This is a genomic window from Acidobacteriota bacterium, from assembly GCA_038040445.1.
GTDB lineage: Bacteria > Acidobacteriota > Blastocatellia > UBA7656 > UBA7656 > Onstottus_A > Onstottus_A frigus.
Genome location: JBBPIG010000003.1, coordinates 57,672 through 115,342, shown reverse-complemented (window position 1 = coordinate 115,342; position 57,671 = coordinate 57,672). Strand labels below are relative to the sequence as shown.

Here is a 57,671-nt window from a genome sequence, read left to right as displayed (position 1 = left end):
CCGAGTATGAAGCCATCGTCGATCACTACTATGCTGACAGCGGTAAAGACATCGACGGAAGACCGGTGGGAATCGGCAGCAAGGTAAAAGTGCTCGGTCACGACTTCACGGTCGTCGGCATCTACGAACCGTCGGTGCTGGCTCGCGTAAAGATTCCGCTGCACACCATGCAGCAACTGTTGGGGGGCGCCCAGAACTGCACTTTCGTGATGGTCAAGTGCGAAAGGCCCGAACTTGCAGACAAGGTGATCGAGGAGTTGCGGCGTTATTACCCCGGCAACCGTGTCATCGCAACCAGCGAGATACCTGCCCTTTACTCGCAGGGACTCGCGCCGGTGGAGATTTTCCTGGATGTTGTGATAGGGCTCGGCCTTGTAATTAGCGTGCTCGTCATATTGCTTGCGATGTACACGACGATCATCGAGCGAACGCGTGAGATCGGAATACTCAAAAGCCTGGGCGCATCGAAGCGCTTCATTGTTTTTACCATCGAGAAGGAGGCCGCGTTGATCAGCGCGATGGGGGTGGCGCTTGGATTCGCCGCCGCGGTGATCGGCAAGCTTGTACTTGAAGCGAACACAAGATTGATGATCGACCTGGACCCAAAGTGGCTGGTGATCGCCGCGCTCATAGGCGTGCTCGGTGGGATCATCGGCGCAATCTACCCGGCAATGCGCGCCGCCAACCTCGATCCAGTCGAAGCGATAAGTTATGATTAGTCATTGGTCCGTAGTCCGTAGTCAGTAGTCCGTAGCTCGCGTTGCTACTGACTACAGACTACGGACTACGGACTACGGACTACGGACCACGGACCAACAATGAACCCAGTCCTCGAAACAATCGATCTCGAGATGGTCTACCACGTCGGCAAGGTAGACGTGCATGCATTGCGTGGGGCGACCCTGAAGGTAGAGCCCGGCGAATACGTCGCGATCATGGGGCCCTCGGGCTGCGGCAAGTCCACCTTCCTGCATATCGTCGGAGGAATGCTCAAACCTACGTCCGGCCGGGTGATCATACAGGGTGAGGACCTAACGGCTATGACCGACGCCCAGCGCACCGATCTGCGCCGCCGCAGAATCGGATTCGTATTCCAACGCTTCAACCTGTTCCCCACCTTAACCGCCGAGGGTAACCTCAAGCTGGCTGAGCGAATCTATTCGGGAAAGAACAATCAGGATCCCGAGCGACGACGCGAGGTTCTCAGACTGCTCGGTCTTCAGGACAAGCTCCACCATAAGCCGCTCGAGCTTTCGGGTGGCGAGCAACAACGGGTGGCAATCGCTCGCGCGGTGATCAATCGCCCGGCTATAATTCTCGCGGACGAGCCGACCGGCAACCTGGACACAGAGAACTCTGATATCGTCTTGAACATGATGCGCCAGCTCAACAAGGAATTCGGCCAGACAATCATAATGATCACTCACAACGGGGAAGCAGCCGCGCGAGCTGATCGCGTTATTGAAATGCGAGACGGACACGTCGTTCGTTCGAGCGTGCCTGCCGAAGCAGTTCGGGGACGACCGTGAAGATTCTCCTAAGCACTCTGAAAAAGATCCTCTTTTGGTCCTACGAGCGCGGAAGCTGGCAGTACGATGTTATGTGCGTGCTGATCCTGGCTTTCATTTTTCTTTCACCGAACCGCTTCTTTCATTCACGCAGCATGTCGACGCCGCTCGTCGTGCGAGGCGATGAGTTAGGAGAAATCGATCCAAACGACATCCGAGCAATCGAAGAACGACTTCGGGAGACCGGCCACCTGGTGAGAGTTTCGCGCATCGACAAAACTCAGGACAGTTCAGGAACTATCAACTATTTGGTTTGGCAGAGATCTGATGACTCGGTTCAATTGCCGGAGAAGTAACATGATACGAAGTAGGTTGTTATTTTCCTTAGTCACGCTCGCCGTCGTAGCGTCTATCCCGGCGCGCGGTGCGGGCATGAACGGAAAGCTCGATGAAGTGCTCGCAAACATGGAACGGGCTGCCCGATCCATCAAAACCATTGAAGCCGACTTGCGGCAAGAGAAACGCGACATGCAGATCGGCGGTAAGGAGGTCTACACCGGCAAGATCTACTTCCAACACTCCGGTAAGAATCAGGACAAGCTCCGTATCAACTACTCAATACCTGACGGTCAGGTTGTTGCGGTAGTCGGCGACAACATCACTCTATATCAGCCGCGCATCAACCAGGTCATCTTGACAACGCGGAAGGCGCAGGCTTCACAGAATCAGGAGTTCTCGTTCATAGCAACGCCATACAAGTCCGTGCCGGAGCTCAAGAGCCAGTTCAACATCGTGTATGCAGGCGACGAAGGCTCGACCGCGAAGCTCGAGTTGACGCCGAAGGGCGCGTCTTCTGCGAAGAAAGTAACCCTGTGGGTCGATCAATCATTGTGGCTTCCAATCAAATATCAGATCGTCGAGACGAACAACAACGTCACCACGTTTAGCTTGAGCAACCTGAAGCAGAGCGCCGGAGCTTCAGGCGACACGTTCAAAGTATCCTGGCCTTCCGGAACTAAAGTCGTCCGCAGGTAGCACAGACTTTAGTCTGTACTGCAGGCGCTTCCCCGCAGGTAGCGCAGACTTTAGTCTGTGTTCCTCGCGCTTCCCCACAGTCACCGCTCTACGGAAGATACAGAAGCACGACCAGTGTTCCGACAACGCCGATCGCGACAATCCAGAACACCAACTCCTGTAACACCACTAAGCCGCGCGGATAAACGGGCCGCGCCTTAATCATCTTGCGGCGCTTCACCGAAAGGGCCGAATGCGCCAGCAACACTCCCATCACCAGCGCGCCGAGCGACATGATTCGCAGCGGCCAAAGAAAGAATACCCATTGCATCTCCACCAGCAGCAGGAGCGGTATCCCGAGTCCGAAACACGCCGCCACACCCATCAACAATCCAGCCAAATCCGGATCGGCAACCGGAATCTTCAACGTTCCCGCCCTTGACGCCGCCTCCGGATCGAATGCCATCGACGACGGATAAGCGGCGCGCTGGGGCCTTCGCTCTGCGTCATAAGCGTTGCGAGTTTCCGTATCGCTCAGGATATCGTGCGCTTCGTTGAGAGACTTCATCTCTTCATCGGTGCCGCCGCCGTCTGGATGACGCTTGCGAGCCTCGCTGCGATAAGCGCGATCGAGGTCCTCCTTGCTCGCGTCTTCGCTCACACCGAGAACGTCGTAGTAGTCTCTGCTTGAATCGAACTTCTGGATCGCCATCAGCGGCCATTATAGTTTTTCAGGGAAAGCAGGCAACAGCTTGAAAGCGCCGCACGCCGTTAACCTCTGCGCGAAAACATGACGCACAACCCCTGATCTCAAGCGTCGAAGAGCGCGCCCGCTTCGTGCTATATTGAGCCGCATGCCAGTGACTCCTAAAGATGCCGCCGCAATCATCCTGCTGAAAGATCCCGCGGACCCAAAAGTCTTCTGGGTCAAGCGAAGCCCAAAGCTAAAGTTTATGGGAGGCTTCCACGCGTTCCCAGGCGGGCAGCTAGACAAGGAAGACAGCGGAATTGGTGTTGTTGGGGGCGACGGCGACGAAGCGGTTATGCGCGCATGCGCCGTACGCGAGTTCTTCGAAGAAACCGGCGTGCTGCTGGCGCGTGGCGCGGAGCGGTTGTCGCCGGCACAGATCAGCGCAAAGCGGGAGGCGATGCAGGCAGGCACGAAGAGCTTCAAACATATTCTCGAAGAAGACGGACTTGAAATTGTCGGCTCGCATTTTGAACCCGCCGGCAGGTGGGTGACGCCTCACTTCGCGCCGCGGCGCTTCGATACATGGTTCTTTCTGGCGTGGATGCCTGAAGGCCAAGAAGCATTGATCGAAACAGGCGAGCTCGAGACCGGCGAGTGGATAAGGCCAGGCGAAGCGTTGGACAGATGGCGCCACAGCGACATCATCATGGCCCCGCCAACGCTTCACATCATCCAAACGCTCGCGAAACACGTCGATCGGATTGGTGAGTTACCGTCAGCGCTCACCGCTATTCCTGAAGCGAAGCACGGAATGGTAAGACGCATCGAGTTTCGGCCGGGCATTTTCCTCTTTCCGGTCCGGACGCCGACGCTTCCTCCCGCCACGCACACAAACTGCTACATCATCGGTGGCGACGAGGTCATCGTCATCGATCCGGGCTCGCCTTATGAAGAAGAACAGCAAGAGCTCGACAGGTTTCTCGATGCGCTTATAGCCGAGGGCCGCCGCGTTCGAGAAATAATACTGACGCATCTTCATGCGGATCACACGGCCGGGGCAGACCACCTTCGAGCACGCCTCGGCGTTCCGGTGGCCGCGCACCGACTGACCGCCGATCGAATCAGGCATTCAGTAACAGTCGACAGGCTTATCGAAGACGATGAATTGATCGAGATCGAAGGCGATCCGGGCTGGCGGCTGCGAGCGCTTCACACGCCCGGCCACGCGCGCGGTCATCTGAGTTTCCACGAAGAGATCACCGGGGCGATCATCACCGGCGATCTCGTCGTTGGCATCGGCACCGTTGTCATTGACCCACCCGAGGGAAACATGCTGCAGTACTTTGATTCGCTGCGCCGGCTGCTCGCATTGCCGAAGCTGTCAGTTCTGTTTCCGGGTCACGGCCCGGCAATCGGCTCGGGTCGCGAGAAGATCGAAGAGTATGTCGAGCATCGAACTATGCGTGAGAACAAGATTCTCGCAGCGGTGCAGGCGGGCGCCGCGCTGCCGCACGAAATCGTCGAAGCGGCTTACACCGACGTTCACCCTTCGATGTATGGACTGGCAGAGCGGTCGACGGTTGCGCACCTCGAGAAGTTGGCGGAAGAAGGCAAGATTAAACGACGAGTTGGCGGCTACTATGTAGTGCAATAGCTTCGTCAGTTTCCGATAGATGGACCAGAGCTATGAGTCAAAGAGTACGAGCGGTTTTTCACGACGGGGTTTTTGTTCCACAACAGCCCTGTGACTTACCTGAGGGCTCCGAGGTAGAACTGACCGTTGACGACCCCTATACAATTCCGCCAGAAATAACAGACCCCGTTGAACGTGCAGCTTTGCTAAAAGAGGTTGTACGCAGTATGAGAGAGAACCCCATCCCAACCAACGCGCCTCGCTTCACGCGCGACGAACTACATGAACGCCGTTGATACTAATGTCTTAATCTATGTCCATGATCCCCGTGACTCCGTAAAGCAGGAAGCGGCCGATGCGCTCGTTCAGTCTCTTGTCGACGGTGTCCTGCTCTGGCAAGTGGCATGCGAATTCATCGCAGCTAGCAGGAAGTTGGAGCCCCTCGGGTTTAACCGAGATAGAGCGTATCAAGAGATTCGGAGATTGCAACGATTGTGGACGACGAAGCTTCCATCTTGGCCGATTATCAATAAAGCAGAGAAGCTACTAAGCGACTACAGTCTTTCTTATTGGGACGCGATGATCATTGCCGCTTCCCTGGAGGGCGGCGTGACCTGCTAATACTCAGAAGACTTTGACAGCTACTCAAAGATAGAAGGACTAGCACTCGTCAATCCATTCAAAGTACCTTAAGCCAGCCATCATAGCTTTGACTGAAATTGTCATCCCACGCAACACACTCATCGTGCTTTGCGGCCCAGCCGGAAGCGGCAAATCGACGTGGGCCAAAAAGAATTTCTTGCCTACGCAAGCAGTCTCGTCCGACGAATGCCGGGCGCTGGTCTTTGATGATCCCGCCAATCAGAGCGTTTCAAAGCACGCGTTTGACTTGATGTACTTCATCATCGAGAAGCGTTTGATGTTGGGCAGGCTGACGGTTGCCGATGCCACGAACTTGAAGCGAGAACATCGAAGTGCGTTAATTCAAATCGCGAATTGCTTTCACTTCAACACAACCGCGATTGTCTTCAACGTGCCGATGGAGGTTTGTCTTGCCCGCAACGCCGCGAGAGATCGAAAAGTCCCCCAGCAAGCCTTGATCGACCAGTACGCCTTGCTGGAAAAGACTCTGCAAACAATCGAGAACGAGGGATTCAACGAAATTCACCCGCTGGACGAGGTCACCCAATCGAACTTCGATGTAAGGATCGGGCGATACGTCAGTCGGCAGCTTCAGCGGCCGGCTCCTTGATTGCGCCGCCACGCATCGCCCGCCTCCAGTGCATGATCGAATCGATCAGCACGATCACCATGCAGGTCATCATTATTCCGGTGAGCGTCGCGTTCAGATAACCACGGAACATCGTTTCGGGTTTCTTCGCCTCTTCGAGGAAGTTGTCGAAGATCGAGCGCCACCCGGCAGTCAGCGTCGTCGTCGCAACAAAACACAAAGGCGTGATCGTCACCCACGCGTATTTGGCCCGGCCGGCATTGATTATGACCGTTGTGCCAACACACAGCGCAATTGCGGCGAGAAGTTGATTGGCGATTCCGAACATCGGCCATATCGTCGAGATCGAACCCGTGCGGATGAAGTACGCCCACCCCGCAACGATAAGAGCCGACGTTATGATCGCGCCCGGCCACCAGTCGGGCCGCTCAAGAGGTTTATGAAACCTCCCAAGAAACTCACCAAGCATGAACCTGGCGACACGAGTGCCGGTATCGATGGTCGTGAGTATGAACAGCGCTTCGAACATGATCGCGAAGTGATACCAGTACTTCATCAGCCCGCGCATCCCCGGAATCGAATTGAAGATCTGAGCGATTCCCACGGCAAGGGTGACTGCGCCGCCGGTGCGGCCGCGTAAGTTCTTCTCGCCGGTCTCCTGTGTAAGCTCTTCGAGCTTTTGTTCGTGCAGATCAAAGCCCTCGGTGCTGTTAGTCTCAACGAACTGCACGTAGTTAGTTCGCGCTCGGTCGACGTTGATTGAGAAATAATCGCCGGGAAGAAGCGACGTCGCGGCAACAAGCGCAACGACCCCTACGAGCCCTTCCATCAACATGCTTCCGTAGCCGATCATTCGCGCGTCCGATTCTTTGTTGATCATCTTCGGCGTCGTGCCCGAGCTGATAAGCGAATGAAATCCCGATATCGCGCCGCAAGCAATCGTGATGAAGACGAATGGGAAGAGCTTGCCGGGAATAATGGGTCCGCCGCCCGCTGCGAATGGCGTGATCGCGGGCATCTGAAGACGCGGCGCTACTACAATCACGCCGATGATAAGAAACGCAACCGTGCCGATCTTCATGAACGAGCTCAGGTAGTCGCGCGGGCAAAGCAGCATCCACACCGGCAGCACTGACGCGATGAAGCCGTACCCGGCCATCATGTAGGTGATCGTGCTCTCGGAAAACGTGAAGCTCGAAGCAAGCGATGACTCCGCGATCCTGCCTCCCAGGATGACGGCGATGAACAGACCGATCACCCCGATGGTCGTCGCTTCTACAATCTTGCCCTTGCGGAAGCGATACATGTAGAGCCCCATAAACAGCGCGAGCGGGATGGTAAAACCGACCGTGAAAGTCCCCCACGGGCTTTCGCCGAGCGCTTTAACGACGACCAGTCCCAGGCCCGCCAGCGCAATGACGACGATGAACATGATTGCGATGCCGGTGACCAGTCCCGAGAGCGGGCTGATCTCAGTCCGCGCGATCTCGGCCAGCGACTTGCCGCGTCTGCGCACGGACGAAGCCAGTATCACAAAATCATGCACCGCCCCACCGATCACGACGCCTATCACCAGCCAAAGAAGTCCCGGCAGAAACCCAAACTGCGCGGCAAGCACCGGCCCTACCAGCGGGCCCGCTCCCGAGATCGCCGCGAAGTGGTGCCCGAACAAGACCCACTTATTGGTGGGGTAGTAGTTCTGGCCGTCGTATAAGGTGTGAGCCGGTGTCTCGCGCGAGTCGTCAAGAACCATGACTTTGGCGGCGAGAAACGCGCTGTAGTAGCGATAGGCGATGGCTAAGACGCACAGCACGCCAATCATTATCGGAAGTGCACTCATGCGCTCTCCTTTGGCAATCGTCGAGGCTATGGAACTGATCAGGGTTTTGTTCGACGCAGATGCTACGGGATGGAAACAAGGCGTGTCAACGAAAGCTATCAGCCTTTCTTGGCTTGAAGACTTGACTTGGCTCGTTCCTGTAAGTATGTTAGTGCTTACTAACTTTGACCGAAGGAGTTGCTAGATGGCGTCAGCAGCATTGCCGCAGAAGTCGCAGAAGTCGCAGCCGACACGGATGACCGCCGAAAATCGGCGCCAACAAATCGTCGAGGTCGCGGCCGAGCTTTTCTCCCAGAAGGGGTTTCGCGGAACCACCACAAAAGAGATAGCGGACGGCGCTTTGGTCAGCGAAGCTATAATCTTTCGGCATTTCGCCACCAAGGATGACCTCTACCGCGCGATTCTGGATCACAAGGTCAAGCAAGCTACGGATCGGATGAAACAGAATCTGGACGAGGCCGCCAGCCGCAAAGATGACGACGCTTACTTCGGGTCGCTTGCCTTTGAGATGCTGGAGTTCCACCGCAAGGATAGGACCTTTATGAGACTGCTGCTATTCAGCGCCCTCGAAGGTCATGACCTCTCTGAGATCTTTTTCCACTCAACCGCTCGCGAAATGAAAAACCAGATTCGCCGCTACATCAAGCAACGGATCGGTGACGGCGCATTCCGTAGCATCGATCCAGCCCTGGCCGCGCGCGCCTTCGTTGGAATGGTGTTGAATCAGGCTCAAGTACGCAACATCTTTCGCGACGACGATCTGAGATTCTCGAACCATCAAATGGCCGATCGATTCGTCGATATTTTTCTCAGCGGCATTCGTAAACCCGGTCATAGAGGTTCGCGGCCCGCGCGAGATTGACGCAGTCGTCGCCTCGCGACCCTCGAGCCGAGCCAAGTACAAAGACCGAAACCAAGGTGATAGAAATGGACTTTATTGGCAATAAGAGAACGCTCATTGCTGTGTCGCTTTTGTCGTTGTTCATGCTGGCGGCGTGCTCGAGTAAGAATAAAGAAGCCAACGCCAAACCGGATAGCAAGGAGGAGGATCGCGCGGCGCCGATCCAGGTAACGACGGCCCCGGTTGTCGAACGCGTCACTAATAGAGAAGTCGAGGTCGTAGGCTCGCTGGCCGCCGAAGATGAAGTGACCGTGTCCAGCCAGGCATCCGGCAACCTGGACGACATAACCGTAGATCTGGGCACCGCGGTCCGTCGCGGCCAGGTGATCGCACGGATAGACCAGCGTGAGCTCAAGCTGAAGGTCGATCAGGCCGAGGGCACTCTGCATCAAGCCGAAGCCAGGCTCGGCATCAAACGGGGAGAGAAGATCGATCCGAAAAAGCAACCCGACGTGCGGTTGGCGTTCGCCGCGCTCGAACGCGCGCGATACGACCTCAACGCTTCCCGCAGTCTGGCCGAGAGCGGCGACATATCCAGGCAGCAGCTCGACGTTTACCAGAAAACGCTCGATCAAGCAGAAGCTCGCTATCAGGCGGCGCTGGAAAACGTCCGCAATCTCGAAGCCATCATCGAAGAAAAACGCGCTGCGCTCGATCTGGCAAAGAAACAACTCTCCGACACCAACATCATCTCGCCGATCAACGGCGTGGTGAAAGAGAAGTCCGCATCGCGAGGCGAGTACCTTCAGCCCGGCAAACCAATCGTCACCATCGTTCAGATCGATCCGCTGCGGTTGCGCGCGGACATCCCCGAATACGCCGCGGCTTCGGTGCGAATCGGACAGACGATGACCCTGACAGTCGAAGCCTTCCCGGGTCGCACTTTCGCGGCGCGAGTCGTCCGCATCGGACCTTCGCTCAGTGAACAGACTCGCGCGTTGACGGTCGAGGGCCAGGTAGCCAACCCGAGCAATCTGCTGCGACCCGGAATGTTCGCCAAATCGAAATTGATGACCGCGAAAGACGTGTCAGCGGTGATGGTGCCGCGAGGCGCGGTTCAAGTCATTGCCGGCTTGAACAAGGTCTTCGTCATCGCAAATGGCCGCGCATCGGAACGCATAGTCAAGACCGGCGCTGCCGATGGCGACTTGATCGAGATAGTCGAGGGCGTGAAATCCGGCGAGAGCGTTGCGACCAGCAACCTCGACAAGTTGCAAGAGGGCAGCCTCGTAAACGGCGGCAAGTGAGACCTGGGAGCGCGCGCATACTTGCGGGCGTCCCCTTGCTTAGAAGCCGATTACCCGAAAGCAGGCAAGGATGCCTGCGCCCCCAGGGTTTTCGCTCACAGGAGGTTCGCAGGAGAGAGAAGCTATGCAGAAACTTGCAGAACTTTGTGTTCGTCGTCCGGTCTTTGCGACGATGTTGATTATGACGCTGATGGTGCTCGGTGTCTTCTCGTACAACCGGCTGGTTGTTGAACGGTTTCCGCGAGTCGAATTCCCCACGATCACCATCACCACGCGGTTGCCCGGCGCGGCGCCGCAGGAAGTCGAAACCGAGATCACCGACAAGATCGAAGAGGCCGTCAACACCATCAGCGGCATCGACGAGTTACGCTCGACTTCAGCCGAAGGCGTCTCGCTCGTCTTTGTCTCGTTCGATCTCGAACGCAACCTCGACGCTGCGGCGCAGGACGTGCGCGACAAGATCAACCGCGCGCTGCCCAATCTGCCGCGCACGATCGAACAACCGACGATTGAAAAGCTGGACCCGGACGCCTCGCCGATCATGACGATCTCGGTCGCTTCGAATCGCAACCTTCGCGAGATGACCGAGTTCGCCGACAAGGTACTGCGACGCCAGATCGAGTCGGTCAACGGCGTCGGTCAGGCGCAGATTATCGGCGGACGTAAACGCCAGGTGAACGTTTTTCTGGACGGTGACAAGTTGCGCGGTTACAACCTGACCGTCACGCAAGTGGGGGGGGCGCTGCAAGCGCAAAACCTGGAAGTGCCGGGCGGGCGCGTCGAACAGGCCGATCGCGCGCTCACCTTGCGCACGCTCGGCCGCCTGCAATCTCCGGCGGACTTCAACGACATCGTCGTCGCCAACCGCAACGGGTATCCGATCAAAATCTCCGACATCGGTCACACTGAAGACGGCGAGGAGGACGAACTGACCGCGGGCCGCCTCAACGACAAGCCCGCGCTGTTGCTGCAGGTGCGCCGTCAGTCGGGCACTAACGTAATCGAGGTGGTCGACGCGATCAAGGCGCGGCTGGCGGTAGTCAAGAAATCACTTCCCGCCGGTTACTCGGTCGATGTCGTGCGCGACCAATCGACCTTCATCCTCGCTTCGTTCCACGCGGTTCGCGAGCACTTGTTGCTGGGTTCGCTGCTCGCCGCACTGGTCGTTCTGTTGTTTATGGGCAACCTGCGGGCGACGATCATCTCGGCGATAGCGATTCCGACTTCGATCATCTCGACATTCGCGATCATGGATTATTTCGGCGTCACCCTGAACGGCCCGTCGATGCTGGGATTGACGCTTTCAGTCGGCATCGTGATCGACGATGCGATCGTCGTGCTCGAAAACATCTTCCGCTACATCGAAGAGAAGGGCTACGAGCCGTTTGCCGCTGCAATCGAAGCGACAAAAGAGATAGGAATGGCGGTGATGGCCACAACGCTGTCGCTGGTGGTGATTTTTCTCCCCGTCGCCTTCATGCAGAGTATTCCGGGGAGATTCTTCAAATCCATGGCGCTGACGATGTCGTTCGCGATCCTGGTCTCGCTGCTCGTGAGCTTCACTCTGACGCCGATGTTGAGCGCGCGAATGCTCAAGCGGTTGAAGCGGAAGTCCGTAGAAGGCGGGGCGGGCGAACCCGCTGCGCACACAGGAGAGAAGAGCTCGCTGATTAACCGCGTGCTGGATCGCGGCTACACGTCGCTGCTGAGGTGGTCGCTGCACCACCGCCTGGCCGTGTGCGTGATCGCTTTGCTGACGTTCGCCTCGACCTTTGTGCTCGCCCCCCACGTCGGGTTCAACTTCTTCCCGGTCGACGATCAGAGCGAATTCGAGGTCACGGTCCGCGCGCCGGAAGGGACTTCGCTGCGAAAGACTCTGGACATCGCCGAGCAAGTCGCCGCCGGCGTTCGCAAGCTCGATCATGTCGATTACACGCTGATGACCATCGGCGACGATCAGCAGCGGACGCAGAACCAGGCGAGGATTTACGTCAAGCTCACCGATCTGGCAGACCGCCCTGTCTCGCAGTTCGCGATCATGGGGCGGGTACGCGAGAGAGTCTTGCCGCAATTCGAGTCCTACAGCCTGCGCACGATTGTGGCGCCCGTCGCCACGATCAGCGGCGGCGGGCGCGCCAATGCCGACGTTTCCTTCATGTTGCTCGGCCCCAACCTCGAGCAGCTCGACCAGTATTCGCAGAGCCTGCTCAACAAGCTCAAACATTTTCCGGGCGTGGTGGACGCAGACACTTCGTTGATCGTGGGCAAGCCCGAACTGCGCGCGGCAATCGACCGCCAGAAAGCCGCTGAGCTTGGAGTGAGCATCTCCGACATCGCGTCATCGTTGCGGCTGCTGGTCGGCGGCGATCAAGTTTCAACCTACAACGAGAACGGCGAGCAGTACGAAGTCCACGTCCGCGCCAACCTGGATTTCCGCACGGACGCAAGCAGCATCAGCCGGCTGAACGTGCCGTCGACGCGGTTGGGTAGCATCGGCCTCGACAGCGTCGCGAAGTTGCACGAGGCGACCGGCCCGACGCAGATCGAACGCGTCTCTCGTCAGCGTCAGGTGATGCTGACCGCCAATCTCAAGCCCGGCTTCTCTCAGAGCGACGCGCTCGCGAAATTGGGAGCTGAAGTGCAGGCGATGAGTATGCTGCCAGGCTACAACGCAGGCGTTGCGGGCTCGAGCAAAGAGATCGGCCGCACGATCCGCGGCTTCATGGTCGCCTTCACTCTCTCGTTCATCTTCATGTACATAGTGCTGGCGGCGCAGTTCGAATCGTTCATCCATCCGGTGACGGTGCTGCTGGCCTTGCCGCTAAGTTTGCCGTTCGCGCTCATTTCTCTGATAGTCACCGGGCAGGCGATGAATATGTTCACGATGCTCGGACTGCTGGTGCTGTTCGGGATGGTGAAGAAGAACTCGATTCTGCAGATCGATCACACCAACGGGTTGCGGAAGAAGGGGATGGAACGGCACGACGCTTTGCTCCAGGCCAGCCGCGACCGGCTCCGCCCGATCCTGATGACGACAATCGCATTCGTTGCGGGCATGACGCCGCTGGCTTTGAGCAGCGGCCCCGGTTCGGGCATCAACCGCTCGACTTCCGTCGTGGTGATTGGCGGGCAGTCGCTTTGTCTGCTGCTTACGCTGGTAGTCACACCGGTGGCTTATTCGCTGTTCGACGACGCGGCGATGTCGCCCGTCTGGGGACGTATCGGCCGCGGGATGCGACTGCCATTCGTGTGGGCGCGGCGCAAGGCGGCTGCGGCTACATCGATGTTTCTCGGGCTATTCAAATAATCAAGAGGCTAAGTCATGAGAGTTTCGGTCAATTCATCAATCACTCGGCTGCGAGCCGTCGCTTTGATTCTTTTGTTGTCGCTGGCGGCGCCGGTCTCAACCGGCGCACAGATAGTCAAGCTCGCGCAGGCTCCGGCGCAAGAGACGAAGCAAACGGACTCATCGGGGGCACAAGCGCCGCGAGTCGGCGTTGACGAGAGCCGGCCGCTCGCCCTCACGCTGTTCGACGCGGTGAAGATGGCGCTCGCACAGAATCGCGAGATCGAAGTCGAACGCATCAACGTGCGCCAGGCTGAGTACGACGTGTTCGCCGCGCGCGGCGCAACCGACATTTCGCTGGGCGCCTCGAGCTTCCACGAGCATAGAACGGTGCCGGTCGGCTCGGTGTTGGCAGGAGGGCCGAACGGAAGCCTTACGACAAAATCGTTGAACTACGACTTCACTGCGCAGCAGTTGCTGCCGACCGGCGCGTTGTGGCTGGCAGGATTCACCAACTCGCGAGCGGACGGTAACAGTCAGTTCGCCTCGCTGAATCCGCAATACACCACAGCTCTGAACATCCAGATTCGGCAGCCGATGCTTCGCAACTTCTCGATTGACGATGCGCGGCGCCGCATTCGAATCGCCAGCCGGGCGCTAGATCTTTCCGACAGCCTGTTTCGACAGAAGGCCATCGATATCATCGCTCGCGCTCAGCGGTCGTACTGGGACCTGGTGTTTGCGTTGAGAGACGTGCAAATACAGCGCGAGTCCGTTGATCTCGCGAAGACGCAGCTCGAACGAAACAAACGAATGGTCAACGAGGGTACAATCGCGCCGATTGAGCTTGTTTCCGTTGAAGCCGAGTTGGAGAAGCGAAGCGAGAACGTGTTGACCGCGATCGAAACCGTGACCCGCGCAGAGAACGCGCTCAAGCAACTGCTGCTGGGCGATAGAGAGGCGACCGTGTGGAATCAGCCCATCATTCCGACCGAGGCTCCCGACCTGCGCGCGGTCAGCTTCGCGCTGGCCGACGCGGTCGCTTCCGCGCTGGCAAACAGGCCGGAGCTTGCCCAGAACAACTTGAGGCAAGAGGTCAACAAGGTCGAGGTGAAATACCTGGACAGTCAGACAAAGCCTCAAGTTGATCTGATCGCTTCATACACTTCAACGGGACTGAGCGGCACTCCTGCGTTGACCGGCAACCCATTCGCCTCGACAACGACGTTGTTGCTCGATCGTGTGAACGAATTGTCGGGTCTGGCGGGTCTTACACCGGTCGCGGTTCCGCCAAGCTCAGAGTTGCCTGGATTCTTGGTGGGCGGCTACGGCAAGAGCCTTCAGAATCTGTTCAGCAATGACTTTCGCACGTTCAGGTTTGGCGTGGCGTTCAGTTTTCCTTTGAGAAATCGCACGGCCGAGGGACAACTGGGCCGCGCGGTGGCTGAAGGACGCAAGATCGGCTCGCTGCGAAAGACGCTCGAGCAAACAATCGAGGTCGAGGTTCGCAACGCTGTTCAAGCGGTCGAGACCGGCCGGCTGCGCGTGGAAACCGCCCGAGCGTCGCGCGAGGCCGCCGAGAAGCAGAGCGAGAGCGAAACCCGGCGGTTTCAAGCGGGGCTTTCTACCACGTACTTTGTGTTAGAGAGGCAGAACGCCTTGTCACAAGCAAAAGGGCGCGAGCTCAAGTCGATGACCGACTACAGCAAGGCACTAGCGGAGCTACAGCGGGTGATGGGAACGACTTTGACTTCGGCGAACGTGCAGGTGACCTCTGCACCCAATAAGTAGTTGCGAGTGGTCGCGAACCCGAAGGGCGAAGGATTCAACGACGCGGTAGGCCGAAGCTCTTTCTGTGGCACCTTCCTGCTCGAGCGCTCACTGTTCAGCGTAAGTTGAACTCTATCTGGACCACAACCAAATAGGTTACTGGTTTACCATCCTTCAAAGCCGGTTTGTATCTATATTGAAAAGCCGCCTGTATTGCCTGATCATCCAATCCGTCGGGAAGCCCGCGCACTATTGTGACCCGCTTGACCTGACCGTCCGCGCCGACCAGCAGGCGAGCGGTGACCACACCCTGAATCTTGTTCGCGCGGGCTTCTTCCGTGTAGCGGGGTGGCGGGTTGCTCAACAGGACCGGCTTCGAATCTACTGCTGATGCCGGAGCGCCGGGCGTGGGTGGTTTCGATGTGGAACCCCCGCCCAGGTTACCTGCCCTACCCGGACCGACTCCCCTTCCCGTTCCCGCCTCCTCGCGAGGCGTCGCGGGCCCCGGCTCCACTGTAATCGTTGCAACCACCATAGATTTGGTACAATTCGGCTTCCGTGCGACGGACTGTGGATTTTGCTTGAAGTCAAGGGCAGGGGTCTTGTCGGTAATGCCGTTGAAGTCGGCAATCACTTTCCCGCCGCTGCCAAACGCGGTATCAAGCGTGCCGTCCTCGTTGTAGCGCATAAGAAGAAAGTCGGCGAGATCGCGGCGAGTCTCTACATATCCGCCCGCGATGATCTTCCCATCGGGCTGAACCGCTATCGCTGAAGCCTCGCCATATCCGCCGCCCGGAGCGATGACCTTTCCTGCTCTGCGAAAGCTCAAGTTCAATTCGCCGTTCTTGGCGTAGCGCGCCAGAGCGAAGGCCTGGGGTGACCCGGTTAAATACGCAGATCCGACGACAATGAAGCCGCCGTTAGGAAGCAGCGCAATGGCTCCGGGGATCGTTGTGTTTTCAAACCTGGTGACTGCAGTGCCGCCATTCCCGAATGAGTCATCCGGAAGTCCGTTTTTGTCGAAGCGTCGCAGGAGAAAGTATCCGCTCCGACCCTCCATATTGGTTTTGCTCGCCACGATGACCTTACCGTCAGATTGGATCGCTATTGCGCTCGGAATCCCCTCGGGCGGTTTCACGGTTGTGGTCAACGTGCCCTTGTCGCCAAAAGCGGTGTCCGTTCGGCCGTCGGCGTGATAACGCGTCAGCTCAAAAAAAGAGCGAAAAGAAACGGTGCCACCAACGGCCGAACAATCCGATGAGCCGCCGGCGATTAAGATCTTTCCATCGTCCTGGAGGCTGATCGAACAGGCGTCCACAGTGCGAGTAGAGGGCGTGACAGCTTTTCCAGCGTTGCCAAACGCCGGGTCCAGGCTTCCGCGCCGAGTGTAGCGAGCAACGGCCAGATTCGAACGATCGCTCCAAGCCCTGCCCGCCACGACGATCCCCCCATCGCGCTCGATGGCAACGGCAAGGGCCTCATCGTATTTGCCGAAAAAGTCAGTGACGACCTTGCCACCTCGACCGAACGAGGCGTCGAGAGTGCCATCGCTGTTGTACCGCGCAAGGGCGAAGTCAGAGTCACAGTCGTCCCAGCCAGTGATTCCTACCAAAAGGATTTTCCCATCGGCTTGAAGAGCGACTGCATTGACACGGTCATCGTTGCCGGCAAAGTCTGTCACAACTTTGCCGCCTTCACCGAAAGACGTGTCGGGACTGCCGTCGGCCAGGTAGCGGGCCAGTGCAAAATCTCCTTTCGAGTTTCGGGGAGTCTTCCTTCCATCAGCTCCGTTCCCCGAAGCCGCGACTGGATTAGTGCTTTTCCCTCGAGTAAACCCGGCTACGATGACCTTGCCGTCGGGTTGCAGCGTCATAGCCTTCACGGCATCGTAGTTAATGTTGTCCGGCCTGGCCGTGGGCTCACCCCTGGCCGGTTGAGTTTGACCAAAGGCTCGCCCGCCCACGAACCGGGCGCACAGCATCAGCACCAGCGTCAGCGCGAGAGCCACTGAAAAACGTATCACCTGCGCGGAAACGAAACTGCAAACAAGTCTTTGACCTTGATTCTTCATGAAGAGCGGCCTCCTAACCGAAGCATCCGTGCGCCTAATACTCTGCTCAATTCGACTCTATTGAATATAGACGAAGTCCAGCTCTTTGATAATCCAAATTTCCAATCAACCAGCGTCGAGAGCGGGTAGGCTTGACTTTGTTCGCCATGATACAAGCTTCACCGAGTCATAAGAACAACGCTGACGTCGGCTATCGTTGATGTGCGCAAGTAGACGTGCAACCCAACCGCTACGTGCGTTCGATCTGGTTCGATATGATGCTGCGAGGCAAGGAACGAAGGGACTAACTCAAGAAGCGGCTGCCGCGGCGGGCTCTTAACAGCTCGCGGTAGTCGTCGCCTTCCATCCCTACCAACCTGCACATCTCGTGCAAGCGGGATCGAAGCCGCGCGCCTACTCGATCCGTCAGGCTTTCGTCGTAAGCCGAGCCTATGGGCAGGTCCAAATAGTTGGAGGTGAAGATAGTGATCTTCTTGTCGTTGTATCGCTTGTTGATAATGTGAGTGATCGTCTCTTGAACCCACGCAGTCGGTTTGCTCGCCCCAAGCTCATCAAGCACCAGCACCTCGGCATCGAACACCGGCGCCAGGATGTTCAGCTCCGACGTGCTTGTCTTGGGGTTATAGCTGTCCTGAATCTCTTTCAGCAGATCACGGAAATCGTAGAACAACCCTGCTATGCCTTTGTTGATCAACTCCTTCAACGCAGCTACCGCAAGGTGAGTCTTCCCTACGCCGCATCGGCCCAGATACAAGAGCCCGACGTCGACCAGCGGATATTCTTCCACGAACCGCTTGGTGTTCATCAGCGCGCGGCCAACCGAAATGCACGCGGGCTCGAAATTCTCGAAAGCGCAGTGTTCGAAGCGTTTTGGTATGCGGGCGCCGCCGAGCAGGACATCGGAGCGAGAATCGGTCTTACAACGGCACAGCTTTACGCCCTTTCCCTCAACAAGCTCCCATCCAGTGCCTCCGCAATCCGGACACGGGGCAAGCTTGATATCTGCCGATTCAGAACTCATTGACAATTTTCCTGCTGTTGCTCGCGGCTAAGCTTCCGGGGGGATCTCCGATTGAACCGGGGCGCATCTTAATATGTCTCCATGAAAAAAGCAATCACAACTCGTATCAACTCGTAAGTTTTTTGTGAAAAACTTTTTTTGAACCTGTTTTGTGCGGCGCACTCAAGTGTTGCGCTTGAGCAACGGCCGTAACTCTGGATGGTAAGGCTTCAACCCTTTGTTCCCGTCTTAGCTAACTGCCAATTTACCACTGCCTTCCGTCAACTGCTCAGCATGCGCGCGCGCCCATCGGTCGGCTTCCAGGACCGCTTCGATACTCGAGCAAGGCTGGGTCTTGTGCGCTGCCATCGTTCCTTCAATCACGCGAGAAATGTCCATGAACTTTATTCGCCGATTCAGGAACGACGCGACGGCAATCTCGTTAGCAGCACTCAACGCCGCCGGCATCGTTCCGCCTTCACGCATTGCTTCGTATGCAAGCCTCAAGCAGGGGAATCGCTCGAGGTCGGGCTCAAAAAACTCGAGCCGCGCAAGCTTGTCAAAGCCGAGAGACGGAAGCTCAGTCGGGAGCCTGTCCGGATAAGTCAGCGCATACTGGATCATCAGCCGCATATCGGTCACGCCGAGCTGTGCGATGATCGAGCCGTCGATCATCTCGATCATCGAGTGAACGATCGACTGCGGATGCACGGCCACCGAGATTCGATCCGCGGTGAAGCCGAACAGCCAGCCCGCTTCGATCACCTCGAGCCCCTTATTCATAAGGGTCGCGGAATCAATGGTGATCTTCGAGCCCATTTGCCAGGTTGGATGCGCGAGCGCTTCTTCGACCGTCGCTTCGCGCATTCGTTCGACCGGGGTTTGGCGAAACGGTCCGCCCGAAGCGGTCAGTATCAGGCGTTTAACCTCGCGAACCTGCTCGCCTCGCATACATTGATGCAGCGCGTTGTGCTCGCTGTCGACCGGCAGCAGCTCAGCACCCGACTCAGCAGCGGCGCGGGTCATCAGCTCGCCCGCCATCACCAACGTCTCTTTGTTAGCAAGACAAACGCGCCGTCCCAGGGTGAGCGCTTTGTAGGTGGGCAAGAACCCCACCGCGCCGACCGTCGCCGATACGACAGTATCCACGCCCTCGAGACAAGCGACGGCCACCAGGCCGTCCTCGCCGAACACTATCTCGGGAACCCTCTCGAGGCCCGCAGCGCGGAGTTTCTCCCTCAGGGCTGGAACGTCGCCTTCATCGGCGACAGACACCAGGCGCGGGCGGTAGCGAGCAACTTGTTTTGCCAGTCCTTCCAGATCGCGGCCCGCGGCGAGCCCGGCTACTACGAACATGTCTGGCAGCGAATCTATGACAGAGACTGTGCTCAGCCCGATCGAGCCAGTGGATCCAAGTATGGCGACGCTTTTCATAGGGTCCGGGAAGTAGCACAGACTTTAGTCTGTGTTTGGTTTCGCAGCAGAGACAGCCAATTCGCACAGACTGAAGTCCATGCTACGTCGAGCCGAATTCTAGCACGCGCTCGCATGCCAGATCAAAGAACCGGCATTTCGAGGTCGGGTGTCATCAGGTTTTCGCGAAAGTCTGACGCGCGCCCTTCCGAGCCCGCGGCATTGAGCGGTCGGATGCTATAATTTGCTCTTACGAATCACCGGACTTGATGCGAATCCTCATTGTGAAACTCAGTTCAATCGGCGACGTGGTGCATACCCTGCCCGCGGCGGCGCTGCTCAGGCGAGCGTTGCCGGATGCGAACATTGCGTGGGTGGTCGAGCGTCGCGCCAGCGCTATTGTCGAGGACTCGCCAGTAATAGACGAGCTGATCAAGCTTGACACACGAGCCTGGCGCAACGACTTTCCGAGCATCTCCGCTGTCCGGGATGCCCGAGGCGCACTGAGCCGCTTGCGCGCAGCGCCGGAGTTAAACGGCGCTGAGCACGCTGACATAGCGATAGACTTTCAGGGGCTGATCAAGTCCGGGGTCGTCGCGTTCGCCTCGCGAGCGAAGCGGCGGCTGGGATTCGAGACGAGCGACCTGCGGGAGACGCCTTGTAAGCTGTTTTTGACCGAGCAAGCCGAAACGTCAGGTTTCAAGCATGTCATCGACAAGAATCTGGCGCTCGCTCGAGCCGCTATTGCCAGCCCAGGCACTACATCAACGGGCGAGGCCAGAGTTTCGAACGGCGGCTATGAGTTTCCTATCGGCGTCTCGCCCGGCGATGAACGCTACGTCGAAGGGGTGATCGACAATCAAGCCGGCCCGTTCGCCATAATCAACCCCGGCGGCGGGTGGCCGACGAAGCTTTGGCCGCCGGAGCATTACGCCGAGCTGGCCGATTGGTTATGGGGGGACTGCGGGTTTGGGTCGTTGGTAACCTACGGGCCCGGCGAGGAAGCTCTCGCGCAGAGCGTGGCCGCGAATGCGCGATCAGGCGCCGCCCGCGCAGTTGCGTCCACGCTCAAACAATTCGTCGCGCTCGCGCGGCGCGCCGCGTTGTTTGTTGGAGGCGACACGGGTCCGCTTCATCTGGCTGCGGCGAGTAGCACGCCGATCGTTGGGCTCTACGGGCCGACTTCTCCCGAGCGCAATGGTCCGTTCGATCCGCAAGACATCACGTTAGGCCGAGAACTTTGGTGCCGGGATGCCTGCCATCGCCGAAGCTGCTGGCACTGGGAGTGTATGGAGATTCCAGTGAACGATGTGAAGCGCGCGGTGTTGAATCGTCTGGCAAGCGCCGAAGTAAAGAGGGTGGAGTGACTCTCAAACAACTGGCCCAACGTATCAGAGTGCCTGCGGGCTTCGTGCTTGCTCCCTTGTTGTTCATTTCGGCGCGACCCAGTCGCGCGTCCCTCGTGTCTGGGGCGTTTGTTGCGATCATCGGACTTGCAATTCGCGGGTGGGCGTCCGGCCACTTGAAGAAGAATCAGGAGCTGACAACCTCGGGACCGTATGCGCACACGCGCAATCCCCTTTACCTGGGCACCTTCTTGCTGGGAGCGGGAGTGGCAGCCGGCGGCGGGACCCTGTGGTTCATAGGATTGTTCGCCGTGCTTTACCTGTTGATCTACGTGCCAGTGATGTTTGCCGAAGCGGATACAATGCGCGAGTTATTCTCTGAAGACTACGAGAAGTACAGCAAACAAGTGCCGCTGTTTGTCCCGCGTTTTACACCGTACGGCGCTCGTGGCTCTTCATCATATGCCGCGCAACTCAACCGATCATCGTGGCGGGGCGGCAGGCAGTTTGATTCATCGCTGTACTTGCGGCATCGGGAGTACCGCGCGGCGCTGGGTTTCATAATCGTCTATGTGCTACTCGCAACGAAGATGTTTCTCTAAGATAGATGTTAAAGCCGGTTTCAACTATCGCGATCTCGTTGTTGCTGGGGCTGAGCTTTGCGGCAGCACAGGGCGCGCCTGAAAAGGTCGCAATTAGTCCGGCGAAAATAGCTCAGCCACTTCCGTTCAACATCGGCGAAACGCTGACTTATGAAGTGAGCTTTTCGAGACTCATCTTCTCGGGCGTCATAGGCGAGCTAAAGCTGTCTGTTTCACAGCCCTCCGATTTCACCAAGCCGGAGATGATAGAGCTCAAAGCTGAAGCCATCTCCAAGGGGTTCTTCCCCGCGCTGTTCGGACTGAAGGTTCGCGACCGGTACGTATCTCTGGTCAACCAGATCGACTTCGGGCTTCACGTTTCCACCAAGCTTATTGAAGAAGGCAAGGTTCGTCGCGAGCAAAAATCCGTCGTCGATCGCGAGGGCGGCCGAATCACCTACACTGACCGAGATTTGACGAACCTCAAGAGCGAGCCGAAGGTCAAAGAAAGGGCTACGCCATCGTGGCTTCAAGACCTGCTGTCGACCATCTACTTCGTGCGAACCCAGCCGCTCAAGGACGGTGACGTAGTCGCTATGCCTGTCACTGATGCTGGCGAGGTTTACAACATCGAAGTCGTCGCGGACAAACGCGAAGAGGTCAAGACTGCTGCCGGAAGGTTAAAAGCGATTCGGTTAAACGCCAAGGTGTTTGACGGCCGCTACATAAGACGCAGCGGTGAGATGCTGGTCTGGTTGACGGACGACGCAAGGCGAATCCCGGTGCGCGCCCGAATCAAGACTTCGGGCACAACGATCACGGTGGATTTGAAGCGAATGCCAATCCGGTAGGACATCTTAGTTCATTCAGTATCTTTGTTTGAGGGAGAAAGTTTACTTACTGTCTTCTGGGGGCTCTTCCTCTTTCTTCGCGGGTAGTGGCGATTCAGAAATAGCTTTATTAAAGCCGCGTACTAGACCACTTATACCAACAAAAATCAACACGAATGCGGCTACGATAATTGGAACACGATTACTATCTGAAGAACTCATACTGCGTGCGCTGTTCAGAAGATTAATACCTGAGTAAACACCGGCGGTTCCAAGAACCGCAATAACAATCTACTGAAGGAGGAGTGCGATGTTTTATCGGAAACCCACATTTCCAACAAAGGCCAACTACTGCCAGAATACAAAGCCCCACTAATCCCCAAGAAGCAAGCCAGAACCAAGCGGCTTAATGGTTTCCATTATCTGTTACCGCTTGCCGCCAAGTATCCGATAATTCCTCCAACTATCGCACCGGGACCTCCTGCAAGACCCAAACCAGCTAAAGCTCCAACCACAGCGAGCGCTGCTTGTTTGTTCGCAGAATCCTGCTCTAGCGGTACAAGGGGATGGTAACCGCATTTGACACACCGGTATTGCTCTAAGGGACCTGGAGGCTTTTGATAAACAGTGCCGCAATTTGAGCAATGTAAACGATCCGGGTTCATAGTCTCATCGTAGGCTACGAGCATTTGTAAAATCAAGGCTTCTGGGGGTATCGCCCTAGTACAAACATTCCACTCCGTAGTTCCGGAACTGCTAAGCGCCAATGTTTACCTCGAGACGGTCGATTCAATCGCAAGGTCTGCTTTGCATTTCGCGGAATCGTAGCCGTAAGCAAAGCCCTCGGGGTCAACCGGCACTTGGTCTTCATTGATCGTCAGGTTCATCGAGCGAAGCCGCCCGGCAAGCGGTCGTAAATCAGACGGGCACGTTCCAGTCTGTTCCTTGTAGCGCGCGAGCACCGCGTTGATCGCGTCCAACTCATCAAGCGCGCGTACTTGCTTCAATCGTTCGATCGCCTTCGCGCGTACATTTTGATCGTCGCTCGCCAGATAGGCCGAGTACACTGCGCGCGCGGCTTCGCGGCTTCCACCTTTGATCTTCATCAAGCCGGAAATGTCGTGCATCCACCAGGGCGCGCCCGGCACCTCGCTCCCCTTCTCAAACCAATCAGCCGCCTTTTCGTAGTAGTCCGCCCGCTCATCCGCGGGAGAAGTGTTGCCCGCTTGCCAGTAGATGTACCCGAGGTCCTGGTAAAGCCGCCATTGGTTCGGATTTTCGCGAATCCCTTTCTCGACCAGCGCTACCGCCGCCGGCAAATCGCGTTCGGGCAGAAAGATCGCCCCGAAACGGTAAGCCGGAATGTGCTGTGGATCGAGCGTGACGACTATGTTCAGAAGCGGCGCAAGCAAGTCCATGCGAATGTCTTTTGTATCACCCGCGGAAAGCGGCTTGCCACTGTCGATCACCTTGCGTCCGAAGTACTGCACCGTGCGGATCCAATAGATGTCCGCCGCCAGCGCTTCAAGACCAAAACTCATTCGCTTGATCGTTTCGCCGGACGACAGGAAAAGCATCTCGCCGGTCTCTTCGCCCGGCATCGACGCATCGATTCTCCGCTGCAATGGATACAGCACGCTCAAACCGACTAGGATGATCGCGACAAACGTAATGTCTCTCATCTCGACTCAAACGGAGCGCTCAGCCCGCTCCGGCATCAGTTAACCCAGCGTGCCGCTGTAGGCCACGAACGTAAGAGCCAGTTCCAGCGGAAGCCACAAGCGAGGCAGCAAGGAAGAACCGGCTCGCGATTCATCCGTCATTTGAAATTTCTCCTCTGAAATATCAGGATCGACGCCGATAGAAGTATGCTTATGTAGACTAGCGCGTACGCCGTCGCCGACAGCGCCATTCCCAGCGGGACCATTCGCCCGTGTGAGGTCTCGGCAATGAAGCCAAAGTTCGACAGATTCGGGAGCAGGTAATAAGCAATAGTCAGCGCCGCTCTGGTCACGGCTGAATTCGACAAAGCGGCGGCCTGTAACAAATCTCTGCTGAAGTGCCCAATCACGTAAACCGCGAATGAAAACAGCGCGGCGAGCATCGGCGTGGTGAAGGATGAAAACATGAGAGCAACTGCTACTAGAAGCGCGAGCTCCAGATACACCAGATAGGACGCGGCCAGCACCGCCGTTTGGAGCGGAACGAACTTTCCGTTTACGCCCAGGAGCGCGAGTTCCGTGCCGAGCACCATCACCGTCGTATTGACCAGCAAAGTGAGACACAACCCTAAGTACTTACCGATGATGAACTCGTGGCGATGCACCGGCTTCGAGAGCAGGCTGTAGATAGTGCGCTTATCGATTTCTTTATAGACGAGACCCACGCCGATGAAGATGGCAATCAACGCACCGAACACCAACATCGCGCTTAAGCCTAGAGCGGCGGTGAACTGGCTTTCCATGTCGAGCGACAGATCGCTCACGAACACCGCGGCGGCGACGAGGATCAGCACAAACAGGATCAGGTTGTAGAGCACGCGATCGCGGACAGACTCGCGAAATGTGTTTAGCGCGATCGAGCGAACCCTGCGCACCGCGCTCGATTTGAAGCTCACGCGCGGAGCCAGGGGATTCGAGGTCTCGGACTCGGGCCTCCAGCTTGCCAGCAGCTTTTTCACGTTAGTTGCCATCGCCGCGACTTTTGGGACGCGTTCAGGGCTGCGCTCCGCTACTTTCACGCTGTAGTCTCGCGAGTCCCTCGTTTAGCTCAGCCTGCAATGACTTTGGCTCCGCCATCGCCAGGCCTCGCCGGTATTTTTCCGCCGCCTCGGTTCGTCGTCCAATGTGTTCGTAGGCAGAACCGAGTTCGTAATAAACCCCCGCATCGGCCTCGGACGATTCGACGATCCGTTCGAACTCTCGGGCGGCGTCAAGATACCGTCCTTGACGCTTGTAACAGATCCCGAGATTGAAGCGTGGTGCGATTGCCCCGGGCATCAGTCGGAGAGCCGCCGAGAATTGCTCCTCTGCTCTGGCGTTATCACCGGAGTTCAGGTAGACCGTACCGAGGTTGTTGAACGACTCGAACATCCCATCATCGATTTGAATCGCCCGCTTGAAGCTTGTCACCGCGTTTGATGAGTCACCCATCCCATCGTAGGCCCGGCCCAGAGCATCAAGAACGTTCGGTTCATCGGGCTTGAGCGCGGTTGCGCGTTCGAGCGCCGCGCGAGCTTCATCGAAGCGTTTCGCATCCAGCAGCGCGAGCCCCACGTTGTAGTAAGCCGCCCAGTAGGCCGGTCTCACTCGAGCGACGTTGGACCAGAGCGAATACGAATCCGCCCATGGCTTGTTCTCCCGCGCAGTCGCAACGGTCAGTCCGAGGACAATCATCGCAAACACGGCAATCGCAAATGCGGGCCGACGAGACCCAGCTACGGATGTCTGCTTCACGCTCGGTTCGAAGGCGCCAAGCCTGCGGATGCCGATTGCAACAAGATAGCCGGCGCCCGCAACCGAAAGATAAAGGTAGTGATCAAAAATCAGATACTCTTCCCGCGAGACCTTCCCGAGATTGAGTACAGGCAGCAGCGGAACGAAGAGCAGCAGTAGCGCATGCCAAACCCCGCGGCCGACACTCTTCCGATAGTAGAAGAGCGTCGCGGCGCTCAAGCCTAGCGCGGCCGCCGGCAAAAAGAAACTCGGCGACGTCGCGGTTGTTACGAAGTGAGTGTTGTAGTTGACGCTCAGTCCCACCGGCCATAGTAGGTGCGCAAGATAACTGCAAACTACGAACGGCAAAGTCAGCAGGGTGTACGCGAGCGGCCGGTCGGGTGCTTGCGGGTTCTTCCACATCAGCTCCCCGAGCACAAGGTATCGCGGCACAAGATAGATCAGGGCAACTGCGGCATAGGGCGCTGCCCGCTTCGCTGCATCGAGGACGCTCCTCATCCCAGGGCCTGCCGATGCGATCAACTCGTATCCAAAGACCACCAGCACCAGGCTCAACGCAGTCTCCTTCGCAAAGGTCGCCAGCACAAACATCATAAGCGACAACACAAGCGCCCTGCGGCTGGCGCCCTCGCTCGACTGGCGTGTCTGCAAATAAAAATAGAACGACGCCAGGAAGAACACTCCAAACAGCGGGTCGGTCATCCCGCTTATCCAGCTAACCGACTCGGCGTGAACCGGATGCACTACAAAGATCAGCGAAGCAATGAATGCGACAAGTCTTCCGCCCGACATCAACAGGATCACGTAAAAGACGCCGACCGCGCACAAAGCGTGCAGCAGCACACTTACAAGATGCCAACCCTGCGGCCAGAGTCCGAACATGTGGTACTCAAGGGTAAGCATCGCAGTGAACAGTGGGCGATAGTAAGGAAGGGGAGGCGCGAGATTAAGCGTTCCGGGCCGCTCACGGAATGCCCATACGTGTGTCGTAAAAGCCTTACCGAGGTTCTCCCACGAGCGGATATTCTGGTTCTCGACAATCTGCTCGGTATCGTCGAATACGAACTCGCCGCCCAGCGAGTTGGCGTAGGCTAAAAACGAAAGCAAGCAGGTCAAAAGCAGCACTCGAGTCACACTCAACTTGCTGTCTGCCGCAAGCAGAGAGTCCGCCTTGACCGACTCCTTCGTGCCGCTTCGCTTGTGTTTGTTGTCAGACTTCATTTCGACACCGGTCAGCTCTTGTTTCACTGTCTGGCGGTATGACTCTGCTCAGCGTCTTAGATCGAAACCTGGGTTATTAGGGGCGAGATGAAGCTACTACCGATGAAATACCGCAGCACTCTCCCAATCATTGGAGGCGTGCGCGATAAACTGGGGGCGGAACTGGAAAGGGGAAAGATGGGCCGAGTGAGACGCTGAAACATCCCAACCGGCCCGGCCCAATCAAACTCTACTACTGAATCGGAGTGCCGTCCTTAGGCACGCGATCCTGCGGCGTAGCCGTCGGTGGTGCGATGCCCTCGGTCTCGAATAAGACCATCGTCTCATTCGAATAGTACGAGAGATTTCCGGTGCCGAAAGTCCCGATAGCGCTCGGATGCGCGGTAGTGTCGAACATCGGCGGCATCCCATCCGCGTTTATCGGAGTCGTGGCAAACACATAGCCTCCCTTGGTGCCGGCGGCCATGTTCGAGTCAACGTAAGACATCGAACCAAGCGTAGCCAGGTCCGCGAACTTGCCGCGGCCTTTGCTGATTGAGTACAGGATTTGTGATTTGCCGAGTGTTTGCACTTCAGTTTTCGCGGCGGTCTCATGCGCTGCCTGCTGAGATTTCAGCAGGTTCGGGATGGCTATTGCTGCGATTATGCCGATGATTGCCACAACGATCAGCAACTCGATCAGCGAGAAACCGCTCTGCTTGTTTCTATTCATGGCTTTCCCCCACCTCTAAGTATTGCCATCCCGGAAGGAATGGCTTTGTGTTCTTGCGAAATCGAACGCGGCCTATGCCGCGAGGTTCAGTTATTTTGGTTTTGAGGAGAAACCATAACATAAAAGGGTGAGCCCTTGGAAGGGCTCACCCTTTATTGAAGTCATCAAGTGATGTAGCCATGCTATATCATTCGATTGGCGTGGCGGAAGCAGCAGGTACACGTATCGGAGAAACTGGTACTGCAATTGCGGCAGTATCCCGGTAGAGCACGTAGGTCTCGTTCGAGTAGAACCAGCTGTTGCCCGTTCCGAAGTTCCCCGTGGACTGCGGAGCTGCGTTGGTGTCGAAGAACGACGGTGTGAACGGTGCGACCAACACAGCTGGTGTGCCCACGCATGTAAAGCCGAACCCGCTCTTGTTACCACTACCGAGCGCGGTGTCAATAGCTTGGTCGGCCAAAAGCGCTGCCATACTGGCGGCAAAGTCCCTGCCCCTGCCGCGCGTGGATTGATAAGTAGCCTGCGCCGTCCCTAACGTGCGAACGGATCCAATGGCTGACGCCTCGTTGGCCGCCTGACGGGACTTCAGCAGGTTGGGTATTGCGATAGCCGCGATGATACCGATGATCGCCACCACTATCAGCAACTCGATCAGCGAAAATCCTTTCTCATTCTTCATAAGCTCTGTGCTCCTTTTCAGTTTTTGCCGTAGGTCAGTTTTCCTAGCGGCCAATCTACGACAGATTGCAGCGTTATCTACTACAAAGCCCGTGCCAATCAGAGTAATTGTTCTTGCGGCAAGCGAAGTCACTGTCAACCAAGGATATGCTGATCGGCATTCGGCAAGGCACAGCAATTCCAACTGGAGTTCTTAACAAAAAGCGAGAGGTTTCTTTGCCACTTTTTGTCAGAGATGGGCCTTATTTTGGTATGGGGTCGCTGCTCGCGTCAGCCGCTGCACCGGCGTTGTGCCGGATCACTGCCGTTGTGTCGACGAAGAAATACTCGGCGGTAGTTAGGTCAAACTGAGGGTCGGCGTTGCTGTTGAAATTCGTCGCCTTGCCATTTGAATCAAGAACGAGTGTGATACTAAAACTGTATCCGCTCTTGGAGCCACTGGCCAGGTTTGTGTCGACCGTGCCCTCGGGCGCAAGATCAGTCAGTGTCGCATAGACCTTGAACCTTCTCTCGTATAGATTCTCGGCGGTGGTGATGGTTCTGAGCGACTGAATCGCGGAACCGGACTGAGCGTACCTACGCGCGCGTTGAAGTCCGGGTATAGCAATCGCGGCGATCACGCCTATGATGACCACTACGATTAACAACTCAATTAGTGAAAAACCCTGCTCTCTTCTCATCACGGTTTCCTCGAAGTTCCCATACACCCTTGCGACTATAGACTGCTCGATGCCGCCGAATTCAGAGCAACGGTTGTGCCGTTGAAGGTCGAACCAGAACGACTTCGCGATAAGCCTAAACTCGAGCCGTTCCTGCCCCAGTCCACTTGGGTGATCGGGGAGTATGTCGCCAGTATTTCTTGAGTTCCGGGGCTCACCATCCGTAGCCGTTCCCGATTTACGTGACTCGATCATTCGGCTTAACCACCTTCTACCGATCTTCTGCCGCTCGCCCTCTCAAATCGAAAGGTCTCCTGTTTTGCAAACGGAACAGAAACCTGGGTGAGGAACATAAAGCTTCTGCGAGGCTCTGCCGATGCTCGGTGAGCTCCGTCAATTCGTGGTATTCGGTTGGAGTTTGACGCGACTGCGATCGAGCGGGCGGGTCGGACAGCCGTGGATCTGTAAACGGCGTCGCTGGTGGGCGAGGGGAAGCCCACAAGCTCGGGCTTACTTGTGTGCTGCGCTGTCGCTCAATGGGCCGGACTCGCGAATCAGACTCGCGGTTTGTCGAATCCTGTGTTTGTCCAGCAAGTGACGAAGGCTCCTGACCGACATCTTAAGTATCTCGGCGGCCCGAGTCTGATTGCCATTCGTTCGCTGAAGCGCGCGAATTATGTAGTCCTTTTCAAGCTGCGCCAGATAACCTTCAAGATCGATCCCATCCTCAGGCAAATCAAGCTCGGCCACCGCTCTCGGTTTGTATTTCAATATTCGTTCGGGAAGCCATTCGGGTTTGATTCGACGATCCGGCACCCCCACCGGCGGTCCGCTGTCTTCCCGTCTCCGGTCGAGCCCGGCCACTCTGCCGTGCTCGAGCGCAACCGCTCGCTCGATTGTGTTCTCGAGCTCGCGTACGTTACCGGGCCAATCGTAAGAATCCAAATAGCGCATCGCCTCTTCTGAAACCTCCAGCATGGGACGATTCGCAGCCGCGCTGTACTTCTCCAGGAAGTGACGCACGAGGTCCGGGATGTCGGTCGTGCGTGCTCTGAGAGGCGGCATTTCGATTGGGATCACGCTGATACGGTAGTAAAGATCATTTCGAAACGTACCGTCCTCGACCATCTGCGCGAGGTCGCGGTTGGTTGCGGCGACAACGCGGACGTCAACTGGTATCTCTTCCAGACCGCCGACACGCCGAATGTTTCGCTCCTGCAGAACGCGCAGAAGCTTCACTTGCATCGCGGGCGTCGTTTCACCGATCTCATCAAGAAAGATTGTGCCCCCTTCGGCAGCTTCAAACAGCCCCTTGCGGTTCGAGTTCGCGCCGGTGAATGACCCCTTCATATACCCGAAGAGCTCAGACTCGAGCAGCGTCTCGGTGAAAGCTCCGCAATTGATGGAAACGAACGCAGCGGCAGCACGGTCGGACGTGCTGTGTATCGCCCGGGCGACCAGCTCTTTGCCGGTTCCCGACTCCCCGGTTATCAGCACTGTCGATGTAGTCACCGCCACCGTCTCTATCATCTGGTAGATCGCCTGCATCTGGGGTGAGCGGCCGATGATGTTGTCGAGCGAGTTGCGCTGGCGCAGCTCGCGCTTGAGCAGAACGTTCTCCTGGCGCAGGTGTTTCTTTTCGAGCACCTTTCCAACTGAAACCGTCAGCTCTTCGACGTCGAAGCCTGCGTCTTTGATGACCAGGTCCTCGGCCCCGAGCTTGAAAGCCCGCCGAGCCGTGTCAACCGTCGCAAACGCAGTGATCATTATGACCATCGTCTCGGGCGAAATCTCGCGCACTCGGGCAAGCAGGTCGATGCCGTTTATGTCGGGCATTTTCACATCTGAGATGATCAGGTCGTACACGTTCTGGCGAACAAGCTCGAGCGCGCGCGTTCCGTTCTCGGCGGTATGAACGGCATAGCCTTCACGCTTCAAGACAAGCTCGAGCAACTCGCGCATGCTTCGCTCGTCGTCAACAACTAACAGCTTTTCCATTACTCGCTCTCCCAGTTAAATTCACTCAGACATTCGCCGCCACGGCGGGCGGCGTCGAATCCACGCGGGAATCATCACTAGAACCTACGGGAGCCGGCGCGACGCGGCTGCCAGCCGGAAGCCTGATCGCGATTTGCGTGCCCTTACCGGACTCGCTCTCTACTACTATGTTGCCGTTGTGGTCCCGCACCAACTGATACACTATCGCCATGCCGAGCCCCGTGCCGCCGCTCGAGGAGTTGAACGGCTCGAACAATCTTTCCCTCTGTTCGCGGCTCATGCCCTGCCCGGTATCGATGAAGGCGATGGTTACGTCCCGGCTGGGGCCGGCCTCGAGCATAACGCTCAGCTCCCCTCCCTGCGGCATAGCCTGGATTGCGTTGCGCGCCAGGTTCCAGAATATCTGGCGCATTTGATTTGCGTCCCCCTGGTAAAGGACCGACACGTCGGGATATTTTTCGAGTATCAAATGGTCCGGCCGCAGCTCGGGGCTGTTTCGCAGAAGCGCAATTGTCTCCGACAACAGGCTCGCAAGCTCAATCACCGCGCGCTCGATTTTGGGTGGCCGCGCATAGGTCAGAAAGTCCGACACAATTCGATTCAGCCGGTCTGATTCGCGCAGAACTATCTGCATCAACTGAGACTGGTCCTGCGAGAAGCTAAGCTCGCTTGCCAGCACCTGCACCGAGCCGCGCATAGAAGCGAGCGGGTTTCGTATCTCGTGCGCGAGTCCCGCGGCCATCTTTCCCAATGCTGCGAGCCGCTCCTGGCGACGCACCTCGCGCTCTAGATCCATCACTTCAGTCAGATCCTGGAACGTTAGAACATACCCGCGCGAGTTCTCGGCCTCATCGACCAGTGGCGCAACAGAGAATCCGAGATGAATTTCCCGTCCGTCGGCGGTCTTGCAACCGATATCGAACCGCGGGAGCCGTGTGCGCGTTCGAATCGATTCCAATCCCGCTTCGATCTGCCGTTCAATGTCTCCGAATATGGTGAGGATCGCCTTCCCGCGAACCTCGCTTGCCCGGTGCCCGGTGATCTCTTCGGCGGCGCGGTTGAAGGTGATGATGTGTCCCAGCAAATCCGTCGTGACCAGGCCGCTTCGCATGCTCTCGATGATCCGATCGTTGAATAGCCGGTAGTCCGCGAGGTCCCTTGTTGCGCTGGCAAGCTGGATTTCGCTGCGCCGGATGCGCTCGGCAAGCTGGCTCGATAAGATCGCCACCGCAAAGATCGCAACCAGGTTGAGCGAAAACATGAACTGCGTCCACGACAGTTCGTTGCCTTCGTAAGGAGCCCAGCCGATCGCGCGCGGAAGGACTCTGCTCATCGCGAGCACGCCTATGCTCACGTACAGCGCGCCGGCCAGAGCGCCCACCAGCGAGACGCCGGTCCTGCCCAGCAACGCGCACGCCGCGAAAATGATCACAAGGTAGAGCGCCAGGAATGGAGATTCAACGTCGCCCGTGCGATACACAAGCCAGGTCACGATGCAGATGTCCACCGAAAACTGAATGTAAGCCTGCGTCCTGTGCGCTAACCGGGTGCGCAGCACCGCCAGGTAGAACGCCGACAGTAAGACAATGGCGCCCGCCACCGCGGCAAGCACCGGAATGAACGAGCGCTGCGTGCTATCTTTCTCAGTCAGCCCAACGATTGCCAGCAGCGCCGCGGCCATCGCAATCCGCGAAAGCAAAAGCCAATAGAGCTTTCTGCGCCTGTAGTGATCGTCGAGCGCCGAGCCAAATGTGCCTGATGAACTTCCCATTCTGATTCGCTTGTCAATCGGGTCTGTTCGCTTGTATCCGGTCCTGAATCGGGCGATTACCCCGGAGGTTTCTGCGTTCCGGGGCACGCGCATTGAGAAGATTCAAATATTCGATTGCGTTAAGTCGGTTAGAGGCACTCAGGAGGCGTGACGGACTATACCATGTGTCAGGGGCGCGCTCAAGGGTATCTTTTCTTAAGATCTTGAGACATGAGTGTCCCTGAATTGTACCGGAAAAAGCGAAACGAGTCGTTGCAGAAAAGCCTCGGCGAAGGTATGATGTCGCCGTAGGATTTGACCGGCCCCGGTCCGATACAAACGACTGACCTCACCCATTTCTCGCGCGAGAAGCTTTAAACAAAGAGGACATGCATTATGAGGACGGTCCTGGTTGTAGAAGATGATTTTGACACGCTTCATCCGCTTGCCGAGTTGCTTCGGCTGAAAAGCTACGACGTCAGCACCGCAACCGAGGCGGAGCAAGGCTTGAGTGTCGCTCGCCGGCAGCGGCCAGACCTGATAATCACCGATATCGCATTGCCCGGCAAAAGCGGTCTTCATTTTATCAGCGCGGTGCGCAGCGACGAGCAACTCAAATCAACGCCCATAATAGTCATAAGCGGTTGCGGACCGATGATCATGGTTGAAGCAGAAGCAGCCGGAGCGAACTGCTGTCTGGAAAAGCCGATAAGCATTGACCGGTTCTGGGCTGCAATCGATCAGGTGGTTGGCGCCGGTCCGGAAATGGAGCCGCCCAAGCCAACGGACTGGCGTGAGGACTCGGGGCGCGCACTCGCTGGAGAAATCGACGGCCTCGTAGAAACGCTGCGCCATTGCACAACCAAGACCGAGCGGGAAGACGTGCTGAAGCGTTTGAAGGAGAGGATACTCAAGCTGCAAGCGCGAAACGCAAACTGCGCATAAAGGCCAGACCTCCAGTTCGCCCGTTGCTCACTGCTCGGCGAACATCGGTCGGGCCGTGTCGAACCTCAGCGCGATGCCGATGTTGCCGCTTACCTTTTTAATGCGGACTACCTCCGCCGAGTACCTCATCCAACTTTTCTTCTTGAAAGGTACCTTTATTCTTAGTTCGAGCCTTGCGCCGACCTTCACGCGCCTGGGTAAATACAAGAACGCGCCGAGCGAGCTTAGATTTTTAAGATTCGCGGTTTCTTCGAAGCCCCCGCCAGCCAGGTCGATGCCTTTAACGGCCGCGTCCCAACCGAGCTGAAACCTTCGCGCTTTCCTGCGCTCTTCGTCGCGATTGCCCTTTACCATAACTGCCCATCTCTCACTGATACGCGAAACTGAAATTGCGAATCACAAGCGTGTTCCTTGATGCTTGAATAATACGGCTGCTTCGATATCCTCCGCAGCCCGTGGACGGCGCTTCTACATCGAACAAAGGTATTGCGATTCGGAAATAGCGCCAAACCTGATTTCATTCATTGCGGATGAGCGGATCGTCTCAGTTGAGCGAGCATCAACTCGCGAGGGAGAGCCGAGCAAGGTTTTTCCTGACAATCCCCTTGCGCTAAGCCACTAGATCGCTAGTCTGTGACTCCGCGTTCAGCATCGCGTCTACCGAACCCCCGCCTAGATCCGAGAGCTGAAGAAGCAGATTCTGGCGGTTGGTGGCGTAGGCCAATCCCTCGCTCAGCGTTATCGTCCCATTTCGGACCAAGCGTTCCAGCTCCCCGTCAAACACCTGCATGCCCTCGAGGTTCCCATCCCTCATGGCATCGTAGAGCGATTTGCCTTCGCGCTCTCCCTTTTCTACGTAGTCGCGTGTTCGTGAGGTTGACCTGAGTATTTCAATAGCCGCGACGCGGCCGCGGCCATCCGCTCGCGGTATGAGCCGCTGAGAAACAATAAACCGGAAAGCTCCGGCGAGCCTCATTCGAATGATGTGCTCTTGACTCTTCGGGAACATGCCGATGAGGCGCTCGACTGTCTTGACGGCATCAGTAGTGTGCAAGGTCGACATTACCAGGTGGCCGGTCTCCGACGCTTCCAACGCAACCTCGCAGGTTTCAAGATCGCGTATCTCGCCCACCAGGATTACCTTCGGCGCCTGGCGGAGAGCGGCCCTCAGCGCATAGGCGAAGCTCGACGTGTCCGAATGCAATTCGCGCTGGTGCACCGTACATTTCTTATGCCGGTGCATAAACTCAACCGGATCCTCGATGGTCACGATATGGTAGTACTTGGTCTCGTTGATCAGGTCGATTATTGCTGCCAGCGTCGAGGATTTCCCCGACCCGGTAGGTCCGGTGACCAGCACGATACCGTTCTTTATCTCTGCGACCTCTCTCAAGACATCCGGGATGCCAAGCTGCTCGAAGGACGGAATCTCGTTGGGTACGACGCGCATGACGATGGCGTGAGTGCCGCGCTGCTTGAAGATGTTGACGCGAAACCGTGACAGCCCGGTCAGGCTGAACGACAGATCGGCGGACCCGTATTTCTCGAGCGACTCTTCCGAAGACTTGTTGGCGCCTATCAACGCCTTGGCGATTGCGGCGGTATGCGCAGGAGTCAGCAGTTCCATCCCCGGCAGGTTCACCGGAGTCAGCTTGCCGATGAGCTCGACTTGAGGCGGACGGCCGGGTGAAAAAATCAAATCCGATATCTTGTCAGAGACCGCCAGCATGGCCTGCACCACTTGCGAAAAATTGATCGTCGACATCGTCGGGAATCCTCGGAGTGTCTCAAAACCCGCAATCCACAGGATCGCTCAGGGGCATTTAGGAATTTGAAGGGCGGAATGTGAGAAGCTCAAACGAGCTAGGGGCAGAGTTCCGTCGAAGGCTCACGCACCACGACGATACTAACGAGGATTACTCCAAAGTCAACAGTTCCGTTTCGTCACCAGAGAGCAAAACAAAAGGAATCTCACACTCGGACGTGGCATTCCTCACCTGACTGTCAGCCGCTCAAAAACGTAAAACGTCTCTCCTTTGTGAATGCTTCCAAGATAGCGCCACTTGTTAGCGATGCTGTCCCCTCGCTTGATGCCCTTTATCGCGCGTGTCCCATCTTCGATCAACTGTTCCAGCTCTGAAGCGGCAACCACGTGAAGCTCAAGGACGTAGTCATTGCCCGTCTCCTTCACCAGGTCGACCACGGCCTGTCGATGGATCGCGATTTTGGTTTTTGATCGAAGGTATTCCCGCCGCGAGATCTCTTTGTTCTTGATCTGGAACTCAAGCTCGTCTTCTTCGTGCCGCATCAAATCAAGAAACGACCTGACCTCCGGACCGTACCCGTTCGATTGAGCGCCTTGGGCGCCGGACGGCAGCCAAAGGGTCAACTGCAGCGACAGCAGCAGAGAGATTCGAATTGCAAGTCGTCGTCGCATCGGATCAAACTCCCAAGCCTTGCGTTATTCCTGGTAAGCCGCGTCAAGCAATTCAATCGGATGTACCACATCTACGTTTAACCCGCTCAACAAAACTCCAGCGCCGATTTGCATAATGCATCCGGGATTCCCGGTGACGACCGTGTCGGCGCCACTCTCACTTATGCGCGCGATCTTGTCCTTAAGAATATCCCCGCTCAGTTCTGAATGTTGAAGGTTGTAAATGCCGGCGCCTCCGCAACAACTTTCGAAGCCTCGCAGTGGGACAAGCGTGATCCCCGGGATCGAACGCAGCAAATCGATTGGCGCCTCAGCGATTCGCTGTGCGTGTATCAAATGACACGGCGCATCATACGCCACTCGCCGGCCTATGTGCCCGTCCGGTGGCCGAATGCCGGCCTCGATCAGAAACTCGGAAACGTCTCTGACCTTGGAGCTGAACTCTACGGCGCGGTCCGCAAACAGGGGATCATCAGCGAGCAAGCCGGCGTACTCCTTCATCGCGGCCCCGCAGCCCGCAGCGTTTACGATGATTCGATCGGCGCCGCTCTTAAGAAAAACCTCGATGTTTCTTCTTGCAAGTTGCCTGGCCATTTCAAGCTGTCCCGCGTGAGCGTGCAGCGCGCCGCAGCACATCTGTCCATCCGCGCTTACCAGTTGGCAGTCGTTGCGAACCAGCACGCGCTCGGTCGCACGATTGGTCTCGCGAAAGAGTCCCTCCATCACGCAACCGCGAAGCACTGCCACGCGCGTCGCACCCTTTGCAATCACGTCTGTCCGTGCCTTGCGCCGCGAATTGATCCTGCCCACAGGCGATCGGCTCGCGAGCAAGAGCGCGAGGGCGAAGCGAAGTCTTCCACGAAGCAGATTCGCCTTGAATGCTGCTCGCGCGAGTCCGCTATCCCGAAACCCGCGAGCTACGGCCAGTGCGGAGCGTAGCAGCCACGGCCGGGTGAACACCTTGCCGAGCACGAACCGCAGCACAGCTTCAGACCAGGAGCCGCGCGCCGCTTTTTCTTTTGCCACTTCAGCTCGCGCCGCTTCGAGCAAATGACCGTAAGGCACGCCTGAAGGGCACACCGACTCGCACCCTCGACACCCCAAGCAGAGATCGATGTGCGAGATGAATGCGTCTCCGAGAGCAATCTTGCCTTCGACAACTCCTCGCATAAGGTAGATGCGCCCGCGCGGAGAATCATTCTCGTCACCGAGATGCCGGTACGTCGGGCACGCCGGCAGGCACAGGCCACAATGAACACAAGTGAGCAGCCTTTCTGTGTTCGCCGTGAGCAGCGAAGCAAGTGACTTCTGAGTTTTCATTTCCTCGATCGTTGTCGCGATGCTTCCCGACCGCTTCCCCCTTCAGATCACAGCCCCAGGACAAACCTTCCCGGATTCAGCAACGACTGTGGATCGAACCTGGCTTTTATCAATCGCATAAGCCCGGCCGTCGATCCGACATCACCCCACGCATCTGTTTCGCGTCTTACTTCTGCCGGCGCTCTCTCGATCACCAGCGTACCGTTGACCGCCACCGCGCTCGCGCGAAGAAGTTTGATCTGATCGACAACTGATTGCTCGTCTGCGTCAAACGCCATTCGAACTATACCAGCGCCAATGTCAGCGGCAGCAACGCACTCTGGATGAGCCGCAAAAGCCTTTTCGAACTCGGCGGCCACCGCTGATAACGGCAGGCTGAATTTCACTCGTATCGCCGGTTGATCGAAGTCAGCAACCTCCGCCCATGTTGAGTCAGCTTCGTCCGCGCTCAACACTGTTCCCCGGTAGCTGTCGTCAATCGAGCGCATTACCCAATCAACCTGATGCTGAACCGCCGGTTCGCTGTCGATGAATCGAATCAACAACGCATCATCGGGCCGGCTGGACGCGAGCGCTGCAGAGAGCCGCCTCGTAAGAACAACAGACGCCGGCTGAAGCTCTGAGGCTAACACCCTCGTTGCAAGCTGAAAGAGCGGGCCGCGGTTCTTCGAGGTGATCATCATAGTCGAACTGCGCTCGGCCAGCGGGCGAAGTTTGAAGGTAAGCTCGGTTATGACCGCCAACGTCCCGTAGCTGCCGACGTAAAGCTTGTTCATATCGTAACCCGCCACGTTCTTGACTACCTGGCCGCCCGATTTGCTCTGGGCGCCATCGGCGTGCGCGAGCCTCAGACCAATCACATAATCTCGCGGTGTGCCGAATCCTATTCTAAGCGCGCCGCTTGAATTGCACGCCGCTATGGCTCCGAGCGACGCCGACCTGAAGCCGGGCGGGTCAAGTGGCAGCCATTGACGTTCTCGCACCGACACGGCGTTGAGCTCGCCGAGCGTGAGTCCCGCTTCAACTGTAGCTGTAAGGTCGGGCGGGCTGTACTGGACGATCCGCCGCATCCGGTCGAGGCTCAACAAAACGTCCGCACGTTTGAGCGGATTGCCGCACTGAAGCCAGCTCATCCGCCCGGCTGGCACGACCGCAGCGGCAGACTCCGAGCAAACCCTCAAACACGCGGCTACTTCTTCCGCTGACCCGGGTCGAGCAATCAGCTTTGGGCTCAATCCGTCAATTTGGAACTCGGGGTCTTCCGTCAGGTGATCGCCGCCAACGATGGACTCGATAGATCTGGCAAGCTCTGTTCGTCTTTCGGTCATCCGAGATTCAGAGGCCCCAGTCTGCCTTATCCAGCGAGAGAAGCCGAATCCGCGGCCGAGGGTTATCGGGTGAAGGAGCGGCTTCGTTGTCGCGCTCGATCAAGTCGGCAAGCGAAGCGTTGAAGCTGCGAGAAAACTCAACGAGATCGAGCGACATGAAAACCGAGGGCAGCCGGCTGAGCTTCTCAACAACGTTGCTATGCATTCCGCGAGCGCCTCGCGCGTTGCCTCGCTCGTAATGATGCAAACCGACCGCTGCCTGAATCAGCATCTGATAGAACACTTTTGTATCGCCCGAAGAGTGAAGCCAGATTTCCTCCCATACCTCGTGGGCATCAAAGTAGCGGCCCGCGTTGAAGTGCTCGATGCCCCGCAGGTACTGAGGAGCATATAGTCTTGAGGTGGTAGCATCGCGAGATAATGGCTCGACAGTTGTAGCGCTCTCTTTCGGCCGTGCGTCCCTATTCGGCAATTCGTCCGGCAATTCCACGGTATCAGTTCGCGCCTCGGCCATTTCAACCACCAGCTTAAACGGTCCCGCCTGGATTGAATCGCCATCCTCCAACTCAATCCACGATATCCGCTCGGCGTTGGCGAGCGTGCCGTTCTCACTGCCCTGGTCCACGAGAAACAGCTTGCCGTTGTTGCGCTCGAGGTAGAAGTGTTCGCGCGAAACAGTTGGATGAGCGAGGATACAATCGCACGACTTGCCTCGGCCGAAGGTGAACTTGTCCTTGTCGAGCAGTACCTTTTCGCCGGTCCGCGGTCCCGTTTCAAATCTTAGAGAAGCCATTGCGTTGAGCGCCACGCAGAAGTGATTTACAGATTTGGCGCAACCGAAGCTTACTCGAAAGCGCGGATCGCCCGCAATGGCCGCGGATAGATTGCAAAGTCGATTCCTCGCGCAGTCGAAGCTATGGTAGCATTTCGGCATCGCAAAGTGAGAAGGGAGCCTTCTCTATGAGTGCCGCAACTACCGATTACCTCGCAGCCATCGCGCACCTGCCAGCCGGAGCAGTGCTGCGCATCGACGACGTGCCTTGGGAAGAGTACGAAAATCTGCTTGCTGATCTGGGTGAAGGCTATGCAGTCCGCATCTTCTACGACAACGGGAGGATGGAAATCATGGCCCCAGCATCTACGCATGAAAAACCAAAGAGCGTTATCCATACTCTCGTCACCGCCCTGAGAGATGAACTGGATATCGACGTCGAATCGCTTGGCTCGACTACTCTCAGAAAGGAGATTCGAGCCGCGGGCGCCGAACCTGACGACTGCTTTTACATCCAGAACGCTGCGCTTGTCATCGGCAAAGAGGACCTAAACTTGACGCACGATCCCCCGCCGGACCTTGTGGTGGAAATCGATTGGACGAGTTCGTCGCTGGATCGGTTTGCAATCTACGCTGCGCTCGGTGTGCCGGAGATTTGGCGGCTGGCTCGGCGCCAACTGAGAATCCATCTTTTGGCCGGTGACCGCTACGAGGAGTCGCCCATCAGCCGCGCGTTCCCGTTTGTCACGGCCCACGTTCTTTCTGAGTTCATAGCACGTGGACTTAAGGAAGGAGAGCGAAAGGTAGCAAGTGCCTTTCGTGAATGGGTACGCGAGCACCATCACCCGCCTCAATGATCCGAAACCAGCAGATGCTCAACCGGCGCTCATTCCGTGAGGCGTGAGCAACCTGTGCCTGAAGTCTTCCATCCCGAATCCGCAGTAACGGCAAGTCTTGAATGTCGGGATTACCTTGCCCGGATTGCAGAGCCCGTGTGGATTGAACACGTCCTTCACCGCGAGCATCCGCTGCATGTCGCTCTCCGAAAAAATCAACCTCATGGATTCGATCTTGTCCATTCCGACGCCGTGCTCGCCTGTGATCGAGCCGCCCACGCCCACACATAACTGCATGATCTCTTTTGACGCGCCTTCCACACGCCGAACCTGGTCCGGATCGCGTCCGTCGAAGCTGATGTTCGGATGAAGATTGCCGTCGCCCGCATGAAACACATTCGCGACCGTCAGGCTGTAGCGCTCGGCGATGCGGTAGATTTCATCGAGCACCTCCGGCAAACGCGAGCGCGGGATAACTGCGTCTTGCACCATCAAGTCGGTTTTGATCCTGCCCATTGCCCCGAAAGCGCGCTTGCGAGCCGCCCACAATCGGTCGCGCTCGGCGGCGTCCTTCGCGACGCGGACCGCGCGAGCATTGTTGCGCTGACAGATCTCAACCGCGCGCGCAGCCGTTTCTTCAAGTCCGGCGCTGAGCCCGTCAACCTCAATGATCAGCAACGCGGCGACGTCAGTCGGGAACCCGCCGGCGAAGATTGAATTCTCGATCGCCCGGATCGTAGCTTGATCGATCATCTCGAGCGCTGCCGGCAGTATTCCACCTGCGATGATCTCGGAAACGCTGCGGCTCGCGTCGGTCACAGTCATGAATTCCGCAAGCAGAGTCTTGATGCCTTGCGCCAGCCTCGTCAGCTTAAGAGTCGCCTTAGTCGCAATGCCGAACGTGCCTTCGGAACCAACGAACACACCGAGCAAGTCGTAGCCCGGGGCGTCAACGCCGCCTCCGCCGAGCGTCACCATCTCGCCCGAAGGCAACACCACTTCAACCGCCAGCACGTGATTGACAGTCATCCCGTACTTCAGACAATGAGGCCCGCCCGAGTTCTCGGCGACGTTGCCCCCGATCGTGCATGCCATCTGACTCGAAGGGTCCGGCGCATAGTGATATCCGTGCGACGACGTTGCTTGCGACAGGTGAATATTGATCACCCCGGTCTCGACAACAGCGAGACGGTTCTCATAATCGATCTTTAGGATCTTGTTGAGCCGGGCCAACTCGAAGATCACCGAGCCCGAAAGTGACAGCGCGCCTCCGGACAACCCGGTGCCCGCGCCTCGCGGTGTGAAGGGTATTTGCGCATCCGCGAGTATCTTCACCGCGGCGGCTACTTCTTCGGCGGTTCCCGGAATGACTACGGCGGAAGGAAGGTGCTTATGAATGGTGAGCGCGTCAGCTTCATAGACGAATAACTCATCGGGCTCGGTAAGCACGAACTGCTTGCCGAGCAGACGCTTAAGCTGATCTGCTACCTTGGCGGGAAGAGCGGGCGATCCCCTCATGTCTTCGAATCTCCGTGAGTCCATCTGAACGGATTAGCTTGCTCGGCATAAGCCAAAGACTTTTCTCCACACACCGCGTGTTCAGGGCGTGTTCTCTAATAGAACACCACGGTTCAGTCCAGTCTGTAGACGTAAGCATCTTCGATGTAGGTTCCGTTCAGCGCGCTACGCGTGAATCGCACACCGACCGGGTCGGGCGCAATCTTCAATTGTTTCTTGAAGGCCTTAACGCGTTCGTCTTTGGGGCTGATTAGCGAAATGTTCTGAAGTGATAGAGTGAGAGGGGGGCTGATCACGCTGAGTTCTGCTTGGACGCGCCCATAGGCAGACAGCGGACCGACTTCATCAACGAGAGGGGTAGCGATTACGAGACGCCATTCCTGCGACTCGGGAAAATACCACCAGAAAGCTGCTCGTACTCGCACGTCGGAACGACCCACAAAGGCTGCCCGGTGCTTACCCCAAGCAAGCTCGACCTCTGCCTCCTTGCAAGCGAGGCGTTCGAGAAGTCGTCTTCCTTCCTTCAAGTCCTGCTCTACCAATAACGTCTTAACCACTTTAGTACTCCGTGCCTGCTATCAGTGATCGCAGTTAAGAGATCGCGCGCCTGTTTCTCGCTCACAGTAATGTAGCGGCTTTCTTCAGTCCATTCTTTGACCACGCCCCAGCACCAAGCGAACTTTGGATCGATTTTGCTCTCTGCATCAAGCGAGGCAGACAACCCTGCGGTGTCGACCAAACGCGTAAGTTGGTGAGTCCAACTTGCGTTCACCTTACTCTTATCCGGGAAGTCGTGCCGCTTTGTCTCCTTCGCAATACAGGCTTTCAACGCACATTCTACTACGTAGCCGGCCAGGTAGTAAGCACCCGCGTGGTGATCGCTATCCAATAGGGACTTCGCTTCTCTGAGCCGAGTGCGAGCGAGTCCTATCAAGTCATTTCGGTTCATCCAGTCACTCGAGTCAAAGTAGCGATCTCAATACTTCGGCACAGTCGGATCCACATCATCAGACCAACGCAAGATGCCGCCGACCAGGTTCTTGACCTTACGATAACCCGCTTGCTTCATAAGCTCGACCACTTGTCCGCTGCGGACTCCGCTTCGGCAATGCACTACGATTTCATCGGCGGTGGACAACTCGTGCAGCCGTTCGGGCACAGTGGCTTTTGGGATCAGCTTCGCGCCGGGTATCCGGCATATCGCGTACTCTTCCGGTTCGCGCACATCTACGAGCACGAAGTCCTCGCCGCCGTCCATCTTGGCTTTCAGCTCAACCGGTGTGATCTCGAAGTCCGCGCCAACCTCGACCTGCGGCTGATGAGTCACTCCGCAAAACTCGTTGTAGTCGATCAATGCGTGAATAGTAGGATTGACGCCACAGATCGGGCACTCGGGATTCTTGCGCAGCTTAAGCTCGCGGAACTTCATCTTCAACGCATCGAACAGCATCAACCGCCCGATCAACGAATCGCCTTTGCCTAATATGAGCTTGACTGTTTCGATCGCTTGAATCACACCGATAATGCCCGGCAACACTCCGAGCACGCCGCCTTCGGCGCAGCTCGGCACAAGCCCCGGCGGAGGCGGCTCGGGATACAAACAGCGATAGCAGGGGCCTTCCTTAGCGTAGAACACCGTCGCCTGACCTTCGAACCGGAAGATTGAGCCGTACACATTCGGCTTGCCCATGAGCACACAAGCGTCGTTGACGAGATAACGTGTCGGAAAGTTATCGGTGCCATCGACGATGATGTCGTAGCCTGAAAAAAGCTCCAACGCGTTCTCGGAGGTGAGCGCTACCTCGTAGGTATCCACTCGCACGTAAGGATTGATTTCGGCGATCCGCTCCTTCGCGGAGTCGAGCTTCGACCGGCCGACGTTCGCTGTTGAATGGATGATCTGCCTCTGAAGATTGGTGAAATCGACCACGTCGAAATCGACGATGCCCATGCGCCCAACTCCTGCGGCAGCCAGATACAGCGCAAGCGGCGAGCCGAGTCCGCCTGCGCCTATGCACAGCACCTTCGCGGCCTTGAGCTTCTTCTGCCCTTCCAAGGCGACCTCGGGCATGATTAAGTGCCGGCTGTAGCGCAGTATCTCATCGCGATCCAGCTCGACCGCGTTCGCGGCTCCTTCTTCGATCACCGCCACACCTCCGGCAATCGACGGCACTATGCTCAAGGAGTCGCCGTCCTTGATCGGCGTCGCGCCCTTCTCCGCGTAGCGAATGTCTTCGTCGTTGACGTAGATGTTGACGAAGTGCCGCAGTTGTCCTTCCTCGCTGTAGAGGTGCTTCTTAAGGTCGGGATACTTGCTGGTCAACGCGTCGAGGGCGCCGCCAACTGTGTTGGCCTCGACCGCCACCGTATCGCTGCCGCCGGCGAAGTTGCGCAGCGCGGTCGGGATCAGAATATTCACTGCCATAAGGGGTCTCCTTCCAAGCTCTTTGCCATCTCTGTGTAAATTTGATTGTAGAGTTGAGGCGTGGAAAAGCAAGGCGCTCGGGCATGCAGCCAGCGCGAAATGCCTGTAAGGCCGCGCTAAACTGCTTCTTCGACCAGTATCTCTTCTTGCTCGAAGTGCGTGTAGTCGGGCTTTGTGAACGAATTCAGCGCGGCTGACTTTCCTTGCTCGACCGCGACGATGATGTAAGACTCGCCGGGCCAGCACGAATGATCAAGATCGTAGCCCGACGGCGCAGCCGGATGATCGGGATGAGAGTGATAGTAGCCGATGACACCGAGCCCGCGGGCTCGCGCGTACCCATCGGCGCGATTGGATTGCTCGGGCGTGATCAGGTAGCGGGTCTCACGAGACTCCTGACGTTCGTTCTCGGCGGCGTGGACTTCACCGAGAACGTTCGTTTCGCCCTCGCGTGTGCCGAGCAGAAACCCGCAGCATTCGTGCGGGTACGTCTTCTCGCCATGCTTCCTTATTTGATCCAGGTGTTCTGAATTAACTTTGATCGCCACTTCGCATTAGTCCTTGGTTTCGAAAGTCACTTCATCAGCGGGCTTCACGGTGACCGCGTGCGAGCCCGCGTCGAAGCCATCCAGCAACGCGTTGTGATGCGCTCTGATCTGCGCGGCGGTGAGCAGCTTGTTGTCGATCGTCGTGTGAGCGTCACTGACCAGAGTCACATCGTAGCCCATGCTGACTGCGCGACGAGAAGTCGTATCCACGCAGTATTCAGTCATGCACCCGGCGACGATCAGATGCTTGATGCCTCTCGCTTCAAGCTCGCGTTGAAGCGTCGTCTCAAAGAAAGAATCAGACGCGCGCTTGCGGATGATGAGGTTTTCTTTGTGATGCTTGATCTCGGCATGAATCTGCCAGCCGTCAGTACCTGCTTCAAGCGGATGGCCCGCTTCGCCATCATGCTGAATGTAGATGATCGGCATGTTCGAAGCGCGAGCTTTCGATAGCAACTTGTTGATCTGCTCAAGCACCTCGCGCCCTCGGTAGGCGTGGAAACCTTCGATGATGCCGACTTGCACGTCGATGACCAATAGTGCGGTGTCTCTGCTCATAATGTCTCCGCGCGAGCGAATCAACGAACGAGTCGGGAGTGATAGTAATGCCGGCCAAATGTCTGACGGCGAGGTCCGTCCAGTTAACGTTCATTTCGGTAGGTTGTACCGCTCGCGGACCGCCTCGACCGGCTCCGTTCGGCCTGCATCGCTACCAGCTAGTCCGGCTTCGATCGTTTGACGAACGTAGATCTCGTACATTGGCTCATCCCACGACGTGAGTCTCGGCATGTTGTCTATGAGCCGCTTCGCTTCATCCTTGAGATCTGCTTCCATACCCGCATTCTACTCCCGCGTCAAAGTAACGCAAGGAAAGGACCTGGTAGTCGAAAAACCAAGATTAGGACACTACCCAAGGCCGGTCGTCATCTCTAATGCTCATCCCAGAAGCGCTCACTCAGATACTTGTCCCCTGCATCCGGGAACACCGTTACGATCACCCCCGCCTCGATCTTCTGCGCGACCTTGAGCGCACACGCGAGAGCTGCACCGGACGACACTCCAACCAGCAACCCTTCTCGCTTGGCGAGCCGCCGCGTGAGATCGTGCGCTTGCTCAGTGCCGATCTCGTAGCTCTCATCCGCAATCGTCGGATCATAGATACCCGGCACGATCGCCGACTCCATGTGCTTCAGCCCCTCGAGCCCGTGAAAAGGCGAGTCCGGCTGAAACGATATCGCTTTGATCTCGGGGTTCAGCTCTTTCAAACGTCGCGAAGTGCCCACGAAAGTCCCGCTGGTGCCCAGACCCGCGATGAAGTGCGTGACGCTTTCTGAGGTCTGTTGCCAGATTTCGAGCGCGGTTGTCTCGTAGTGAGATTGCCAGTTCGCCGGGTTGTTGTATTGATCAGGATAGAAGTAGAGATCCGGGTTCTCAGCGTAAAGCTGGCGCGCTTCTCGAATCGCCCCATCCGAGCCTTCAAGCGGACTGGTCAACACAAGCTCCGCACCATAGCTCGTCAAGATCCGTTTGCGTTCTTCGCTCGCGTTCTGAGGCAATGCGAGCTTCACCTTGTAGCCGCGCGCCGCTCCGATCCATGCGTAAGCTATGCCCGTGTTGCCCGAAGTTGCATCGAGAATGATCTTCCCCGGAGTCAGTCTCCCTGCGCGTTCGCCATCCAAGATCATATTGAGTGCGGGACGATCTTTGACGGAGCCACCGGGGTTGAACCATTCAGCCTTCGCGTAAATCTCGACGTTGCGAGACGGAGGTGCGATGTTCCGAAGCCTGAGCAGGGGAGTGTTGCCGACAAGCTCCCACGCCTCCATCGGCGCGCGCGCTCGACGCAGAATGCTGTCGGTTGTTTTGCTGCTGGCCTTCGCGTCCATCAGATTTGCCCTTGCTTCTGCGGCTTGGATTCGAGGATAGCATTATGCCCGAACCCGCGTAGCGGGCGAAAGCATGTAGCCCAGGGCAAGTCCGCGCAGCCCTGGGGACCGGCGGCCTGTGTCCGAGCCCGCGTACGCGGGCTTGCGAGTGACTTGTTGCGACACGCGATGATAAACTCTCCAGGCCGGCGAGCGACAACCGCTGCGAATTCAATCGAGGAATCATGGACTATTCAGAGAACATACTTGGCCTCATTGGAAACACTCCTCTCGTAAAGCTGAACAAGCTGACGAAAGGCCTTGACGCGATCGTGCTCGCGAAAATGGAATCGCTCAATCCGGGAGGCTCGGTCAAGGATCGCATCGGTGTATCGATGATCGACGCAGCCGAACGCGACGGCCGTCTCAAGCCTGGCGGCACCGTCGTCGAGGCAACCAGCGGCAACACCGGCATCGGCGTCGCGCTGGTCTGCGCAGTCCGCGGTTACAAGGCCGTCTTCGTGATGACCGACAAATGCTCGGTCGAAAAAGTCCGCTACTTGAAGGCGCTTGGCTCGGATGTTGTCGTCGTTCCCGTGGCGGCAAAGCCCGACGCGCCCGATCACTACGTCAACACCGCCCGGAGGATCGCACAGGAAACGCCCAACTCGCTGTTCGTGTTTCAATACGCCAATCCTGCAAATCCCGAAGCTCACTACCGGACGACAGGGCCGGAACTCTGGGAACAAACTCAGGGCCGAATCACTCACCTTGTCGTGGGCCTCGGCACGGGCGGGACGATCAGCGGAACTGGCCGTTATCTAAAAGAGAAGAACCCGAAGATTCGCATCATCGGCGCTGATCCTTATGGCTCGGTGTTTAAGACCTACAAGGAAACCGGCAAGCTTATGCAGGCCACGCCTTACCTGGTCGAAGGCATCGGCCAGGAGATCATTCCGGAAAACGTCCACTTCAAGTACATCGACCAGATCATCAACGTCACCGACAAGGACTCGTTTCAGATGGCGCGCCGGCTGGGCCGTGAAGAAGGGATCTTCTGCGGCGGATCGACCGGAACGAACGCCGTAGCCGCCCTTCAAGTCGCGCGAGATCTCAGCAAAGATGACGTCGTTGTTTTCCTCGTCGCCGACACCGGAGAAAGGTATCTCTCGAAGTTCCACTCCGACGAGTGGATGAAAGAGAAGCGCATGTTGGGCGTCGACAAGATGACCGTCGGTTTGATCAACCAGCTCAAGTCGGATGAAGCGACTCCGCACCTCGTCTCGGTCGCCCCGGATCATAAGGTTGCCGATGCGCTTCAGATGATGAAGGCGTACGGCCTCTCACAACTGCCGGTGCTCGAGGAGGGCAAATCGGTAGGCAGCTTGCGTGAAGGAAGGCTCATGGCAAAGCTTCTCGATAACCGCGACCTCATGCAGTCGCCGGTGTCCGAGGTTATGGACCGGGCCTTGCCCGTCGTCAACGAAGACATAAGCGTCCAGACCGCGGTGAAGTATTTGAAAAGCTCGCCCGCTTTGCTTGTCGAAGAGTACGGCCGCATTGTCGGTATAGTCACGCGCCAGGATGTACTCGACGTTCAAGGTTGATGCTCTAATCGAGTGAAGCGCATGGTTGAAGCCCATTTGCAGCAGGACAGTCTCGACCCGATTGTTAAATCGGATTGGGCCAGCCAACTTCCGGGACTCGATTAAGCTCGATGCGAAACTTCCCTTCGAAGCCCGTGCCCCCAACCTTGAAATCCCAACCGCTTTCCACCCTCACCATCGGAGAGCTGAAAGCCGGATTGCTGAAGTCTTCACCCGTGTGAAGGAAGAGATCCAGATCAGGCTTCGTCTCGGTTGGTAAGACGGCGCGAACATACACCTGCTTGCGAAAAATGACATTATCGGAGAACCCCACGCCGAACAGGTCACGTTCGCCTACGTAGAAGTCCAACCGCATAACAATATCTTTTTTGCCTGTGCTTTTGTCCGGCATAACCTTGCTGCTATCGAGATACCCCTCCCAGATCAGCTTATTGTTGTCGGCCCATGGGAACGCGACGTCTGAATCACTGAAATTCTTGTCCGTAAAAGGCCCGTAGCAATTCTCCGCTTCAGGGCTCTGATGAAATAGTTCAAAGTCCACCCTGCGCGGTTTTATGGAAACGCCCAGAAAGATTTCACTCTTGCCGAACATGTCCATTCCACGGGTAACTTCGCCTTCCAACATGCGCAATCGCGCTTGCAGATTGCCGAAGAAAAACCGCGTTGCTATCTCAAATGCCTCGCGAGAAGTTACCAGGGAATCGAGCCCCCCATGGCACTTGTTCACGAAGGTTCGCGGCGCACCGGGTATCTCCGCATAAGCTTGCTTTACCAGCCCGTCACTCCGATTGTAGTTCTGCCCGAACTCACCCGTAACCGAGAACAAACGGTTTGCCCAGGATGCGGGGCCGACGTTGTAGGTGCGGTAATTGGTGCCGACCACTGTGAGCAGTCGCTCTAAGGGAAAGTGATCTCCAAAGTTTTTGTATGATTCCTTGTTCTTGATATCGGATTGAAACTTAGGATTGAAGTGCTCAAACTCTTCTTCTGCGCCAATGTTAATCCAGTCTTTGAGGACCTGAAATGAGATGCCCTGATGCGGTGTGCCCAGAGTCACGATCTTGTTGATGTAATCGTCAGCTTTGCGTTTCAGCCCCGGATAATTGCGTTGAACCGCTTCGCGGACTAATAGCCCGCCCATCGAATGGGCGATAATGTTTACCTTCTGTTTAGCTCCGTCCTTTTGCGCGCCGAGCTCACGAATAAAGTCGATTAGCCGCACAAGCGCTTTGCCATAGGTTTCAAACTCCCTGTCATTGAGATCGTAGTAGCGAAATACCCACAGAGTGCTGCGTGGCCCCTTGGTCTCTCGCAGCAGATGAAGAGCCATTGCGGGGTCAATGACCACTTTGCTCCCGGAGAAAAAGGCCGGATCGAACCCCTTGAGCTCCTCGGGAATTTCCGGCTTTTGTTGGACCTCCTCAGCGTAGTAGCCCACAACATTGGTGGCATCCTGATACTCCCAATCAGATTTCATAAACCGCAGGATCATTCCCTCGTAGATATAATTCTCGCCTCGCTTGCCAGGATAGACCGTGCCGTCGTTGAACCCCTGATAGGCGACTCTCTTTTCGTCCTCTACTCCGAGGCCGCCAAATCCACGTATTAGAATTAGAGGCAGCGCAAGACGAGTTGGCTCCGAGGATGACGTGCTGGACATTTCTTTCTCCTTTGCGGTAGTCCCATCAACTTGCCGTGGGCTGATTCGGCAGTAAGCCTAGTACGTTTCTTCCTTAATTACAAGGCAAGATACATCACTGCCTCGAGAGAGATATTGACCTTACCGGGATGGAAGGAGAAATCAGAAACCAGCGGGCACATCGCGGTGGGCGGGGACGCCACATTGATTCCGCTCAATTGAGCAGAGCACCGTTTCAAATCAACAGGAACGGTAGATCACAAGTGCCACCAGGAATGTCAAAAGGACCAGCGCGCCTTTTTGCTGTGAGCGAGAGAAAGACATTGGAGGAATGACGGAGGCGTAAAGATGCGGAGGAGCAGCGCACCCGTGTCGCCTGCTCCCTTTCACTCTCTATCCCTTCCTGGCTGCGTGGTTGCAGACGTAGTTAATCAGTGTGCGGATCGCAACGCCCGTCGGGCCTTTCGCCATATAGGGCTTGCGGTCGTTCTCCCACGCGGTGCCGGCGATGTCCAGGTGCACCCAGGGTGTGTCCTCGGCGAACTCGTGTAGGAAGTATGCGGCGGTGATCGTGCCGGCGTTGCGCCCCGCGGAGTTCTTAATATCGGCGATGTCGCTCTTGATCATTTCGCGATAGTCGTCGTCCATCGGCAATTGCCAGAAGCGCTCGCCGACTTCGCGAGCAGCCGCCCGTACTTCGTCCACCAACAACTGGTTGTTACCAAGTATGGCAACATTAATTGTGCCGAGCGCGATCGATACCGCTCCGGTCAGAGTCGCCAGATCGATTATCTTCGTCGCGCCGAGCTTGCGCGCGTAGCTGATCGCGTCCGCCAAAATCAACCGGCCTTCGGCGTCGGTGTTGATCACTTCGATAGTCTTTCCGCTCATTGCGCGCAGCACGTCGCCCGGCTTATAAGCACGGCCGGACGGCATGTTCTCGGTCGTCGGCATCAGGCCGATTACGTTCACGCGCGGCTTGAGCTGCGCGATCGCCCGCATGGCCGCCAGGGTAGCCGCCGCGCCCGACATGTCGTACTTCATCTTCTCCATGCCCTCTGCGGGCTTGATCGAGATGCCCCCGGAGTCGAAGGTTATCCCTTTTCCAACGATCGCGATCAGGTCAGCCTCATCGCCTGCGGGCTCCGATTCGCCGGGCGTGTAGCGAAGCACGATCAACTTTGCCGGCTCATCAGACCCCCGGGCGACTCCCAACAGGGCGCCCATGCCAAGCTCTTTCATTCTTGCTTCGTCGAGCACGTCGATGTCGAGCCCGAACTTGCTTGCTGTTTCCTTGGCGCGCTCGGCGAGCTCGGACGGCGTCAGAGTCGAGCTTGGCTCGTTTGAAAGCTCGCGCGCCAGGTTGACCGCTTCGCCGATGATCCGCCCGCGTTCGACCCCGCTGGCAAGCGCCTCTTCCGAACCCGCCATTGCAGCAACGAGAACCAACTCATCGATCCTGCGCTCTTCCTTGTTCTCGGTCTTGTACATATCGGGTTCGAACAATCCCAGCAAAACCCCTTCGACAGCAGCCTGAGCGCTGTTGCCAATATCGAGTTGAGAACGGCGAAGAACGGCCATCGAGCGCGCGCCCTTACCGCGTAGAAACCGCGCGGCCGAACCGGTCACTTTGCGAATTGTGTTCACCGAGAAATCTTCGCGTTTGCCCGCCCCAATCAGCAGCAGTCGCCCGGCCCGGAGTTTTCCCGGACGATGAACGTAGACCATGTCACCCTGCTTGCCACGCATCTCGTCGGTGCCCAGTATCTGGTTGACGATTCCGTCTGTGCGCTCGTCCAGCTCTTTGAGCGCGCCTTCGTCCGCCTTCTCGCCTTCGTAGATCGTAACAACCAGGGCGTCGGCTTCGACGTCGTAGAATTTCGCAAACTCAGCTCTTACTTCCATCTTTCGATTGCGGATTGGCGATTGGCGATTGGCGATTGAGAGTGAAGGAAGAGGCGTTCGTGTCGCTTATCTTCCCAAATCCGCAATCGGCAATCGGCAATCGGCAATCAACGGCTCCTTTCCTTCATCATTGCGCGGGCCTCTCGGTCGGCTTCACGCCGCTTTTCGGTTTCGCGCTTGTCGTAAAGCTTTTTTCCTTTGGCGACGGCCAGCTCGATCTTGATGCGCCCGTCCTTCAAATACATCTTCGTCGGAACCAGCGTGAGGCCCTTCTCCTGGACCTTGCCCGCGAGCTTGTCTATCTCGGCCCGGTGCAGCAGCAGCTTTCGCGCGCGCGTCGGCTCGTGATTGTCGCGATTGCCGTGACTGTACGGGCTGATGTGCACGTTCATCAACCAGGCCTCCTGCTTGCGTATCTGTGCATACCCGTCCTTCAGGTTGCAGCGTCCCTCGCGAGCCGATTTCACTTCCGTGCCCGTAAGCGCGACGCCGCATTCGTGAGTCTCGAGTATGTGGAAGTTGTGATAGGCCTCTCGATTGGTCGCCACCACTTTTTCAATCGCCATAGGGAGAAGAGTGTGAGCTTAAGAACTCAATAAGCGCCGACTCGATTCGCACAAGAATATATCCGATGGTTTGATGCCACGCAACGCGTCCTTGCCTCGGGCGCGCCGTTGACCCCGGCTTTCGTTGACAAATCCACCGCGGCAGATTAAAACGAGCGCATCCGAGTGGCCCGTAATAATCGGAGAGTTCCCTGACCTGAGCTTTAGGAGTAAAACAATATGAGTTCGTTAATCAAGCAGGTTGGTGCGTGCGCGCTCGCGGGCATCGCGGCGGTGATGCTTTGTGCTTCGGCTTCCGCGCAAGAGAAAAAGCTGACTATTGAAGAACTGCTCGCTCATCACCTCGACGCGATAGGCAGCGCTCAAGCCCGCGCCTTCCCGAAGAACCGCGTCGTCACCGGACCGGTGAAGCTGATCAGCCGCATCGGCGCCACGGGTAACATCGATGGACAAGCCGCAATGGCTTCCTCTGGTGTGAAGCTGCGCTACAGCCTGACGTTCCCCTCGCAACAGTATCCGGGAGAACAGTTTGGCTTTGACGGTTCCAAGGTTCTTACCGGTCACTTGCCCAGCGGCCGCCGCTCAGCGCTCAGTCTGTACCTCGAACAGCAAAATTTGCCGTTGAAGGAAGGCCTGCTCGGCGGAACTCTTTCGATTGCCTGGGCAATGCTGCGAGTTGACCAACTGAAACCAAAGCTGGAGTATCGCGGGCTGAAAAAAATCGAAGGGCGTCAGCTCCACGAGGTTGGCTATCGCGCGCAGAAGGTATCCGACTTGAAGGTAACCTTGTTTTTCGACGCGGCGACGTTTCAACACGTGCGCACGGTATATGAGTTCAAGGTTCCTGCGCGGCTCGGATTGGGTCCCAGGGATTCAAACAGATTTCAAGAGGACTATTATCAATTCGTTGAAGACTTCGACGATTTTCGGGCAGTCAACGAGCTTATGCTACCCTACAAGTACAGGCTCCAACTCAACGTGCAGACTTCAACCGGAACGATAGTGTTCGATTGGAACATCGCCGTCGAGCAAGTCCTGCACAATCAAGCGCTGGACGAGCAAGTCTTCAGCAAGTGATTCTCCTGGCCCTGCGGGCGCGCAGCCAAAACGCTCCCTTTCAGTTTGGAACCCTTCCGGTACTCTTCCTTTTTTCGATAGATATCTAGACAGCGCAATAACCTCCCTTCTGCCCTCTCGTCTCGCAGTGTAGAATTGAGAAGCCCGACATCATCGATGAAACAAAAAAGAGAACGAGTGGCAAGCGAAGACAGATACTCCAGGCAAATTCTTTTCGAAGGCATCGGCGAAGAAGGCCAGGCTCGTCTTGCTCAATCGAAGGTCGTCATCATCGGCTGCGGCGCGCTCGGCGCGGTTCAAGCAGAAACGCTCGCCCGCGCCGGCATTGGCCATCTGGTTCTGGTCGACCGCGACTTCGTCGAAGAGTCAAACCTTCAGCGCCAGATCATGTTCGAAGAAAGCGACGCGCTGAACCGCTTACCTAAGGCAGTCGCGGCGGCATCGCGAATTGCCCGCGTCAACTCGGACATCGAAGTCGAGCCCGTGATCGCCGACGTGAACTTCGAGAACATCGAAGAAATCATCGCGGGCGCGAGCCTCGTCCTGGATGGGACCGACAACTTCGAAACACGCTTCTTGATAAACGACGCGTGCGTCAAGTCTAAAACACCGTGGGTGTATGGCGCGGCCGTCGGGTCTTACGGATTGACGATGACGATCGTGCCGGGCGAGTCGCCTTGCCTGCGCTGCGTGCTCGAAGCAGTGCCCGAGCCGGGCTCGGGCCCGACGTGCGACACCGCCGGTGTGATAATGCCGATCGTGACAACGATCGCCTCGATTCAGGCTGCCGAAGCGCTCAAGCTGCTCACGGGTCAGATGGACAAGCTTCATCGCTCGTTGATACGCATCGACCTTTGGGATTTTCAGTTCAACAGACTCGACCTATCGAGCTTCGACGCCGGTGACCAGTGCCCCGTTTGCTGTCTGGCCAAGTTCGAGTTCTTACGCGGCGCCGGCCGGCAGGTAACGACGACACTTTGCGGACGCAACGCTGTTCAGATAGCGCGGGTGGGCGCGGGAGCGATCGACTTCGCAGCTCTTGCCGAGCGTTTGAAGTCAGCCGGTGAAGTTGCTTTCAATGATTTCTTGCTGAGGTTTCGAGTTGAGGGCTACGACATCACGGTGTTCCGGGATGCTCGCAGCATTATTCGAGGAACCACCGATCCAGCAGTGGCGCGCGGGTTATATGCGCGGTACATCGGAGCATAGACATTTTCTCTACATCATAGGTCCTATAGGTCATATCAATCATGCAAGCAGGCTTAGCAAGTTTAATAGCCGTGACCGGCGAAGTCTTTGAACGCGACTTCATGGGCGCGGGCGAAGTGATCGTGCTGCGCGTTGGTCACAGCCGCGTACAGCATGTTTTTGCCGTCAACGGGCACACCATAGCTCGCCTGCGATGGCGCGGGTTCCGGCGCGCGGTCTACGAAGCGGAGGGCACGCGGTGGGATATTAATGTCGGCGCGCTCGACAAACGCATATCGATTATCTCGGACGACGGAGGCGAGTCATCTCTCGTCGAGCGCTCGCGAGCGAATCCGAACAAAGAAGAACTCCGCATAGAAATGGCCGAAGGCGATAACTTCTGCTTGATGCGTTCGTGGGACAGCCGCTTGCGAGCCGAAGCCTCTTTTGTCGTGCACAAGCAGTTTTATTGTTCCACGCTCCTGGTGTTTCATTTCAACATGCGGCGGCGCACTCAGACCACCGCGCGAGTAGTGATCAACCCGGTAATGAAGTGGGAAGCGCGATTCATGCATCGACTGCTTGCGCTCGGCGTTTGCCGGATAATCCTGGAGCGCCGCCGTTCCGGGTCGCGACCGCTCAGAGTCAAAGAGATGAGGCTGCGGCGCTTCGCGAGCAGCTCTCGCGTCCGCGAGCGTAAACGCCTATGAGAGAGACTGCAACCGGGCGGCGTTTCGTGGTAAGCTACCCGGAACGCGGCAAGACTCTAGTCTGTGGAGTTTGAGGAACTATGTCACGAACGAAAGGCAATGCTAAGCGGGGACAGCGAACACCGCTGATAATTGGGCTGGTGTTGATCGTTGCAGTAGTCGTGGTCGGCGGCGCCATGATGTCTGGACGCGGCGGAGGAAGCATCGCCGTGTCGCCAATACCCGGGTTGACCGAAGACGTTAACCAGAGCCTAGAAGCATTTCGCGGCAAGGTAGTCATCCTCGACTTTTGGGCGACGTGGTGCCCTCCGTGCATAAGGGGCATACCGGACCTCATCACACTTCAGAACAAGTACCGGGATCAAGGGCTGGAAATCGTCGGCGTCTCTATTGACCCGCTGTCTCCGCGCGGAAACCCCGCCGGCGCGCCCGCGGTCGCTCCGTTCATGAAAGCCTACGGAATCAACTACACGATACTGATGGTCAGGACTCAGGCCGCATTCAGGGGATACGACATCAGTCAGGGTATCCCGACTACTTATGTGCTGGATCGGACCGGCAAGGTCGTGAAGGCCTACGTTGGCCTGCAGCCGCTCTCGGCACTTGAAAAGGATATCAATCAGTTGCTGTAGAGATGCGTGATTCGCGCTCATGGCGCAAATGCTCAGCGCTCATCCCTCAGCTACCTGGCGGCACCCGATAGAGCAGGACGATGAGTTCTCGCAGACGAACAACAAACGTATTGACCGCTTCGCTCAGTTTCATCTCGCCTTTAATGTTACGTGATCAGTTGAGCGCGCTCAAAGCCGACAATGAAGCCAGCCACTGAAGAGGCCAATCCCAAAACTAGAGACGTAGACCGTCTTTCGACGATCGATATCATCCGGTCCGCGGCGCGCTTGATGGTTTGAGTTAGTCACTCGTGATCCTGACTTGTGATCTATGGCCCAGTTACTTCTCGAGAATGCCAGAGTAATACTCGAAGGCGGCGTCCAGCGCGGCGGGGTGCTGGTTCGCGAAGGTCGCATCGCCCAGGTATTCACCCACGACAAAACGCCCTCCGGTTTGAGCGCGCAAGAGTCGATTGACCTCCAGGGTGCCTACCTCGCGCCCGGGCTGATCGATATTCATATACACGGCTCGGTCGGCGTCGACGTTCAAGCAACAGACGCGGGCGGTCTCGATAAGCTTTCAAAGTACCTGCTCGCCGAAGGAGTGACCGGCTATTTCGCGACGCTCGTGCCCACCGACGAACGCGGCTACCGTGAAGCGCTGGCAGCGATCAACTCATACGTCGAGCGACAAGACAAAGCGTACCGGAGCAGCAATCCCCAGCACGGCGCTCGCATTCTCGGCATTCATTTCGAAGGACCGTTCGTGAGCGAGACCCGTTGCGGAGCTTTGCGCCGCCAGCACTTCAGAACCTACGATGGCGACGCTCGATCAATAGAGCTGTTCACTGGCGGTCCTCGTGACGGTCGCCCCTCGGGCGTGCCGCGCTTGATGACTCTTGCGCCGGAGACACGCGGCGGGCTCGATCTCACGCGTGAGCTTTCACGCGCGAGCGTTCGCGCCTTCATCGGTCACTCGCAAGCGGATCTCGAAACGCTCGATCTGGCCGCGGACGCGGGTTCACGTCATATCACGCACTTTCCGAACGCGCTCGATCCGTTGCACCATCGCACGCCGGGCGTGGTCGCGTGGGGCCTGTTGCGCGAGGATGTCACGCTGGATTGCATAGCCGACTTTCATCACGTGCATCCGTTGGTGCTTCGATTGATGTATCAATCGAAGGGCGCCGATCGAATGGCGCTGATCAGCGATGCCATAATGCCGGCGGGTCTGGGCGACGGGGAGTTCTCGGTCTGGGGCGAAAAGGTCACGGTGAGGGACGGACGGACGGGTCTCGCTCGCCAGCCCGGTGAAAGCACGATCGCGGGCTCGGTGATAACAATGCGCGAAGCGCTCAAGAACATCATCGACGTTGGAGCACCGATTCAGGAGGCGGTTCGCATGGCCTCGCTCGTTCCCGCGCGCGTAGCCGGCATCGATTCCGTGCACGGATCGATCGAGGAAGGCAAGCGCGCGGATCTGATCGCATTCGGGGACGACTTTGCCGTGCGCCTTGCGACAATTGAGGGCGTGCTCGC

General features: G+C 57.2%; 53 protein-coding genes (2 of these 53 cut by a window edge). 23 read left to right on the top strand and 30 right to left on the bottom strand.

The genetic code is table 11. The features are described 5' to 3' along the window. The 4 genes from AABO57_04250 to AABO57_04235 all read left to right on the top strand — a co-directional run. Window positions 1-719, top strand: the 3' portion of a protein-coding gene (locus AABO57_04250) for an ABC transporter permease (GenBank protein MEK6284931.1). Its footprint begins 460 nt before the window's first position; only the last 719 of its 1,179 coding nucleotides appear in the window; its start codon lies beyond the left edge, outside the window; its stop codon occupies window positions 717-719. 99 nt (window positions 720-818) lie between these two features. Next, on the top strand, window positions 819-1,529 hold the full coding sequence (locus tag AABO57_04245; protein ID MEK6284930.1) for an ABC transporter ATP-binding protein: 711 nt from the start codon (window positions 819-821) through the stop codon (window positions 1,527-1,529). Beyond that, window positions 1,526-1,864, top strand: a complete 339-nt coding sequence (locus AABO57_04240) for a hypothetical protein (protein MEK6284929.1) — start codon at window positions 1,526-1,528, stop codon at window positions 1,862-1,864. Before AABO57_04245 ends, AABO57_04240 begins: the two co-directional genes overlap by 4 nt. Window position 1,865: 1 nt before the next feature. Further along, window positions 1,866-2,543 (top strand): outer membrane lipoprotein carrier protein LolA, encoded by a 678-nt coding sequence (locus tag AABO57_04235; GenBank protein MEK6284928.1) that lies wholly within the window; start codon window positions 1,866-1,868, stop codon window positions 2,541-2,543. An 88-nt stretch (window positions 2,544-2,631) separates the two neighbouring features. On the opposite strand, the gene AABO57_04230 is transcribed toward AABO57_04235, so the two are convergent. Continuing rightward, window positions 2,632-3,234 (bottom strand): DnaJ domain-containing protein, encoded by a 603-nt coding sequence (locus AABO57_04230; GenBank protein MEK6284927.1) that lies wholly within the window; start codon window positions 3,232-3,234, stop codon window positions 2,632-2,634. A gap of 142 nt (window positions 3,235-3,376) precedes the next feature. On the opposite strand from AABO57_04230, the gene AABO57_04225 reads away from it, so the two are divergent. From AABO57_04225 to AABO57_04210, 4 genes are all read left to right on the top strand, one after another. Next, window positions 3,377-4,867 (top strand): MBL fold metallo-hydrolase, encoded by a 1,491-nt coding sequence (locus AABO57_04225; GenBank protein ID MEK6284926.1) that lies wholly within the window; start codon window positions 3,377-3,379, stop codon window positions 4,865-4,867. Window positions 4,868-4,899: 32 nt separating this feature from the next. Beyond that, window positions 4,900-5,142 carry an antitoxin family protein gene (locus AABO57_04220; GenBank protein ID MEK6284925.1) on the top strand — a complete coding sequence of 81 codons (243 nt, stop codon included), beginning with the start codon at window positions 4,900-4,902 and terminating at the stop codon, window positions 5,140-5,142. Beyond that, on the top strand, window positions 5,129-5,467 hold the full coding sequence (locus tag AABO57_04215; protein ID MEK6284924.1) for a PIN domain-containing protein: 339 nt from the start codon (window positions 5,129-5,131) through the stop codon (window positions 5,465-5,467). Before AABO57_04220 ends, AABO57_04215 begins: the two co-directional genes overlap by 14 nt. Before the next feature lie 88 nt (window positions 5,468-5,555). Continuing rightward, window positions 5,556-6,098, top strand: coding sequence for an AAA family ATPase (locus tag AABO57_04210; protein ID MEK6284923.1), 543 nt, complete (start codon window positions 5,556-5,558; stop codon window positions 6,096-6,098). Here the strand turns inward: AABO57_04210 and AABO57_04205 are convergent. Next, window positions 6,067-7,917 carry a carbon starvation CstA family protein gene (locus AABO57_04205; protein MEK6284922.1) on the bottom strand — a complete coding sequence of 617 codons (1,851 nt, stop codon included), beginning with the start codon at window positions 7,915-7,917 and terminating at the stop codon, window positions 6,067-6,069. The two genes, AABO57_04210 and AABO57_04205, sit on opposite strands and share 32 nt — an antisense overlap. A 184-nt stretch (window positions 7,918-8,101) precedes the next feature. On the opposite strand from AABO57_04205, the gene AABO57_04200 reads away from it, so the two are divergent. The 4 genes from AABO57_04200 to AABO57_04185 all read left to right on the top strand — a co-directional run bounded on the left by AABO57_04200 (window position 8,102) and on the right by AABO57_04185 (window position 15,142). Further along, window positions 8,102-8,779: a TetR/AcrR family transcriptional regulator gene (locus tag AABO57_04200; GenBank protein ID MEK6284921.1), complete on the top strand. Its 678-nt coding sequence runs from the start codon at window positions 8,102-8,104 to the stop codon at window positions 8,777-8,779. Between the two features lie 65 nt (window positions 8,780-8,844). Then, complete coding sequence (locus AABO57_04195; GenBank protein MEK6284920.1) at window positions 8,845-10,065, top strand: efflux RND transporter periplasmic adaptor subunit; 1,221 nt, start codon at window positions 8,845-8,847, stop codon at window positions 10,063-10,065. Between the two features lie 124 nt (window positions 10,066-10,189). Then, on the top strand, window positions 10,190-13,372 hold the full coding sequence (locus AABO57_04190; GenBank protein MEK6284919.1) for an efflux RND transporter permease subunit: 3,183 nt from the start codon (window positions 10,190-10,192) through the stop codon (window positions 13,370-13,372). A 15-nt stretch (window positions 13,373-13,387) separates the two neighbouring features. Continuing rightward, window positions 13,388-15,142, top strand: a complete 1,755-nt coding sequence (locus tag AABO57_04185; GenBank protein ID MEK6284918.1) for a TolC family protein — start codon at window positions 13,388-13,390, stop codon at window positions 15,140-15,142. A gap of 94 nt (window positions 15,143-15,236) precedes the next feature. On the opposite strand, the gene AABO57_04180 is transcribed toward AABO57_04185, so the two are convergent. The 3 genes from AABO57_04180 to AABO57_04170 form a co-directional block, all read right to left on the bottom strand. Further along, a complete protein-coding gene (locus AABO57_04180; GenBank protein MEK6284917.1) occupies window positions 15,237-17,192 on the bottom strand; it encodes a TonB family protein in 1,956 nt (651 codons plus the stop codon). A 283-nt stretch (window positions 17,193-17,475) separates the two neighbouring features. Then, window positions 17,476-18,213 (bottom strand): ATP-binding protein, encoded by a 738-nt coding sequence (locus AABO57_04175; protein ID MEK6284916.1) that lies wholly within the window; start codon window positions 18,211-18,213, stop codon window positions 17,476-17,478. Window positions 18,214-18,441: 228 nt separating this feature from the next. After that, window positions 18,442-19,626: a 1-deoxy-D-xylulose-5-phosphate reductoisomerase gene (locus AABO57_04170; GenBank protein ID MEK6284915.1), complete on the bottom strand. Its 1,185-nt coding sequence runs from the start codon at window positions 19,624-19,626 to the stop codon at window positions 18,442-18,444. A gap of 263 nt (window positions 19,627-19,889) precedes the next feature. On the opposite strand from AABO57_04170, the gene AABO57_04165 reads away from it, so the two are divergent. The 3 genes from AABO57_04165 to AABO57_04155 are packed head-to-tail and all read left to right on the top strand — an operon-like array spanning window position 19,890 to window position 22,383. Beyond that, window positions 19,890-20,972, top strand: a complete 1,083-nt coding sequence (locus AABO57_04165; GenBank protein MEK6284914.1) for a glycosyltransferase family 9 protein — start codon at window positions 19,890-19,892, stop codon at window positions 20,970-20,972. Further along, entirely contained in the window at window positions 20,969-21,553 is a 585-nt protein-coding gene (locus AABO57_04160; protein MEK6284913.1) for an isoprenylcysteine carboxylmethyltransferase family protein, read from the top strand. The genes AABO57_04165 and AABO57_04160 overlap by 4 nt, the downstream gene beginning before the upstream one ends. A gap of 5 nt (window positions 21,554-21,558) precedes the next feature. Further along, window positions 21,559-22,383: a DUF3108 domain-containing protein gene (locus AABO57_04155; GenBank protein ID MEK6284912.1), complete on the top strand. Its 825-nt coding sequence runs from the start codon at window positions 21,559-21,561 to the stop codon at window positions 22,381-22,383. Window positions 22,384-23,132: 749 nt separating this feature from the next. Here AABO57_04155 and AABO57_04150 read toward each other — a convergent pair. The 8 genes from AABO57_04150 to AABO57_04115 form a co-directional block, all read right to left on the bottom strand. Then, window positions 23,133-24,044: a hypothetical protein gene (locus AABO57_04150; GenBank protein ID MEK6284911.1), complete on the bottom strand. Its 912-nt coding sequence runs from the start codon at window positions 24,042-24,044 to the stop codon at window positions 23,133-23,135. A 137-nt stretch (window positions 24,045-24,181) separates the two neighbouring features. After that, window positions 24,182-25,102 (bottom strand): ABC transporter permease, encoded by a 921-nt coding sequence (locus AABO57_04145; protein MEK6284910.1) that lies wholly within the window; start codon window positions 25,100-25,102, stop codon window positions 24,182-24,184. Continuing rightward, window positions 25,077-27,038: a tetratricopeptide repeat protein gene (locus tag AABO57_04140; GenBank protein MEK6284909.1), complete on the bottom strand. Its 1,962-nt coding sequence runs from the start codon at window positions 27,036-27,038 to the stop codon at window positions 25,077-25,079. Before AABO57_04140 ends, AABO57_04145 begins: the two co-directional genes overlap by 26 nt. A gap of 232 nt (window positions 27,039-27,270) precedes the next feature. Then, entirely contained in the window at window positions 27,271-27,750 is a 480-nt protein-coding gene (locus AABO57_04135; protein ID MEK6284908.1) for a prepilin-type N-terminal cleavage/methylation domain-containing protein, read from the bottom strand. 187 nt (window positions 27,751-27,937) lie between these two features. After that, window positions 27,938-28,429 (bottom strand): prepilin-type N-terminal cleavage/methylation domain-containing protein, encoded by a 492-nt coding sequence (locus AABO57_04130; GenBank protein ID MEK6284907.1) that lies wholly within the window; start codon window positions 28,427-28,429, stop codon window positions 27,938-27,940. Window positions 28,430-28,670: 241 nt separating this feature from the next. Continuing rightward, window positions 28,671-29,342: a prepilin-type N-terminal cleavage/methylation domain-containing protein gene (locus AABO57_04125; GenBank protein MEK6284906.1), complete on the bottom strand. Its 672-nt coding sequence runs from the start codon at window positions 29,340-29,342 to the stop codon at window positions 28,671-28,673. 255 nt (window positions 29,343-29,597) lie between these two features. Then, window positions 29,598-31,085 carry a sigma-54 dependent transcriptional regulator gene (locus tag AABO57_04120; GenBank protein ID MEK6284905.1) on the bottom strand — a complete coding sequence of 496 codons (1,488 nt, stop codon included), beginning with the start codon at window positions 31,083-31,085 and terminating at the stop codon, window positions 29,598-29,600. Between the two features lie 25 nt (window positions 31,086-31,110). Continuing rightward, complete coding sequence (locus AABO57_04115) at window positions 31,111-32,856, bottom strand: ATP-binding protein (GenBank protein ID MEK6284904.1); 1,746 nt, start codon at window positions 32,854-32,856, stop codon at window positions 31,111-31,113. A gap of 375 nt (window positions 32,857-33,231) precedes the next feature. Here AABO57_04115 and AABO57_04110 point away from each other — a divergent pair, with 375 nt between their 5' ends. After that, window positions 33,232-33,780, top strand: a complete 549-nt coding sequence (locus AABO57_04110) for a response regulator (GenBank protein MEK6284903.1) — start codon at window positions 33,232-33,234, stop codon at window positions 33,778-33,780. Window positions 33,781-33,807: 27 nt separating this feature from the next. Here AABO57_04110 and AABO57_04105 read toward each other — a convergent pair whose 3' ends face one another. The 6 genes from AABO57_04105 to AABO57_04080 form a co-directional block, all read right to left on the bottom strand. Beyond that, on the bottom strand, window positions 33,808-34,134 hold the full coding sequence (locus AABO57_04105; protein MEK6284902.1) for a PilZ domain-containing protein: 327 nt from the start codon (window positions 34,132-34,134) through the stop codon (window positions 33,808-33,810). Between the two features lie 256 nt (window positions 34,135-34,390). Next, a complete protein-coding gene (locus AABO57_04100) occupies window positions 34,391-35,545 on the bottom strand; it encodes a PilT/PilU family type 4a pilus ATPase (protein ID MEK6284901.1) in 1,155 nt (384 codons plus the stop codon). A gap of 228 nt (window positions 35,546-35,773) precedes the next feature. After that, window positions 35,774-36,217, bottom strand: coding sequence for a hypothetical protein (locus AABO57_04095; GenBank protein ID MEK6284900.1), 444 nt, complete (start codon window positions 36,215-36,217; stop codon window positions 35,774-35,776). A 24-nt stretch (window positions 36,218-36,241) separates the two neighbouring features. Beyond that, window positions 36,242-37,537: a heterodisulfide reductase-related iron-sulfur binding cluster gene (locus AABO57_04090; GenBank protein MEK6284899.1), complete on the bottom strand. Its 1,296-nt coding sequence runs from the start codon at window positions 37,535-37,537 to the stop codon at window positions 36,242-36,244. Window positions 37,538-37,584: 47 nt separating this feature from the next. Then, a complete protein-coding gene (locus tag AABO57_04085; protein MEK6284898.1) occupies window positions 37,585-38,865 on the bottom strand; it encodes an FAD-binding oxidoreductase in 1,281 nt (426 codons plus the stop codon). Window positions 38,866-38,872: 7 nt separating this feature from the next. Next, complete coding sequence (locus AABO57_04080) at window positions 38,873-39,658, bottom strand: DUF309 domain-containing protein (protein ID MEK6284897.1); 786 nt, start codon at window positions 39,656-39,658, stop codon at window positions 38,873-38,875. 167 nt (window positions 39,659-39,825) lie between these two features. Between AABO57_04080 and AABO57_04075 the strand changes: the two genes are divergently transcribed. Then, complete coding sequence (locus AABO57_04075) at window positions 39,826-40,494, top strand: Uma2 family endonuclease (GenBank protein MEK6284896.1); 669 nt, start codon at window positions 39,826-39,828, stop codon at window positions 40,492-40,494. A gap of 18 nt (window positions 40,495-40,512) precedes the next feature. Here AABO57_04075 and AABO57_04070 read toward each other — a convergent pair whose 3' ends face one another. From AABO57_04070 to AABO57_04035, 8 genes are all read right to left on the bottom strand, one after another. Then, entirely contained in the window at window positions 40,513-41,991 is a 1,479-nt protein-coding gene (locus tag AABO57_04070; protein MEK6284895.1) for an FAD-linked oxidase C-terminal domain-containing protein, read from the bottom strand. Between the two features lie 113 nt (window positions 41,992-42,104). Next, window positions 42,105-42,548, bottom strand: coding sequence for a hypothetical protein (locus AABO57_04065; GenBank protein ID MEK6284894.1), 444 nt, complete (start codon window positions 42,546-42,548; stop codon window positions 42,105-42,107). After that, window positions 42,527-42,940, bottom strand: a complete 414-nt coding sequence (locus AABO57_04060; GenBank protein ID MEK6284893.1) for a HEPN domain-containing protein — start codon at window positions 42,938-42,940, stop codon at window positions 42,527-42,529. Before AABO57_04060 ends, AABO57_04065 begins: the two co-directional genes overlap by 22 nt. Window positions 42,941-42,967: 27 nt before the next feature. Beyond that, window positions 42,968-44,416, bottom strand: coding sequence for a molybdopterin-synthase adenylyltransferase MoeB (gene moeB / locus AABO57_04055; protein MEK6284892.1), 1,449 nt, complete (start codon window positions 44,414-44,416; stop codon window positions 42,968-42,970). A 116-nt stretch (window positions 44,417-44,532) separates the two neighbouring features. After that, complete coding sequence (locus AABO57_04050) at window positions 44,533-44,964, bottom strand: M67 family metallopeptidase (GenBank protein ID MEK6284891.1); 432 nt, start codon at window positions 44,962-44,964, stop codon at window positions 44,533-44,535. 6 nt (window positions 44,965-44,970) lie between these two features. After that, on the bottom strand, window positions 44,971-45,522 hold the full coding sequence (locus tag AABO57_04045; protein ID MEK6284890.1) for a cysteine hydrolase family protein: 552 nt from the start codon (window positions 45,520-45,522) through the stop codon (window positions 44,971-44,973). A gap of 90 nt (window positions 45,523-45,612) precedes the next feature. Then, a complete protein-coding gene (locus AABO57_04040; GenBank protein MEK6284889.1) occupies window positions 45,613-45,798 on the bottom strand; it encodes a hypothetical protein in 186 nt (61 codons plus the stop codon). 95 nt (window positions 45,799-45,893) lie between these two features. Continuing rightward, the gene (locus AABO57_04035) at window positions 45,894-46,790 is read right to left on the bottom strand and encodes a cysteine synthase family protein (protein MEK6284888.1); all 897 of its coding nucleotides are present in this window, start codon (window positions 46,788-46,790) and stop codon (window positions 45,894-45,896) included. 284 nt (window positions 46,791-47,074) lie between these two features. Here AABO57_04035 and AABO57_04030 point away from each other — a divergent pair, with 284 nt between their 5' ends. Then, window positions 47,075-48,436 carry a pyridoxal-phosphate dependent enzyme gene (locus AABO57_04030; GenBank protein MEK6284887.1) on the top strand — a complete coding sequence of 454 codons (1,362 nt, stop codon included), beginning with the start codon at window positions 47,075-47,077 and terminating at the stop codon, window positions 48,434-48,436. A gap of 64 nt (window positions 48,437-48,500) precedes the next feature. On the opposite strand, the gene AABO57_04025 is transcribed toward AABO57_04030, so the two are convergent. The 3 genes from AABO57_04025 to smpB all read right to left on the bottom strand — a co-directional run bounded on the left by AABO57_04025 (window position 48,501) and on the right by smpB (window position 52,546). Beyond that, window positions 48,501-50,096 carry a hypothetical protein gene (locus AABO57_04025; protein MEK6284886.1) on the bottom strand — a complete coding sequence of 532 codons (1,596 nt, stop codon included), beginning with the start codon at window positions 50,094-50,096 and terminating at the stop codon, window positions 48,501-48,503. 372 nt (window positions 50,097-50,468) lie between these two features. Next, entirely contained in the window at window positions 50,469-51,980 is a 1,512-nt protein-coding gene (locus tag AABO57_04020; GenBank protein ID MEK6284885.1) for a leucyl aminopeptidase, read from the bottom strand. A 107-nt stretch (window positions 51,981-52,087) separates the two neighbouring features. Continuing rightward, window positions 52,088-52,546, bottom strand: coding sequence for an SsrA-binding protein SmpB (smpB, locus tag AABO57_04015; GenBank protein ID MEK6284884.1), 459 nt, complete (start codon window positions 52,544-52,546; stop codon window positions 52,088-52,090). Window positions 52,547-52,765: 219 nt separating this feature from the next. On the opposite strand from smpB, the gene AABO57_04010 reads away from it, so the two are divergent. The 5 genes from AABO57_04010 to nagA form a co-directional block, all read left to right on the top strand. Further along, window positions 52,766-53,623, top strand: a complete 858-nt coding sequence (locus AABO57_04010; GenBank protein MEK6284883.1) for a hypothetical protein — start codon at window positions 52,766-52,768, stop codon at window positions 53,621-53,623. Between the two features lie 156 nt (window positions 53,624-53,779). After that, window positions 53,780-54,832 (top strand): ThiF family adenylyltransferase, encoded by a 1,053-nt coding sequence (locus AABO57_04005; protein MEK6284882.1) that lies wholly within the window; start codon window positions 53,780-53,782, stop codon window positions 54,830-54,832. A gap of 41 nt (window positions 54,833-54,873) precedes the next feature. Continuing rightward, on the top strand, window positions 54,874-55,521 hold the full coding sequence (locus AABO57_04000) for a hypothetical protein (GenBank protein MEK6284881.1): 648 nt from the start codon (window positions 54,874-54,876) through the stop codon (window positions 55,519-55,521). Window positions 55,522-55,601: 80 nt separating this feature from the next. Next, window positions 55,602-56,153: a TlpA disulfide reductase family protein gene (locus AABO57_03995; protein ID MEK6284880.1), complete on the top strand. Its 552-nt coding sequence runs from the start codon at window positions 55,602-55,604 to the stop codon at window positions 56,151-56,153. A gap of 310 nt (window positions 56,154-56,463) precedes the next feature. Continuing rightward, window positions 56,464-57,671, top strand: the 5' portion of a protein-coding gene (gene nagA, locus AABO57_03990; protein ID MEK6284879.1) for an N-acetylglucosamine-6-phosphate deacetylase. Its footprint extends 13 nt past the window's final position; only the first 1,208 of its 1,221 coding nucleotides appear in the window; it begins with the start codon at window positions 56,464-56,466; its stop codon lies beyond the right edge, outside the window.

Excerpts from the sequence above, each read along its gene's own strand:
- AABO57_04245 (MEK6284930.1), top strand. The coding sequence starts at position 819 with ATGAACCCAGTCCTCGAAACAATCGATCTCGAGATGGTCTACCACGTC.
- AABO57_04235 (MEK6284928.1), top strand. The coding sequence starts at position 1,866 with ATGATACGAAGTAGGTTGTTATTTTCCTTAGTCACGCTCGCCGTCGTA.
- AABO57_04230 (MEK6284927.1), bottom strand. The coding sequence starts at position 3,234 with ATGGCGATCCAGAAGTTCGATTCAAGCAGAGACTACTACGACGTTCTC.
- AABO57_04225 (MEK6284926.1), top strand. The coding sequence starts at position 3,377 with ATGCCAGTGACTCCTAAAGATGCCGCCGCAATCATCCTGCTGAAAGAT.
- AABO57_04220 (MEK6284925.1), top strand. The coding sequence starts at position 4,900 with ATGAGTCAAAGAGTACGAGCGGTTTTTCACGACGGGGTTTTTGTTCCA.
- AABO57_04215 (MEK6284924.1), top strand. The coding sequence starts at position 5,129 with ATGAACGCCGTTGATACTAATGTCTTAATCTATGTCCATGATCCCCGT.
- AABO57_04205 (MEK6284922.1), bottom strand. The coding sequence starts at position 7,917 with ATGAGTGCACTTCCGATAATGATTGGCGTGCTGTGCGTCTTAGCCATC.
- AABO57_04200 (MEK6284921.1), top strand. The coding sequence starts at position 8,102 with ATGGCGTCAGCAGCATTGCCGCAGAAGTCGCAGAAGTCGCAGCCGACA.
- AABO57_04195 (MEK6284920.1), top strand. The coding sequence starts at position 8,845 with ATGGACTTTATTGGCAATAAGAGAACGCTCATTGCTGTGTCGCTTTTG.
- AABO57_04190 (MEK6284919.1), top strand. The coding sequence starts at position 10,190 with ATGCAGAAACTTGCAGAACTTTGTGTTCGTCGTCCGGTCTTTGCGACG.
- AABO57_04185 (MEK6284918.1), top strand. The coding sequence starts at position 13,388 with ATGAGAGTTTCGGTCAATTCATCAATCACTCGGCTGCGAGCCGTCGCT.
- AABO57_04180 (MEK6284917.1), bottom strand. The coding sequence starts at position 17,192 with ATGAAGAATCAAGGTCAAAGACTTGTTTGCAGTTTCGTTTCCGCGCAG.
- AABO57_04175 (MEK6284916.1), bottom strand. The coding sequence starts at position 18,213 with ATGAGTTCTGAATCGGCAGATATCAAGCTTGCCCCGTGTCCGGATTGC.
- AABO57_04170 (MEK6284915.1), bottom strand. The coding sequence starts at position 19,626 with ATGAAAAGCGTCGCCATACTTGGATCCACTGGCTCGATCGGGCTGAGC.
- AABO57_04155 (MEK6284912.1), top strand. The coding sequence starts at position 21,559 with ATGTTAAAGCCGGTTTCAACTATCGCGATCTCGTTGTTGCTGGGGCTG.
- AABO57_04150 (MEK6284911.1), bottom strand. The coding sequence starts at position 24,044 with ATGAGAGACATTACGTTTGTCGCGATCATCCTAGTCGGTTTGAGCGTG.
- AABO57_04140 (MEK6284909.1), bottom strand. The coding sequence starts at position 27,038 with ATGAAGTCTGACAACAAACACAAGCGAAGCGGCACGAAGGAGTCGGTC.
- AABO57_04135 (MEK6284908.1), bottom strand. The coding sequence starts at position 27,750 with ATGAATAGAAACAAGCAGAGCGGTTTCTCGCTGATCGAGTTGCTGATC.
- AABO57_04130 (MEK6284907.1), bottom strand. The coding sequence starts at position 28,429 with ATGAAGAATGAGAAAGGATTTTCGCTGATCGAGTTGCTGATAGTGGTG.
- AABO57_04125 (MEK6284906.1), bottom strand. The coding sequence starts at position 29,342 with ATGATCGAGTCACGTAAATCGGGAACGGCTACGGATGGTGAGCCCCGG.
- AABO57_04120 (MEK6284905.1), bottom strand. The coding sequence starts at position 31,085 with ATGGAAAAGCTGTTAGTTGTTGACGACGAGCGAAGCATGCGCGAGTTG.
- AABO57_04115 (MEK6284904.1), bottom strand. The coding sequence starts at position 32,856 with ATGGGAAGTTCATCAGGCACATTTGGCTCGGCGCTCGACGATCACTAC.
- AABO57_04110 (MEK6284903.1), top strand. The coding sequence starts at position 33,232 with ATGAGGACGGTCCTGGTTGTAGAAGATGATTTTGACACGCTTCATCCG.
- AABO57_04105 (MEK6284902.1), bottom strand. The coding sequence starts at position 34,134 with ATGGTAAAGGGCAATCGCGACGAAGAGCGCAGGAAAGCGCGAAGGTTT.
- AABO57_04100 (MEK6284901.1), bottom strand. The coding sequence starts at position 35,545 with ATGTCGACGATCAATTTTTCGCAAGTGGTGCAGGCCATGCTGGCGGTC.
- AABO57_04095 (MEK6284900.1), bottom strand. The coding sequence starts at position 36,217 with ATGCGACGACGACTTGCAATTCGAATCTCTCTGCTGCTGTCGCTGCAG.
- AABO57_04090 (MEK6284899.1), bottom strand. The coding sequence starts at position 37,537 with ATGAAAACTCAGAAGTCACTTGCTTCGCTGCTCACGGCGAACACAGAA.
- AABO57_04085 (MEK6284898.1), bottom strand. The coding sequence starts at position 38,865 with ATGACCGAAAGACGAACAGAGCTTGCCAGATCTATCGAGTCCATCGTT.
- AABO57_04080 (MEK6284897.1), bottom strand. The coding sequence starts at position 39,658 with ATGGCTTCTCTAAGATTTGAAACGGGACCGCGGACCGGCGAAAAGGTA.
- AABO57_04075 (MEK6284896.1), top strand. The coding sequence starts at position 39,826 with ATGAGTGCCGCAACTACCGATTACCTCGCAGCCATCGCGCACCTGCCA.
- AABO57_04070 (MEK6284895.1), bottom strand. The coding sequence starts at position 41,991 with ATGAGGGGATCGCCCGCTCTTCCCGCCAAGGTAGCAGATCAGCTTAAG.
- AABO57_04060 (MEK6284893.1), bottom strand. The coding sequence starts at position 42,940 with ATGAACCGAAATGACTTGATAGGACTCGCTCGCACTCGGCTCAGAGAA.
- moeB (MEK6284892.1), bottom strand. The coding sequence starts at position 44,416 with ATGGCAGTGAATATTCTGATCCCGACCGCGCTGCGCAACTTCGCCGGC.
- AABO57_04045 (MEK6284890.1), bottom strand. The coding sequence starts at position 45,522 with ATGAGCAGAGACACCGCACTATTGGTCATCGACGTGCAAGTCGGCATC.
- AABO57_04040 (MEK6284889.1), bottom strand. The coding sequence starts at position 45,798 with ATGGAAGCAGATCTCAAGGATGAAGCGAAGCGGCTCATAGACAACATG.
- AABO57_04035 (MEK6284888.1), bottom strand. The coding sequence starts at position 46,790 with ATGGAGGCGTGGGAGCTTGTCGGCAACACTCCCCTGCTCAGGCTTCGG.
- AABO57_04030 (MEK6284887.1), top strand. The coding sequence starts at position 47,075 with ATGGACTATTCAGAGAACATACTTGGCCTCATTGGAAACACTCCTCTC.
- AABO57_04025 (MEK6284886.1), bottom strand. The coding sequence starts at position 50,096 with ATGTCCAGCACGTCATCCTCGGAGCCAACTCGTCTTGCGCTGCCTCTA.
- AABO57_04020 (MEK6284885.1), bottom strand. The coding sequence starts at position 51,980 with ATGGAAGTAAGAGCTGAGTTTGCGAAATTCTACGACGTCGAAGCCGAC.
- smpB (MEK6284884.1), bottom strand. The coding sequence starts at position 52,546 with ATGGCGATTGAAAAAGTGGTGGCGACCAATCGAGAGGCCTATCACAAC.
- AABO57_04010 (MEK6284883.1), top strand. The coding sequence starts at position 52,766 with ATGAGTTCGTTAATCAAGCAGGTTGGTGCGTGCGCGCTCGCGGGCATC.
- AABO57_04005 (MEK6284882.1), top strand. The coding sequence starts at position 53,780 with ATGAAACAAAAAAGAGAACGAGTGGCAAGCGAAGACAGATACTCCAGG.
- AABO57_04000 (MEK6284881.1), top strand. The coding sequence starts at position 54,874 with ATGCAAGCAGGCTTAGCAAGTTTAATAGCCGTGACCGGCGAAGTCTTT.
- AABO57_03995 (MEK6284880.1), top strand. The coding sequence starts at position 55,602 with ATGTCACGAACGAAAGGCAATGCTAAGCGGGGACAGCGAACACCGCTG.